This window comes from Vogesella fluminis (assembly GCF_014652335.1).
Lineage (GTDB): Bacteria > Pseudomonadota > Gammaproteobacteria > Burkholderiales > Chromobacteriaceae > Vogesella > Vogesella fluminis.
Window position 1 is genome coordinate 1 of record NZ_BMYP01000024.1, and the last position, 52,133, is coordinate 52,133.

Sequence of the window (52,133 nt, forward strand, 5' to 3'; positions counted from 1 at the left end):
CCTGGAAAACCGGACCGGAGTTCGGCCCTGAAATTTACACCACCTTGACGGACGCTATCCGCAGCGGCTATTTGTGGTACAGATAAACCCTGCAATCAAACGATCGTTTTGTTTTCGTTGACGCTGGTGACAGCCACTGTTAGTTTTCTTGCTGGCCTGCAGTGCGACGAATCGATCCGCACGCGACCAGGCTCCTGCTCTTTGCCATCTGGCAGTAGTGGGCCGGGCCACACCAACACGAGGAGAAATGACATGAACAGCGCGGCAAAATGGGCAGCAGCACTGGCAATCGGTGCCTGCACCAATATGGCACTGGCCGCCGGTGCCGGCGGTACCTGGAAAACCATCGACGATGAAACCAGGCAGGCCAAGGCACTGGTGGAAATCAGCGAGACTGCCAGTGGCGAGCTGTCCGGCAAGATCGTGAAGCTGTTTGCCAATCCGGACGCGGTCTGCGACAAGTGCGAGGGCCCGCTGAAGGGCAAGCCGGTGGTGGGCATGACCATCCTCACCGGCCTGAAAAAAGGCGGTGACGGCTGGGAGGGCGGCAAGATTCTTGATCCGAAATCCGGCAAGGTATACAGCGCCAAGGCCAAGCTGGCCGAGGCCGGCAAGAAGCTGGAGGTGCGCGGCTTCATCGGCATGGCGCTGCTGGGCCGCACCCAGACCTGGGAACGCCAGTAAGCCGGCCGCCGCGGCCATCGCGGCCGCACCAGGCAGCAATCGACGGGACAGCTTGGGCTGTCCCGTTTTGCATGGGTACAATGCGGTCATGAACTCTCCTGCCGATATCGCCGGCCAGCCACCACTGGCCGCGCCCGCCACCGCCAAGAAACTGGAGAAGCTGGGCATCCGCCGCCGCTTCGACCTGGTGCTGCACCTGCCGCTGCGCTACGAGGACGAGACCCACCTCTACCCGATCGCCCAGGCGCCGTACGGCCAAGCGGTGCTGGTGGAGGGAGAGGTCACCAACTGCGAGGTACAGTTCCGTCCGCGCCGGCAGCTGGTGGCGCAGATCGAGGACAAGAGCGGCAGGTTGGTGCTGCGCTTCATCCACTTTTACCCCAACACGCAGCAGGCGCTGGCCAGGGGCCGCCGCGTGCGGGCGCTGGGCGAGGTGCGGCGCGGTTTCTTCGGCGACGAGATGGTGCACCCGAAGCTGCGCGAGGTGCATGAGGGCGACCCGCTGGCCGACAGCCTGACCCCGGTCTATCCCACCGTCAACGGCCTGACCCAGCCGGTACTGCGCCGCCTGATCCACGCCGAACTGAAGGCGCAGCCGATGCCGGAGACGCTGCCGGACGACATCCGCCGTCGTCTGGGACTGATGCCGTTTGCCGACGCGGTGCAGCTGCTGCACCGTCCCGGGCCGGAGTACTCCGCCACCCAGCTCACCGACGGCAACCTGCCGGCCTGGCAACGGCTGAAGTTCGACGAGCTGCTGGCGCAGCAGCTGTCGATGCGGCTGGCCTACCGCGCGCGGCGGCAGGGTAGTGCACCGGTGATCGCCGGCGACGGCAGCCTGCGCGCGCGGCTTGCGGCCAACCTGCCGTTTGCGCTGACCGGTGCGCAGCAAAAGGTGCTGGCCGAGATCGTCGCCGATCTGGCGCTGCCGCACCCGATGAACCGCCTGCTGCAGGGCGATGTCGGCAGCGGCAAGACCATCGTGGCGGCGCTGGCGGCACTGGCGGCGATCGAGGCCGGTTTCCAGGTGGCGCTGATGGCGCCGACCGAGATCCTGGCCGAGCAGCACTACGTGAAGCTGGCCGCCTGGCTTGCACCGCTGGGTATCGAGGTGGCGTGGCTGTCCGGCAGCCTGCGCAAGAAGGCGCGCGGCGAGATGGCCGTCCGCATCGCCAGCGGCACGGCGCGGCTGGCAGTCGGTACCCACGCGCTGTTCCAGGACGACGTTGCCTTCAGCCGGCTGGGCCTGGTGATCGTGGACGAGCAGCACCGTTTCGGCGTCGGCCAGCGGCTGGCCTTGCAGCAGAAGGGCGCCGCCCCGCACCAGCTGATGATGTCGGCGACGCCGATCCCGCGCACGCTGGCGATGAGTTTCTACGCCGACCTCGACGTGTCGGTGATCGACGAGCTGCCGCCGGGACGCACGCCCATCGTCACCAAGCTGATCAGCGCCGAACGCCGTGACGAGGTGGTGCGCTTTGTGGATAAGGCCTGCCGCGAGGGTAACCAGGTGTATTGGGTGTGTCCGCTGATCGAGGAGTCGGAAACGCTGCAGCTGCAGACGGCGGTCGATACCCACGCGGTGCTGGTGGAGGATTTGCCGCAATGGGGCGTCGGGCTGGTGCACGGGCGCATGAAACCGGCCGAGAAGGCCGAGGTGATGGCCCGCTTCATCCGCAACGAGCTGCAGCTGCTGGTGGCCACCACGGTGATCGAGGTCGGTGTCGACGTGCCCAATGCCAGCCTGATGGTGATCGAGCACGCCGAACGTATGGGCCTGGCGCAGCTGCACCAGCTGCGCGGCCGCGTCGGCCGGGGCGCGGCCAAGAGCAGCTGCGTGTTGCTATTCGAGACGCCGCTGTCGGAGCTGGCCAAGGCGCGGCTGAAGGTGATCTACGAGAACACCGACGGCTTTGAAATTGCGCGTCAGGACCTGAACATCCGCGGCCCTGGCGAATTCCTCGGTGCCCGCCAGAGCGGCCTGCCGATGCTGCGCTTTGCCGATCTGGAGGCCGATATCGAGCTGCTGGAGGCCGCGCGCGAGCTGGCACCGCAGCTGCTGCAACGTTGGCCGCAATATGCGCAGGCACATCTGGCGCGCTGGCTGGCAGGCCGCGAACACTTCCTGAAGGCGTGAAGGTTGGCCGCATGCGGCCAACCTTCACGGTATGAAAAAGGGCTGCCCGCGGGCAGCCCTTGCCATTTGCGCAGTCGCGCTTACGTGAACAACTTCACACCAGTGTAGTACAGGCCGATGGCCAGACCCATGCTTACCGGCAGGGTCAGTATCCAGGTCAGGGCAATGGTTTTCACGGTCGAGAAGTGGATGCCGGCCTTGTTCACCAGCATGGTACCCGCCACCGCGCTGGAAAGGATCTGGGTGGTCGATACCGGTGCACCGATCAGGCTGGCAAGGCCGATGGACGCCGCAGACATGGTCTGTGCCGCCATCCCCTGCGCATAAGTCATGTCTTCCTTGCCGATTTTTTCGCCCACGGTATGCACCACGCGCTTCCAGCCGATCATGGTGCCCATGCCGATGGCCAGTGCCACTGCGACGATCACCCAGCTCGGTGCATACTCGGTGGTTGCGGACAGATCCTTCTGGATACCCTTGAGCTGCTTCTTGTCTACGTCGCTGATGCCGGCAACCTTGCCGATTTTCTTCGCGGCATCGCCAAGACAGATCAGCTGGGTGCGGACATCCCAGCGCGCGGCCTCCGGCAACTGCTGCAAGGACTTGGCATCGCCGATGGTGCTCAGCAGTACGCCACTTTCCTCCACCACCTTGGACACGCCGCAGGTGTGATTGCCGTTTGCCGGGTACTTGGCGTCGATGATGATCTGGTTGCGCTGGTACATCTCCTTGAGCTGCACCGCGGCGATCTTGGTGTGCTCGATCTGCAGCGGCTCGGCATCCAGATTGACCACGAACTGCGCCGGTGCCAGCGCGATCAGTACCAGCATCACCAGGCCGACACCTTTCTGGCCGTCGTTGGAGCCATGGGTGAAGCTCATGCCCATCGACGACACGATCAGCATGAAGCGCGCCCAGAACGGCGGGTGCTTGCGGCCCTCGATCTGCTGGCGCTGGAACGGCGACTTGTGGATGTTGGACAGCGGGCGTGCCTTCAGCAACGCGAACAGCATCAGGCCGGCCAGACCGGCACCAAACAGCGGCGACACGAACAGCGACAGGAACACGTCGATGGCCTTGCTCCAGTTGATGCCGCTGCCGATCGATTCGCCGGTGAGCAGCGCGTTGCCGATGCCGACGCCGAGGATGGCGCCGATCAGGGTGTGCGAGCTGGATGCCGGGATGCCGAAGTACCAGGTGCCGAGGTTCCACACGATGGCCGAGGCCAGCAATGCGAACACCATCACCATGCCTTGCACGGACTGGATGTTGAGCAGCAGCTCGGTCGGGATCAGGTTGACGATGGCGTAGGCCACGGCCAGGCCGCCAAAGAACACGCCGAGGAAGTTGAAAAGGCCGGACAGCAGCACGGCGGTCTGCGGTTTCATCGACTGGGTGTAGATGACGGTTGCCACGGCGTTGGCGGTGTCATGGAAGCCGTTGATGAATTCAAAGGCGAGTACGAAGGTGACCGATAGTACCAGCGTGATCGCGAGCGATGTGTCCAGTCCCGAAAGAAGTTCCAGCATGATTTGATGTGTAAGGCGTTATCAGAAAGGCGGGATTCTTGGGGTTGCAAGATGACACGTCAAGCGCTTGTAACAATCTTTTTGCGGCGCGTTTGAAATGTGCCAAAGGTATGGGTTTCCGGCTTGACAGTGTTGTATTTTGGATATGGCTAATTTGCTGATTTGAAAAGAAAAATGCCTCCGTTCTGGAGGCATTTCCGGGCTGTAATAAAACAGTAATATTTAGCCGAATTTACCGGTGATGTAGTCTTCGGTCTCCTTGCGCCTGGGCGCAGTGAAGATATCGTCGGTGGCGCCAAATTCCATCAGCTCGCCCAGGTACATGTAGGCGGTGTAGTCGGAGACCCGGGCCGCCTGCTGCATGTTGTGGGTGACGATGGCAATGGTGTAGTCCTGTTTCAGTTCGTGGATCAGTTCTTCGATGTGCGCGGTGGAGATCGGGTCCAGAGCCGAGGTTGGCTCGTCCAGTAGCAGCACTTCCGGGCGGGTGGCGACGCCGCGGGCGATGCACAGGCGCTGTTGCTGGCCGCCGGACAGTGAGTTTCCGGACTGCTTCAGCTTGTCCTTCACCTCATTCCACAGCGCCGCCTTGCGCAGCGCCCATTCCACGCGATCGTCCATTTCGCTGCGCGACAGGTTTTCGTACAGTTTCACGCCGAAGGTGATGTTGTCGTAGATCGACATCGGGAACGGTGTCGGCTTCTGGAACACCATGCCGACACTGGCGCGCAGCATGTTCACGTCGACCGACTTGGTGAGGATGTTCTGGTTGTCGAGCAGAATCTCGCCTTCGGCGCGCATGCCGGGATACAGCTCGAACATGCGGTTGAAGGTGCGCAACAGCGTCGATTTGCCGCAGCCGGACGGGCCGATGAAGGCGGTGACCTTGCCGGCCGGGATGTCGAGGTTGACCTTCTTCAGCGCGAGGAAGTTGCCGTAGTAAAAGTTCAGGTCTTTTACCTTGAGCTTGATTGCTTGTTCAGTCATGGTGCGTCAAGCCTTAATGAGATTGGGTTTTCTGACGGCCCAGCCAGCGGGCAATAATGTTCAGGGTCAGTACGCTGAGCGTGATCAGCAGTGCGCCGGCCCAGGCCAGTGCGTGCCAGTCTTCGTACGGGCTCATCGCGAACTGGAAGATCACGATCGGCAGGTTGGCCATTGGCTGGTTCATGCCGCTCCAGAACTGGTTGTTCAGCGCGGTGAACAGCAGCGGTGCGGTTTCGCCGGAAATGCGTGCCACCGCCAGCAGGATGCCGGTAATCACGCCGGCCTTGGCCGAGCGCAGCGTCACGTACATGGTCACCTTCCACTGCGGTGCGCCGAGGGCGATCGCCGCTTCGCGCAGGCTGTTCGGCACCAGGCGCAGCATGCTCTCGGTGGTGCGCACCACTACCGGAATCACCAGCAGCGACAGCGCCAGCGCGCCGGCCCAGCCGGAGAAGTGGCCCATGGTCACCACGTACATCTCGTAGATGAACAGGCCGATGACGATGGACGGCGCCGACAGCAGGATGTCGTTGATGAAGCGGGTGGCTGGCGCCAGCCAGCCGCGCTCGCCGAATTCTGCCAGGTACACGCCGGCGAGAATGCCGATCGGGGTGCCGAGCAGGGTGCCGAAGAAGGTCATTTTCAGCGAGCCGGCGATGGCGTTGATCAGGCCGCCCTCGGAGCCGGGCGGTGGCGTGATTCTGGTGAACACGTCCACATTCATGCCGGCAAGGCCATGGGCGAGCAAGGTGTACAGGATCCACGCCAACCAGAACAGGCCGAACCCCATCGCCAGCAGCGAGGCGGTCATGTTGAAGCCGTTGACGAAACGGCGCCGGGCGTAGATGGCATTGTTGCGCGAGTATTTGCTTGGGTGTGCCGACATGGTGCGATCCGTATTGGACGAACGGGCGGTCAAGGTAGTAGTCATCATGCTCCCGCTCAGGAATTACGGCCTTCCTGCTTCTTCAGTTGCAGCAGCAGCAACTTGGAGCAGGACAGTACGACAAAGGTGATGAAAAACAGGATCAGGCCGAGTTCGATCAGCGCCGCCATGTGGAATTCGCCGGTGGCTTCGGCGAACTCGTTGGCCAGGGCCGAGGCAATCGAGTTGCCGGCATCGAACAGGCTGGTGGACAGGTTGGTGGAGTTGCCGATCACGAAGGTGACCGCCATGGTCTCGCCCAGCGCACGGCCCAGCCCCAGCATGATGCCACCGATGACGCCGGTCTTGGTGTAGGGCAGTACCACGTTGCGGATCACCTCCCAGGTCGTGCCGCCCAGGCCGTAGGCTGATTCCTTCAGCATTGGTGGCACCACCTCGAACACGTCGCGCATCACCGAGGCAATGAACGGAATCACCATGATCGCCAGGATCAGGCCGGCGGTGAAGATGCCGATGCCCATCGGCGCACCCTGGAACAGGAAGCCGACCAGTGGCCATTCACCAAGATTTTCCATGATCCACGGCTGCACGTGATCGCCGAACAGCGGCGCGAATACGAACAGGCCCCACATGCCGTAAATGATGGACGGGATGCCGGCCAGCAGCTCCACCGCGATGCCCAGTGGCCGCTTCAGCAGCGGCGGGCAGATCTCGGTCAGGAAAATGGCAATGCCGAAGCTGACCGGGACTCCGATCAGCAACGCGATAAAAGAGGTCACCAGGGTGCCGAAAATCGGCACCACCGCGCCATAGTTTTCTGATACCGGATCCCATTCGGTACTGGTCAGAAAGCCCCAGCCAAAGTGCCGGATGCTGGGCATGGCGCCGATGACAAGTGAAATCAGGATGCCGACCAGCAGGGCTAGCACCAGGAAGGCAAAGACCCGGGTGGTCAAGCGGAACAGCGAATCCAGCATCATCTGGCGTTTCAGGTTGGCGCCGTTGCTTAGTTTTTCCATGAAAATCTCTTGGTCTGATTGGCAGACAAAAAGCCGAGGAGGTCCTCCCCGGCTTGTACTTCAGTCTTGCAGCAGCTTACTTCCAGACCGGGGAGCCGGAGGTGGCGGTGATCTGCTTCCAGCTGTTGCGGATTACCGTCTTCACATTGGCCGGCATCGGCACGTAATCCATCTGGGTGGCGGTGTTGTCGCCGTTGCTGTAGGCCCAGTCGAAGAATTTCAGTGCTTCCTGTGCCTGCTCCGGCTTGTCCTGCTTCTTGTGCATCAGGATGAAGGTGGCGCCGGAGATCGGCCAGCTGTCCTTGCCGGGCTGGTTGGTCAGGATCAGGTAGAAGCCGGGGGCCTTGGTCCAGTCAGCGTTGGCTGCAGCGGCCTTGAATGTCAGGTCATCCGGATTGACGAACGTGCCGGCGGCATTCTGTACCTGGGCATGTGCAATCTTGTTCTGCTTGGCGTAGGCATATTCCACATAACCGATGGAACCCTTGATACGGGTTACATAGTTGGCCACGCCTTCATTGCCCTTGCCGCCGACGCCGGTTTTCCAGTTCACTGCGGTGCTCTCGCCGATGGCGGATTTCCACTCCGGCGAAACCTTGGACAGGTAATTGGTGAAGATGAAGGTGGTGCCGGAGCCGTCGGAGCGGCGTACCACGGTGATTTTCTGGTCCGGCAGCTTCACGCCCGGGTTCAGCTTGCCGATGGCGGCATCGTTCCAGTTGGCGACCTTGCCAAGGTAGATCTCGGCCAACAGCGGACCGGACAGCTTCAGTTGACCGGCACCGATGCCCGGTACGTTAACGACCGGCACCACGCCGCCGATCACGGTCGGGAACTGGGTCAGGCCGTGTTTGTCCAGATCCTCCGGCTTCAGCGGCATGTCGGAAGCACCGAAATCAACGGTCTTCGACTGGATCTGCTTGATACCACCACCGGAACCGATGGACTGGTAATTCATGTTGTTGTTGGTCTTGGCCTTGTAAGCCTCGGCCCATTTGGCGTACAGCGGGTACGGGAAGGTGGCGCCAGCCCCGGTGATGTCGGCCGCAAACGCATTGCTTGCAACAAAACCGGAAACCACCAGCGTGGCGGCCCAACGAATAGAATGTTTCATGCTTGCTCCTAGAGTTCACGACTGGTTTCGATGCAGGCATCCTAAGGGAGGCTCTTTGCAGAAATATTACAGTCATGACCATGCACAGTAATGTAGTACCCGCTGATATAATTTGCCCATTAAAAACAGCACTCAGGGTATTCGGCATGACTGGCAAACTGGTAATCGGCAACTGGAAGATGAACGGGCGGCTTGCGGCCAACCTTGTGCTGATCGAGGCGCTGCAGGCCGATGCGGCCGTGCAGGCGGCCCGGGTGGCGGTAGCGCCGCCGTTTGCCTACCTTGGGCAGGCTGCTGCGCTGCTGGCTGGCAGCAATATTGCGCTGGCGGCACAGGATGTCAGCGCCTTTGACAAGGATGGTGCCTACACTGGCGAGGTCAGTGGTGCGATGCTGGCCGATGTCGGCTGTCGCTATGTGCTGATCGGCCACTCCGAGCGCCGCCAGTATTTTGCCGAAGGTCACGACTTGCTGGCGCGCAAGCTGCAGGCCGCCGTCGCTGCCGGCCTGATTCCCGTCTATTGCGTAGGCGAAACGCTGGCCGAGCGCGAAGCCGGTACCTATAAGGCGGTGATTGCCGGGCAGTTGGCGGTACTGGGCGCGCTGGCCGGCTATGACTGCGTGGTGGCGTATGAGCCGGTATGGGCGATCGGTACCGGAAGGGTTGCCAGTATCGAGCAGATCGACGATATGCACCAATATATCCGGGAGGCTTTGTTGCAATGCCATGGTGCTTCTGGTAGTATTCGCGTCCTCTATGGAGGCAGCGTCAAGGCCGACAATGCAGAGGCGATTTTTGCGCTGCAGAGTGTCGATGGCGCCTTGGTTGGCGGGGCATCTCTGGATGTCGATAACTTTGGGCGAATTTGCCAGGCTGCTAAAAAAACGGTATAGTATGGAACTTCTGAATACATTAGCACTCGTTGCCATGCTGGTTTCTGCGCTGGCAATCATCATTCTTGTCCTGATGCAGCATGGCAAGGGTGCGGATATGGGTGCGGCTTTCGGTAGTGGTGCATCGGGTAGTCTGTTTGGTGCCACCGGTTCCGCAAATTTTCTGAGTAGGGCTACTGCGATTGCGGCAGTCGTATTCTTTTCGTCCTTGATGGTTATTGGTTTCTTTCATTCCTCGGCCAAGACGGAATTGGGCGTGATGAGTGGGGTTTCCAGCCAGTCTGCATCGCCACTCCCGAGCGACGCTGATAAGAGCAAGGCCTCTGGTTCTGTGATTCCAGAGTAAAAATCGAGTTTGTATAGTGCCGACATGGTGAAATTGGTAGACACGCTATCTTGAGGGGGTAGTGGCCATAGGCTGTGTGAGTTCGAGTCTCACTGTCGGCACCACATTCAAAAAGCAGGCCATCGGGAAACCGGTGGCCTGTTTTACTTGGAGCCAAGGAGGTCTTTGACCTCCTTTCTTTTAGAGGTGCGCGGGAAATGCTGCAAAATTACTTTCCCATTCTGATGTTCGTTGTCGTCGGCCTGCTGGTTGGCGTCGGTCCATTGCTTCTGGGGTGGCTGTTGGCCCCGAATCGTCCTGATCCTGAAAAGCTTTCTCCATACGAATGCGGCTTCGAAGCATTTGAAGATGCGCGTATGAAGTTTGACGTCCGGTATTACCTGGTCGCCATTCTTTTCATTCTCTTCGATCTGGAAATTGCCTTTCTCTTTCCGTGGGCGGTTGTGCTCAAAGAACTGGGCATGTATGGCTTTGGCGTCATGATTGAGTTCATTACGGTGCTGACCATCGGTTTCGTCTACATGTGGAAAAAGGGAGCTCTGGAATGGGAGTAGAAGGCGTTCTTGAAAAGGGCTTTGTCACCACGACGGCTGACAAGCTCATTAACTGGACCCGTACTGGTTCCCTGTGGCCGATGACCTTCGGTCTGGCCTGCTGTGCGGTGGAGATGATGCATGCGGGTGCTGCCCGTTATGACCTCGACCGTTTCGGTATCGTGTTCCGTCCCAGTCCACGTCAGTCCGACCTGATGATTGTCGCCGGTACCCTGTGCAACAAGATGGCTCCGGCCCTGCGCAAGGTGTACGACCAGATGGCCGAGCCACGCTGGGTAATTTCCATGGGCTCCTGTGCCAATGGCGGCGGCTACTATCACTACTCTTATTCTGTCGTTCGCGGCTGTGATCGTATTGTTCCGGTTGATGTTTATGTGCCGGGCTGTCCGCCGACTGCAGAGGCGTTGCTTTACGGCATCATCCAGCTGCAGAACAAGATCAAGCGTACCAATACTATCGCCCGCTGAGGTTAAACCATGGCATCCAGAATGGAAGTGCTCAAGTCGGCGGTAGAGCGTGTGCTTGGCAGCAAGGTTGTATCGGCCAAGATTGCGCTCGGTGAGCTGACTATCGTCTGTAAATCCGTGAACGTGACCGAAGCAATGACCACATTGCGCGATCACCCAGAGTTGGCGTTCGAACAGTGTATCGACGTCTGCGGCATGGACTACAGCACCTACCAAGACCAACCACAAGACGGCCCGCGTTTTGCAGTGGTCTATCATTTGCTGTCCCTCGTGCACAACGTGCGCCTGCGTGTGCGCGTATTTGCCGAGGATGACGATTTCCCGGTCGTGCCCAGCGTGGTGGAAATCTGGAATACGGCCAACTGGTTCGAGCGCGAAGCATTCGACCTGTTCGGCATCATCTTCGAAGGTCATCCGGACCTTCGCCGCATCCTTACCGACTACGGTTTTGTCGGTCACCCGTTCCGCAAGGACTTCCCGCTATCCGGCCATGTCGAGATGCGTTACGACGCAGTTCAGCAGCGCGTGATCTACCAGCCGGTCACCATCGAACCGCGTGAGATTACGCCACGCATCATTCGCGAGGAGAACTACGGTGGCTGATATCCGTAACTACACCCTGAACTTCGGTCCGCAGCACCCGGCCGCGCACGGCGTATTGCGCCTGGTGCTGGAGCTGGATGGCGAGGTGGTGCAGCGTGCCGATCCGCATATTGGCCTGCTGCATCGCGGCACCGAGAAGCTGGCCGAAAGCAAGACCTTTATCCAGTCGTTGCCATACATGGACCGTCTCGACTACGTGTCGATGATGTGCAACGAGCATGCCTACTGCCTGGCGATCGAAAAGCTGGCCGGTATCGACGTGCCGGAACGTGCCCAGTACATCCGCGTGATGTTTGCCGAAATCACCCGTATCCTTAATCATCTGCTATGGATCGGTGCGCACTCCATCGACATCGGCGCGATGACCATGTTCCTGTACGCGTTCCGCGAACGCGAGGACCTGATGGACTGCTACGAGGCGGTTTCCGGTGCCCGTCTGCACGCGGCCTACTTCCGTCCGGGCGGTGTCTATCGCGACCTGCCGGACAGCATGCCGCAGTACAAGGCTTCCAAGATCCGCAACGCCAAGGAAATCGCGCGCCTGAACGAAACCCGCAAGGGCTCGATGCTCGATTTCATCGAAGACTTCACCAACCGCTTCCCGGCCTGTGTCGATGACTACGAGACCCTGCTGACGGATAACCGCATCTGGAAGCAGCGTACGGTCGGTATCGGCGTAGTGACCCCGGAACGTGCCAAGAATCTGGGGATGACCGGCCCGATGCTGCGTGGTTCCGGCATCGCCTGGGACTTGCGCAAGATGCAGCCGTATGACGTGTACGACCGCATGGAGTTCGATATTCCTGTCGGCGTTACCGGCGATTGTTATGACCGGTATCTGGTACGCATGGAAGAAATGCGCCAGTCCAACCGCATCATCCGGCAGTGTGTAAAGTGGCTGAAGGCCAATCCCGGTCCGGTCATTACCGATAATCACAAGTTTGCCCCGCCTAGCCGTGAAGACATGAAGAGCAATATGGAGGAGTTGATCCACCATTTCAAACTCTTCACCGAAGGCATGCATGTGGCTGAGGGCGAGGCCTATGCTGCTGTAGAACATCCGAAAGGCGAGTTCGGCATCTATCTGGTTTCCGATGGCGCCAACAAACCTTACCGTCTGAAAATCCGTGCGCCAGGCTATGCCCATCTGGCCAGTCTGGATGAAATGTCTCGTGGCCACATGATTGCCGACGTTGTCGCCATCATTGGTACTCAGGACGTGGTATTTGGGGAGATCGACCGCTGATGTTATCCGCAGAATCGCTTGCAAAAATTGACCGTGAGCTTGCCAAGTATCCTGCCGACCAGTTCCGGTCTGCCATCATGGGTGCCTTGCGCATTGCCCTGACCGAGCGTCGTGAAACCGGTGTCACGCCGGAGGCGCGCTGTCTCAATGCCGAAGTGATCGAGTTTGTTGCCAATTATGTCGGCATCCCGCCGGTGGCAGCTTATGAGGTTGCAACATTTTACAATATGTATGATATGAAGCCTGTCGGCAAGTACAAGCTGACAGTCTGCACCAACCTGCCTTGTGCCTTGCGTGGTGGCGTCAATACAGCCCACTACATCGGGGAGAAACTGGGTATCGGCATCGGTGAAACCACTGCCGACGGCAAGTTCACCCTGCTGGAAGGGGAGTGCATGGGCGCCTGTGGTGACGCGCCGGTACTGCTGGTGAACAACCATAAAATGTGCAGCTTCATGACACGCGAAGCTATCGATAAGAAACTGGCGGAGTTGGAATAATGGCAGTTTTCGTCAATGGCGTGATTTTCGAGGGCGTGGACACCGCCGCTCCGGACTGCTGGCGCCTCGAGGCCTATATGGCTCGCGGTGGCTATCAGGCCCTCAAGAAGATTCTTGATAGCAAGATTCCCCAGGAAGACGTGATCGCCGAAGTGAAGAACTCCGGCCTGCGTGGCCGCGGTGGCGCCGGTTTTCCGACCGGCCTGAAGTGGAGCTTCATGCCGCGCTCCTTCCCCGGTGACAAGTATGTGGTCTGTAACACCGACGAGGGTGAGCCCGGCACGTTCAAGGATCGCGACATCATCCGCTACAATCCGCACGCACTGATCGAGGGCATGATCATTGCCGGTTACGCGATGAGTGCCAAGGCGGGCTACAACTATATCCACGGTGAAATATTCGAGGCCTACGAGCTGTTCGAAGAGGCGCTGGACGAGGCGCGCAAGGCCGGTCTGCTGGGGCAGAACATTCTCGGCACCGACTTCAGCTTCGACCTGTTCGCACACCACGGCTACGGCGCCTACATCTGCGGCGAAGAAACCGCGCTGCTGGAATCGCTGGAAGGCAAGAAAGGCCAGCCGCGCTTCAAGCCGCCGTTCCCGGCCAGCTTCGGCCTGTACGGCAAACCGACCACCATCAACAACACCGAGTCCTTCGCCTCCGTGCCGTTCATCATCCGTGACGGCGCACAGAAGTTTCTCGAGGCGGGCAAGCCGAACAACGGTGGTACCAAGCTGTTCTCCGTTTCTGGCCATGTCAACCGCCCCGGCAACTACGAGATTCCGCTGGGTACTCCGTTCGCCACGCTGCTGGAAATGGCCGGCGGCATGAAGGACGGCAAGAAGCTCAAGGCAGTGATTCCGGGTGGTTCGTCGGCACCGGTGCTGCCGGGTGAGGTGATGATGGAGCTGACCATGGATTACGACAGTATTTCCAAGGCCGGTTCGATGCTGGGTTCCGGTGCGGTCATCGTGATGAACGACGACGTATGCATGGTCAGGGCGCTGGAGCGACTGGCCTACTTCTATCACGAAGAGTCCTGCGGCCAGTGCACGCCATGCCGTGAAGGCACCGGCTGGCTGTACAAGGTGATCCATCGCATCGCCAATGGCGAAGGCCGTGACGGCGATCTGGAGCTGTTGGAATCTGTCGGGAACAATATGGCGGGCCGCACGGTTTGCGCCTTGGCTGACGCAGCCGTGTTCCCTGTTCGTAGTTTCACCAAGCACTTCCGCAATGAGTTTGAATATCTCATTAAGCACAAGAAGCCCTTGGTGGATCACAAATGGTGTTGAGCGATGCTTGAAATCGAAATCGACGGAAAAAAACTGACGGTCAACCAGGGCAGCACCATCATGGATGCAGCCCACACCGCTGGTACGCATATTCCCCACTTCTGCTACCACAAGAAACTGTCCATTGCGGCCAACTGTCGCATGTGCCTGGTGGAAGTGGAAAAGGCGCCCAAGCCTTTGCCGGCCTGTGCCACGCCGGTTACCGACGGCATGAAAGTGCATACTGCCTCGCCGCTGGCGAAGAAGGCACAGGCCGGGGTGATGGAGTTCCTGCTGATCAACCACCCGCTGGATTGCCCGATCTGCGATCAAGGCGGCGAATGCCAGCTGCAGGATCTGGCCGTGGGTTACGGCAACTCCTCCTCCCGCTACCAGGAAGAAAAGCGTGCGGTGGTCGGCAAGGACATGGGGCCGCTGGTTTCCGCCGAGGAAATGAGCCGCTGCATCCATTGCACCCGCTGCGTGCGCTTTACCGAAGAGATCGGTGGCTTCCAGGAAATCGGGATGGCCAACCGCAGCGAGTTCTCGGAAATCCTGCCCTTCCTCGGCAAGACCGTGAATTCGGAAATCTCCGGCAACGTCATCGACCTGTGCCCGGTGGGTGCACTGACTTCCAAGCCGTTCCGTTACAGTACCCGTGCCTGGGAGCTGTCGCGCCGCAAGTCGGTCAGCCCGCATGATGGTCTGGGCAGCAACCTGATTGTTCAGGTCAAGCAGAACCAGGTAATGCGTGTCCTGCCGCTGGAAAACGAAGACATCAACGAGTGCTGGATCGCTGACCGCGACCGCTTCTCGTATGAAGGTCTGAACAGCGTCGAGCGCCTGCAAAAGCCGATGATCAAGTTTGACGGCAAGTGGCACGAAACCGACTGGCAGACCGCACTGGAATACGTGGTCAAGGGCCTCAACGGCGTGGCCAAAGACTATGGCAAGGACGCCATCGGTTTCCTGGCCAGCCCGCACAGCACCACCGAAGAACTGTATCTGGCACAAAAGCTGGCGCGCAGCTTTGGTGTAAACAATATCGATGCCGCACTGCGCCGCAGTGACAAGCGTGTCGCCGTTGCGCAGCAAGGGGCGCTGTGGCTGGGCTCCAGCATCATCGAGTTGCTGGCTGCCAAATCGGTACTGGTAGTGGGTTCCACCCAGCGCAAGGAGCAGCCACTGCTGGCATCGCGCCTGCGCCAGGCGGTCAAGAAGGGTATGGCACTGAATGTGATCCATACCAGCGACGATGACCTGCTGACCCGTATCAACGGCAAGCTGATCGTGTCGCCGCTGGCGCTGGTCAATGCGCTGGCCCAGGTGCTGAAGGCCGCAGTGGAAATCAAGTCCGCATCGACTGCGCTGGACCTGTCTGCGGCCAACGTTAGCGCCGAAGCGCGCGCGATTGCCGACAGCCTGTGTGCGGCCGAATCCGCCGCCGTGGTACTGGGTAACGTGGCACAACACCACCCGGCGTTTGCCGAGTTGCTGTCGCTGGCCCAGGAAATCGGCCGCGTGACAGGTGCCCGTTTCGGTATCGCTGCCGAAGCCGCCAACAGCGTGGGTGCCGACATCGCCGGTGCCAACCCGCAACGCGGGCCGATGGGCAAGGCGGTCACTGCCGGTATCGGAGCCAGCGAGATGCTGGCCGCGCCGCGCAAGGCTTACCTGCTGCTCAACAGCGAGATCGAGGCCGATGCCTACAACAGCAGCCAGGCCGTTGCCGCGATGAAGCAGGCCGCCACCGTAATTGCCCTGACCGCATTCAAGGGTGAGTCGCTGCTGGACTACGCCGACGTGCTGCTGCCGATCGCGCCGTTCTCCGAAACGGCCGGTTCCTTCGTCAACATGGAAGGCAGGCTGCAGCCGTTCAACGGCGTGGTACGTCCACTGGGTGAAACCCGCCCGGCCTGGAAAGTACTGCGCGTGCTGGGCAACATGCTCAACCTGTCCGGTTTCGATTTCAACAGCGCGGAAGATGTGCGCGCCGAACTGCTGGCGCATGGCGACATCGCCGCGGCACTGAATAACCAACTGGCCAGTATTGCGGCCAACGTTGCCGCCGGCGACGCGCTGGTGCGTGTTGGTGAAGTGCCAATGTACCAGGCCGATGCCATCTGCCGCCGTGCCGTATCGCTGCAGAAGACTGCAGATGCCGCGGTACCCGTGATTGCCCTCAATCCGCAAGACATCGCCAAACTGGGTCTGGCGGCAGGTCAGCCTGCCATCGTCAGCCAGGGAGAGGCCGAAGTCCGCCTGCAACTGGTGGCCGACGCTGCCGTTGCTACCGGTGCGGTCCGTGTCGCTGCTGCCCATCCGGCAACGCAGGCACTGGGTGGTCTGTTCGAACCGATTCAGATCAAGCGAGGATAAGTCATGGAATTGCTGCAAAACTTGCTGGGAACCGAGGCCGGTCTGGCGGTATGGACCTTGCTGAAGATTCTGGCCATCGTTGCTCCGCTGATGATTGGTGTCGCCTATCTGACCTTGGCAGAACGCAAGGTGATCGGCTACATGCAGATCCGTATCGGCCCTAACCGTGTCGGCCCGAAAGGGCTGCTGCAGCCGATGGCCGACGGCCTCAAGCTGCTGCTGAAAGAGATCATTCTGCCGACCAGATCGAGCAAGGGGCTGTTTCTGATTGCGCCGGTACTGTCGATCATGCCGGCACTGGCAGCGTGGGCGGTGATCCCGTTCACCGATAGCTTGGTGCTGGCCAATATCGATGCATCCTTGCTGTTCATCATGGCGATCACCTCGATGGGTGTTTACGGCGTGATCGTGGCCGGCTGGGCGGGTAACTCCAAGTATTCCTTCCTTGGTGCGTTGCGCTCTTCCGCACAGATCGTGTCCTACGAAATCTCGATGGGCTTTGCGCTGGTTGGTGTCCTGATGGTGTCCGGCAGCCTGAACCTGGTTGACATCGTCAATCAGCAGGGTCATGGCATCGGTGGTGGCTCGGCACTGTCGTGGAACTGGCTGCCGCTGTTCCCGCTGTTCCTGGTGTACCTGATTTCCGGTGTTGCCGAAACCAACCGCGCTCCGTTCGACGTGGCGGAAGGCGAATCGGAGATCGTGGCGGGTTTCCACGTGGAATACTCCGGCATGGCCTTCGCCGTGTTCTTCCTGGCGGAATACGCCAACATGATCCTGGTATCGGCACTGACCGCCATCATGTTCATGGGTGGCTGGCTGTCGCCGTTCCCGGCATCGTGGGGTGCGCTGGGCGCGTCCGGTGTGATCTGGCTGCTGGTCAAGATGTCTCTGGTGCTGTTCATGTTCCTGTGGTTCCGTGCCACCTTCCCGCGCTATCGCTACGACCAGATCATGCGTCTGGGCTGGAAAATCTTCATCCCGCTGTCGCTGGTTTGGGTACTGGTGCTTGGTGCCTGGATGATGAGCCCGCTGTCGCTGTGGAACTGATAGGGATTGGATGAATAGCATGGAAATGATCCGAAATTTTTTCAAAACCTTCCTGCTGGTGGAGCTGGTGCAGGGCCTGATGGTGACCGGTCGTCACTTCTTCGCCCGCAAGATCACCGTCCAGTTCCCGGAAGAGAAGACCCCGATCTCGCCGCGCTTCCGTGGCCTGCACGCGCAGCGCCGTTACGCCAACGGTGAAGAGCGTTGCATCGCCTGTAAGCTGTGCGAGGCCGTGTGCCCGGCAATGGCCATCACCATCGAGTCGGAACAGCGTGACGACGGTACCCGTCGCACCAGCCGTTACGACATCGACCTGACCAAGTGCATCTTCTGCGGCTTCTGCGAAGAAGCCTGCCCGGTCGATGCCATTGTGGAAACGCACATTTTTGAATACCACGGCGAAAAACGTGGCGACCTCTACTACACCAAGCCGATGCTGCTGGCGGTGGGTGACAAGTACGAGGCTGAAATTGCGGCCAACAAGGCTGCCGATGCCAAGTATCGCTAAGGGGGAGACATGAGCTTTCAAGCTGTTGTGTTTTATGTGCTGTCGCTGGTCCTGATCGTCGCCGCGTTCCGCGTGGTGACGGCCAAGAATCCGGTTCATGCAGCCTTGTATCTGGTACTGGCGTTCTTTACCGCTTCCGGCCACTGGCTGCTGCTGCAGGCCGAGTTCCTGGCCATTGCCCTGGTGCTGGTCTATGTCGGTGCGGTGATGGTGTTGTTCCTGTTCGTGGTGATGATGCTGGACATCAATATCGAGAAGCTACGCGAAGGCTTCTGGCAGCACTTCCCGCTGGCCGGCACCGTGGCGCTGGTGATGGTGGCCGAGATGGTGCTGATCCTGTCCAGCCCGGAGGCCAACCTTGCCGGCTTCCAGGCCGGTCCTGCGGTTGCGGCCGATGCCAGCAACGTGCGCGAACTGGGTCGTCAGCTGTATACCGTTTACCTGCTGCCATTCGAGGCGGCGGCGGTCGTGCTGCTGGTCGCGATGGTTGCCGCCATCGGCATCACCATGCGCAAGCGTGCCGACAGCAAGTACATCAATCCGGCGGAGCAGGTGCGGGTGCGTCGTAATGACCGCGTGCGCATGGTTCAGGTTCAGGCGGTGAAGCCTGAAGCGGACTCTGCTTCTGACATCAACGAGCAACAGGCCTGACGGCCGATTAGGAGGACACGTGCTTTCACTCACACACTTCCTGGTTCTGGCCGGCATCCTGTTTGCCATCAGCGTACTGGGTATTTTCCTGAACCGGAAAAACCTGATCATTCTGCTGATGGCCATCGAACTGATGTTGCTGGCGGTGAACTACAACTTCATCGCGTTTTCGCACTATCTGTCTGATACGGCTGGGCAGATCTTCGTCTTCTTCATCCTTACCGTCGCGGCGGCAGAGTCGGCGATTGGTCTGGCGATTCTGGTGGTGTTGTTCCGTAAACTGGACACCATCAACGTAGAAGACTTGGGCAGCCTCAAAGGCTAAGGCAACCGGATACCACTTTAAAAAGCACGACAAACATGGATATGAAGAGCTTATACCTGCTGATTGCGCTCTCACCTCTGGTGGGGTCGGTCATTGCAGGCCTGTTTGGATGGGCGATTGGTCGCCGTGCTGCACACGTTGTTACCATTCTTGGCGTGGCAGTTTCGGCGGTTCTCTCGATTGGCGTACTGAAGGGCTTCCTTGACGGCAGCACCCAGGTATTCAATGCCCCTGTATACACTTGGTTGACGGTCGGTGGTTTCGAGTTCTCCGTCGGCTTCCTCGTTGACTCGCTGACCGCGATGATGCTGGTGGTGGTGACCAGCGTGTCGCTGATGGTGCATATCTACACCATCGGCTACATGCACGAAGACCCGGGTTACCAGCGCTTCTTCAGCTACATCTCGCTGTTTACCTTCTCGATGCTGATGCTGGTGATGTCCAACAACTTCATCCAGCTGTTCTTTGGCTGGGAAGCGGTGGGTCTGGTCTCCTATCTGCTGATCGGCTTCTGGTTCAAGCGTCCAACCGCGATCTTCGCCAACCTGAAGGCCTTTCTGGTCAACCGCGTGGGGGACTTCGGCTTCCTGCTCGGTATCGGCCTGGTATTGGCCTATTTTGGCGGTTCGCTGAACTACAGCGACGTGTTCGCTGCGGCGCCAGCGTTGGCCAGCAAGACCATCCAGATCATCCCGGGCGTGGAATGGTCGCTGCTGACCGTGACCTGCATCCTGCTGTTCATCGGCGCGATGGGTAAGTCGGCGCAGTTCCCGCTGCATGTTTGGCTGCCGGACTCGATGGAGGGTCCGACTCCGATCTCCGCACTGATCCACGCTGCCACCATGGTGACCGCCGGTATCTTCATGGTCTCGCGCATGAGCCCGCTGTTCGAAATGTCGGATACCGCACTGAACGTGGTGATGGTGGCCGGCTCGATTACCGCGCTGTTCATGGGTTTCCTGGGCGTGGTGCAGAACGATATCAAGCGCGTGGTGGCTTATTCCACCCTGTCGCAGCTGGGTTACATGACCGTGGCACTGGGCGCCTCCGCCTACTCGGTGGCCATGTTCCACGTGATGACGCATGCCTTCTTCAAGGCGCTGCTGTTCCTTGGCGCCGGTTCCGTGATCATGGGCATGCACCATGACCAGGACATGCGTAACATGGGCGGCCTGCGCAAGTACATGCCGGTTACCTGGATCACCTCGCTGCTGGGTTCGCTGGCACTGATTGGTACTCCGTTCTTCTCCGGCTTCTACTCCAAGGATTCCATCATCCTGGCCGTGGAGCACAGTAACCTGGCGGCTTCCGGCTTTGCCTACTTTGCCGTGATCGCCGGCGTGTTCGTGACCGCGTTCTACTCTTTCCGCATGTACTTCCTGGTCTTCCACGGCAAGGAACGCTGGATGGAGAACCACGGTTCGCACCACGCCCATGAAGGCGATCATGACGACGAAGAACCGTCCGATGACCACCACCATGGTCTGGGCCCGAACGACAAGCCGCACGAGTCGCCATGGGTGGTAACCCTGCCACTGGCACTGCTGGCAATTCCTTCGGTGCTGATCGGCTTCTTCGCCATCCATCCGCTGGTTGGTGGCGAGTTCTTCAACGGCGTGATTTTCACCAACCTGGAAGCGCATCCGGGTCTGGAGGCGGCAATGCATCATGCCCATGATGCGATGGCCATGGGTCTGCACGCCTTCATGACTCTGCCGTTCTGGTTGGCCGCAGCCGGTGTGGCACTGGCCTGGTTCTTCTATATGAAGGCGCCGCACATCCCGGCTTCCATCAAGCAGAAGTTCTCCGGCGTACACACGCTACTCGAGAACAAGTACTACATGGACGAGCTGTACTTCGCCGTGTTTGCCAACGGTTCGCGCGCACTGGGCACTTTCTTCTGGAAAGCCGGTGACATGCTGCTGATCGATGGCTTGCTGGTGAATGGCAGCGCCCGTCTGGTCGGCTCGGTATCCAGAGCGGTCCGCAAGCTGCAAACCGGTTTCATCTACAGCTACGCTGCGGTGATGATCATCGGGGTGCTGGTTCTGATGACGTACTGGTTCAAGCCGCTGATCCTCCGTTAAGGATCGGTACCGGAATCGATATAACAAATTAGGTTCTCGATATGTTTGCTAATCCTTTGAGTCTGGTGATCTGGACCCCCATCGTAGCCGGCCTGCTGGTGCTGGCGACCGGTGGCGACCAGCGCGCACCGCTGGCGCGCTGGCTGGCGCTGGCTGGTGGCGTGCTGGGGTTCCTGGTGTCGCTCCCGTTGTTTACGCAGTTCGACAACCTGCATGGCGGCATGCAGTTTGTCGAAAACATGCCGTGGATCGAATCCCTCGGTATCAACTATCACTTGGGGGTGGACGGCATCTCGATGCTGTTCATCGTGCTGAACAGCTTCACTACGCTGATGGTGATCCTGGCCGGCTGGGAGGTGATCCAGAAGCGCACCGCGCAGTACATGGCCGCGTTCCTGATCATGTCCGGCCTGATCAACGGCGCCTTCGCGGCGCTGGACGCGATCCTGTTCTACGTGTTCTTCGAGGGCATGCTGATCCCGATGTACCTGATCATCGGTGTGTGGGGCGGTCCGCGTCGCGTTTACGCTTCGATCAAGTTCTTTCTGTACACTCTGCTGGGTTCGCTGCTGATGCTGGTGGCGTTCATCTACCTGTACTTCCAGGCCGGCAACAGCTTTGACATCCAGGCCTTCCAGGCACTGAAGCAGATCCCGATGCAGGTGCAGATCCTGCTGTTCATCGCCTTCTTCCTGTCGTTTGCGGTGAAGGTGCCGATGTGGCCGGTGCACACCTGGTTGCCGGATGCCCACGTAGAGGCGCCAACCGGTGGTTCCATGGTGCTGGCGGCGATCACGCTGAAGATCGGTGCGTACGGCTTCCTGCGGTTTGCACTGCCTATCGTGCCGGATGCGTCGATCGAGCTGGCCCCGATCATGATCGGCCTGTCGCTGGTAGCGGTGGTGTACATTGGTCTGGTGGCACTGGTGCAGACCGATATGAAGAAACTGGTGGCCTACTCCTCCATCTCGCACATGGGCTTCGTGACGCTGGGCATGTTCCTGTTCACCGGCAGCCAGATGAATGCGTGGGCGGTGGAAGGTGCACTGGTACAGATGGTGTCGCACGGCTTCGTCTCCGCCGCGATGTTCTTCTGCATCGGCGTGATGTATGACCGCGTGCACAGCCGCAACATCGCCGACTACGGCGGTGTCGCCAACAAGATGCCGATTTTCGCCGCCTTCATGATGCTGTTCGGCATGGCCAACTCCGGTCTGCCTGCCACTTCCGGCTTCGTCGGCGAATTCATGGTGATCATGGGCGCGGTGCAGGTGAACTTCCTGGTTGCCGCACTGGCTGCCACCACCCTGATCTTCGGTGCCGCCTACACCCTGTGGATGTACAAGCGCGTGATCTTTGGTGATGTGAACAACCACCATGTCGAAGAGATGAAGGACGTCAACAAGCGTGAATTCCTGATTCTGGTGATCCTGGCCGTGACCGTACTGGGCATGGGTCTGTACCCGCAGCTGTTCGTTGAGAAGATGCACCTGTCTGTCAATGAACTGATCGCGCACGTTGCGCAAAGCAAGCTCTAAGAGGCCACAAGGAATACGAAATGAATTGGGCTGATCTCAATCTGATGCCGGCTTTGCCAGAGATGTTCCTGCTGGGGGCTCTGTCGGTAATCCTCATTCTTGACCTGTTTATCCCGGACGCCAAGCGCGGCATCACCTACGCACTGTCGCTGCTGACACTGCTGGTTTGTGCCGTGATCCAGGTTTCCACTTTCGAGCCGTTCGCCACCATTACCCTCAGTGGCATGTTTGTCGATGATCCGCTGTCGGACATCGTCAAGGTGGCGATGTACGGCGTGACGGCACTGGTGCTGGTTTACACCCGCCAGTACGTCAAGGACCGCGGCCTGTTCAAGGGTGAATATTTCACCCTGACCCTGTTCGCCCTGCTGGGCATGAACCTGATGGTGTCGGCCAGCAACTTCGTCAGCCTGTACCTGGGCCTGGAACTGCTGTCGCTATCGCTGTACTCGCTGATCGCGCTGCAGCGTGAGTCCGGTCGTGCCATCGAAGCCGCGATGAAGTACTTCGTGCTCGGCGCGCTGGCTTCCGGCCTGCTGCTGTACGGGGTCTCGATGGTGTACGGTGCCACCGGTTCGCTGGAACTGGCCAAGGTGGCTCAGGCGATCGCCTCGGGCAGCGCCAACCAGACGCTGCTGGTCTTCGGCCTGGTGTTCATCGTGGCCGGTCTCGCGTTCAAGCTGGGCGCGGTACCGTTCCACATGTGGGTACCTGACGTTTACCAGGGCTCGTCCACCGCGATGACGCTGATGATCGGTGCCGCACCGAAACTGGCGGCCTTCGTATTCGTGATCCGCATCCTGGTGCAGGGTCTGGGCGAAATGGTGGCCGACTGGCAGGGCATGCTGGTGATTCTGGCGGTGCTGTCGATGGCCATCGGTAACCTGACCGCCATTGCGCAGACCAACCTCAAGCGCATGCTGGCCTACTCGACCATCTCGCACATGGGTTTCCTGCTGCTGGGCCTGATCGCCGGCAATGCCGAAGGCTACTCCGCTGCACTGTTCTACGTGATCGTTTACGTGCTGACCTCGCTGGCCGGTTTCGGCATCCTGCTGGGCCTGTCGCGTGCCGGTTTCGAGTGCGAGACACTGGACGACCTGAAGGGCCTCAACGGCCGCAACAGCTGGTATGCGCTGCTGATGCTGCTGGCACTGTTCTCGATGGCAGGTATCCCGCCACTGGCCGGCTTCTACGCCAAGTTTGCGGTGATCCAGTCCATCGTCAACATCAACCTGCTGTGGCTGGCGATCGTGGCGGTGATGATGTCGCTGATCGGTGCCTTCTACTACCTGCGTGTGGTCAAGGTAATGTATTTCGATGACGTGCAGGATCACAGCCCGATCACCATCTCCGGTGACATGAAGCTGATACTGTCGCTCAATGCCATCGCCCTGCTGGTGCTGGGTATGATGCCGGAGCGCCTGATTGCGATGTGTGTCGAAGCGATGCAACAATCCCTCGTCATCCTGTAAGGAAACAGCATGGAAGCCAGCGTCATCACCCTGTTACTGCTCGCGTTTGTTGCGGCCAACCTGCCATTCATGACCCGGCGCATCGCCGGCGTCTGGCAGGTCGCCAACAAGCACTTCGGCTGGCAGTTGCTGGAGCTGGTGGCGCTGTACCTGCTGTTGGGGGGGCTGGCGCAGCTGCTGGAAGGCCGCCATTCGCCGGTACACGTGCAGAAGTGGCAGTTTTACGTCACTACCCTGGCACTGTTCCTGGTATTCGCATTCCCCGGCTTCATCGGGCGCTACTTCTGGAAAAAACGCGGCATCTGAGCTGCTGTACGGCGCCACAAGAACGCCACGATCCGATCGTGGCGTTCTTGTTTGCATGTACCCTCGGCGCATCATGCAGGGGAGGACTATGGCCGGTCACACAGGCAGCATAAGTGGTGCCGGTTATTTACTTAGCCAAAACCGTACCAAGTGAAAGCTGGAGTGATTTACTCGGCTTTGCTATAGTCCGTTCCGTTGTATTGATCCATTGATCAATAATCAGAAGGAATAAGCAATCATGAAAAAGACCTTACTCACCCTGACGCTGCTGGGCGTTGCGGCCAACGTTTACGCTGCCGACCTGCTGGACACCGTGCAGCAGCGCGGCACGCTGAAGATCGCGCTGGAAGGCACCTACCCGCCGTTCAACTTCAAGGACAAGGATCAGAAGCTGACCGGTTTCGAGGTGGAGCTGGGCGCGGCACTGGCGCAGAAGCTGAAGCTGAAGCCGGAATTCATCACCGGCGAGTGGAGCGGCCTGCTGGCCGGCCTGCAGGGCGGCAAGTTCGACGTGGTGCTGAACCAGGTGTCGATCACCGACAAGCGCAAGGAAGTGTTCGACTTCTCGCAGCCGTACACCCTCTCCAGCGCGCAGCTGATCGTGCGCAAGAACGAGAAGCGCAGCTTCAAGAGCCTGGCCGACCTCGCCGGCAAGAAGATGGGCGTGACCCAGGGCAGCAACTACGCCGAGATGGTGAAGGCGCAGGGCGGTATCGAGTCCAAGTTCTACCCGTCGGCCGCGGAAATCTTCCAGGATCTGGCCACCGGCCGCATCGATGCCGGCATCAACGACAGCCTGCTGATCCCGTTCGCGATCAAGGAAGCCAAGCTGCCGCTGAAGGCAGGCGCCGCGGTGGGCAGTGCGACGCAAATGGGCATCCCGTTTGCCAAGGGCAATCCGAAGTTCAAGGTGGCGCTGGACGGCGCGCTGAATGCCTTGCACAAGGACGGCAGCTTCAAGAAAATCTCGGTGAAGTGGTTCGGCATCGACGTATCGAAGGCGCCGGGCGCACGCTGAGCGCTGCGGCCAACCTTGACGCCTCCGCCAGTCGCGGAGGCGTTTGTATTTGAAGGATGAATGATGGAATGGCTTGAGTTGGCAATGACTGCCGCCCCGGTGCTGATGACCGGGGTCGGCTATACCTTGCTGTTCGCGGTCTCGGCGATGGTGCTGGGCCTGACGCTGGGCTTCGCCGTGGCGCTGGTGCGCATCGCGCAGGTGCCGCTGCTGTCGCAGCTGGCGGCGCTGTACGTCAGCCTGATGCGCGGCACGCCGCTGCTGGTGCAGATTTTTGTCATCTACTACGGCCTGCCCAGCGTCGGCATCGAGTTCGAGCCGGTCACCGCCGGCATTCTGGCGCTGACGCTGAACGTGGCCGCCTACCTGTCGGAGAGCCTGCGCGGCGCGATGGCCGGCATCGAGCGCGGGCAGTGGGACGCGGCATTGTCGCTGGGCCTGGGCTGGTGGCCTGCGGTGCGCTTCGTCATCGCGCCGCAGGCGGTACGGCTGGCGGTGCCCAGCCTCGCCAACAGCCTGATCTCGCTGATCAAGGACACCTCGCTGGTGTCGGTGATCACCGTCTCCGAGCTGATGATGGTGACCAAGGACCTGATCGCGCAGACTTTCCAGCCGCTGCCGCTGTACCTGATGGCGGCGGCGATCTACTGGGTGTTGAGCGCGCTGTTCGAACAGGTGCAGCAACGGGTGGAGCGCCACTTCGGCCACGCCCACGCCCGCTGACGCGCCCCATGCGGCCATGAGCGAAACGAGGGATACCATGAAATTTGCCACCAAGGCGATCCACGCTGGTTTTGACTACCACCAGCACAACCGCGCGGTGATGCCGCCGATCTACCAGACCTCCGCCTTTGCCCACGACGCGGTGGGCGAGTCGCTGGAATTCGCCTACGCCCGCACCGGCACCCCGACACGGGCGGCGCTGGAGGCCAACTTCGCGGCGCTGGAAGACGCGGCGCACGGCCTCGCCTTCGCCAGCGGCATGGCGGCGATCGACGCGGTGCTGCGCGCCACGCTGGGGCCCGGCGACGAGGTGATCGCGGTGGCCGACCTGTACGGCGGCGCCTACCGCATCCTCGACAAGGTGCTGGCGGTGCAGGGCATCAAGGTGACCTTTGCCGACCTGTCCGCTGCGGCCAACCTTGAGGCCGTCATCAGCAGCAACACCCGGTTGCTGTGGCTGGAGACGCCGACCAACCCGCTGCTGGGCATGGTCGACATCGCCGCGCTGGCGGCAATCGCGCACGGCCACGGGGCGGTGGTGGCGGTGGACAACACCTTCGCCACGCCCTACCTGCAGAACCCGCTGAACCAGGGCGCCGACATCGTGGTGCACTCCGCCACCAAGTACCTCGGCGGCCACTCCGACGTGCTGCTGGGGCTGGTGGCGGTCAACGACGCGGCGCTGTTCAAGGCGATCAAGTTCATCCAGAACGCCGCCGGTGCGGTACCGGGGCCGCAGGACTGTTTCCTGACCCTGCGCGGCATCAAGACGCTGGCGCTGCGCATGGAGCGGCACTGTGACAACGCCGAGAAGGTGGCCGCCTTCCTGCAGGGCCATCCGGCGATCGACAAGGTGTTCTTCCCCGGCCTGCCCGAACACCCGGGCCACGAACTGGCCAAACGCCAGATGCGCCGCTTTGGTGGCATCGTCACCGTGTACCTGAAGGAAGACAGCCGCGCCGCCGCCAGCCGCGTCGCCAGCCGGCTGCAGCTGTTTCTGCTGGCGGAGTCGCTGGGCGGGGTGGAGTCGCTGGTCAACCACAGCTACACCATGTCGCACGGCGGCATGCCGCCGGAGCAGAAGGCGGCGCTGGGTATCCGCGAGGGCCAGCTGCGCTTGTCGATCGGCATCGAGGACATCGACGACATCCTCGCCGACCTGGCGCAGGCGCTGGTGGACTGAGCCGTATCATTGCCGCTTGAACGACAAGGCCACGCCCATCGGGCGTGGCCTTGTGCTTTGCGGCTGCGGCCAACGTTGGCCGCAAGGCGCTTGCCTGAGCCGCGCCGCGTTGGTGTCGATGACATAGGCAGCCCGGATGCACTGCGCTTATCCGGGCCAAGCTGACTGAGCCGGACTATGGCCGCTTGAACGACAAGGCCACGCCCATCGGGCGTGGCCTTGTGCTTTTCGGCTGCGACCAACCTTGGTCGCAGCCCAGTCCGGGAAAACAAAAGCCACGCTCTTGAGCGTGGCTTTTTTCATGCTGCGAAACGCTGGCTGGGCTTACTTGAACAGCGCGGCGTTGGCGTCGATGGCGGCCAGTGCGCACTGCTCGTCGAGGTGGCCGCCGGGGGCGCCGCCGATGCCGATGGCGCCGATCACCTCGTTACCGGCCTTCAGCGGCACGCCACCACCCAGCAGCAGGAAGCCGGGGATGTCGGTGAGGTTGGCCGCGCCCGGATTCTTCTGCGCGTTTTCCATCATCGCCTGGGTCGGCGCCTTGGCGGAGGCGGAGGTGAACGCCTTGGCACGGCTGGCCTCGATGGTGTGCGGGCCGGCATTGTCGGCGCGGGCGAAGGCTTTCAGGTTGCCGGCGCGGTCGACCACGCTCACCGCCACGTTCCAGCCCTTGGCCTGGCACTGCGCCACCGCGTCGCTGGCCAGTTTCTGCGCGTCGGCCAGCGCGATATTGCGTTCGGTCACCGGGGCGGCATGGGCGGCGCTGGCAGCGAGCAGGGTAACGGCGATGAGGGTACGGATCATGATCAAGCTCCTGTGCGGAATGAGTGGGGACGACAGGATCAGCTTAGCTGTTGCACCGCCGGCGCGATATTCGGTCGATTACGCGCCTCCCTCCGTAGCAGTACGGAGCCGGAGGCTGGCCGCGGCACGAGCGGCGGGCGCGGGCCGGGCTGCCCGGCGCGCTTGGTGCCGGAGTGCGGCGCCTTGCCGGCGCGACGCTCAGCGCTGCGGCAGCAGCAGCAGGTAGTGGCGGATCAGCTGCGCCAGGGTGTCGACCTCCAGCTTGGCGAACACGTTGGCGCGATAGGTTTCCACCGTGCGCGGCGACAGCGCCAGCTCGCGCGCGATCTCCTTGTTGGTCATGCCGTCGGCGATGCGCTGCAGCACGTCCAGCTCGCGCCCGGACAGCCGTTGCAGCCGCTGCTGCGCGGCGAGGCTGGCGGCCTGCTTGTCGCGGCGGGCGATGTGCTGGCGCACCGCTTTTTGCACGCTGTCGAGGAACACGTCGTCGTCGACCGGTTTCTGCAGGAATTCCTCGGCGCCGTTCTTGAACGCGCGGCGACAGAGGTCGACGTTGCCGTGGCCGGTGAGCATGATCACCGGCAGATCGCTGCCGGCGGCGAGGGTGTCGAGCACGTCCAGCCCGCTGATGCCGGGCATGCGGATGTCCAGCACCACGCAGCCGATGCCGTGGCGGTCGTGCTGCGCCAGGAACTGCTGCGGGCTGGCAAAGCCCTCGGCGCGCAGGCCGACGCTTTTCAGCAGCAGCGCCAGTGCCTCGCGCACCGCGTCGTCGTCGTCGACCAGGTAGATCAGCGGGGAGTGGTGCTGGTTCATGGTGTTTCCTCGTCGGCCAGCGGCAGGCGCAGCGTGAAGCAGGCGCCGCCGGCGGGCAGGTTGGCCGCAGTGAGCTGGCCGTGCAGGCTGTGCGCCAGGGTCTCGCACAGGCTCAGGCCCAGCCCCATGCCGCCGGGCTTGGTGCTGAAAAAGGGCTGGAACAGCTGCGGCAGGTCGGCCTCGGCGATGCCGGGGCCGCTGTCGCGGACTTGCAGCCGGTAGCGGCCGGCGTCGATGTCGGCGCGGATCTCGATGCTGCCGGGCTGGCCGGCCAGCGCGTCGACGGCGTTCTGCAGCAGGTTGTGCACGATCTGCTCCAGTGCCACGCTGTCGGCCAGCGGCCGCCGCCCGGCGCTGGCATCGAGGCAGTGCAGGCGGATGCCCTGTGCCGCCAGCTCTGCCTGGCGCAGGTCCTGTACCGAGGCCAGCAGCGCGGCGCTGTCGACGCCAGCCAGCGGCTGCGGCGCCTGCTGCGTCACCAGCGCGCGCAGGCGGGTGATGATGTCGCCGGCGCGCTTGGCCTGCGCCGCGCTGCTGGCCAGTGCCTGGCGCACCGTGTCGCGCTCGTCGTCGTCGTCCAGCAGCCGCTGGCAGGCGCGCAGGTTGGCGAGGATGGCGGTCAGCGGCTGGTTCAGCTCGTGTGCCATGCCGGCGGCCATCTCGCCCAGGGTGCTGAGGCGGCTGACGGCGGCCAACCTTGCCTGTTCCCGCTCGCGCTGTGCCTGTAGCCGCGCCTGGCGGCGGCTGTGCTGCCACGCCAGCAGCAGCGCCAGCGCCGCGCTGACCGCCAGCCAGCTCAGCCACGGCCACTGCGCGATGCCGTAGCGCTGCTGGCTATGAAAGGTGAACGGCTGCGCGCTGGTCGGCAGCGGCTTGGCTAGCGCCATCGGCCAGCCCCAGGCCGGCATCGGCTGGTTCAGCAGCACGCTGTTGCCACCGGGCAATTGCAGCTGCACCCGCTGCAGCGTGGCCGGCCACTCGCCGGCCGCCAGCAGGCGGCGGCTGTCGAGCAGCAGGCTCCAGCCGGACGGCGCCACCAGCCAGTATTGTGCGACCCCGGCGGCCTGGGTCTGGATGCGGCGCTGTTGCCGCGCCCGTGCCAGCGTGGCGGCCAGTGGCGGCGGTGTGCTGTCGCTGCCCAGCCAGCGTCCGTCCTGCCGCAGGCCCAGCGCCAGCAGCTGCGGCATCGCCGGGCGCAGGCCGGCCAGCAGTTCCGCCGCGGGTGGCGGCCGTTGCTGCAGCGCGAGGGTGGCCAGTACCGCCTCGTGCTGCACCATCTTCTGGCTGAGCAGACGGTGGGCGATGCTGCTGTTCTGCTGGAACTGGCTGCGTTGCTGGCTGAAGCCGGCCAGCAGCAGCACGCCGCCGGCGAGCAGGCTCAGCAGCAGCCAGCTGGCGGGCAGCAGATAGGGGCGCAGGGGTGTCATGCCGGCATTATGGCATTGCCGCGGGCGGGCGGGCTTCCGTAACACTACGGAAGCCCGCCTGCCGTACCGCCATGAAAAATGCGGCCAACCTTTTATAAGGTTGGCCGCATCGTTTTCCAGCGTTCGGGATCAGGCTTTCACGCAATCCACGAAGTAGGTCTTCTTGCCGTCACGCACCTCGGCGATCAGGCCGTGCACGTCGGTCTCGAAGCCGGGGAAGCCGCGGTTGAACTGCTCGGTGAAGCGCAGGTAGTCGACGATGGTCTTGTTGAACACCTCGCCCGGGATCAAGAGCGGGATGCCCGGCGGATACGGGGTCAGCAGCACCGCGGTGATGCGGCCTTCCAGCTGGTCCACCGGCACGCGCTCGACCTCGCGGTGCGCCATCTTGGCAAACGCGTCCGACGGCTTCATGCCCGGCACCATTTCCGACAGGTAGATCTCGGTGGTCAGGCGCGCCACGTTGTGCTCGTGGTAGGCGCGGTGGATCTTCAGGCACAGGTCCTTGAGGCCGACGCGCTCGTACTCCGGATGGCTGGCGATGAAGTCCGGCATGCAGCGCCACAGCGGCTGGTTCTTGTCGAAATCGTCCTTGAACTGTTGCAGCGCCGCCAGCAGCGTGTTCCAGCGGCCCTTGGTGATGCCGATGGTGAACATGATGAAGAAGCTGTACAGGCCGGTTTTTTCCACCACCACGCCGTGTTCGGCCAGGTACTTGGTCACCATCGACGCCGGGATGCCCAGCTCTTCGAAGCTGCCGTCCACGTTCAGGCCCGGGGTCAGGATGGTGGCCTTGATCGGGTCCAGCAGGTTGAAGCCGTCCTCGATGCCGGCAAAGCCGTGCCAGGTTTCGCCGGTTTTCAGCTCCCAGTCCTGCGGGTCGCAGATGCCGTCTTCCGACAGCTTCTCCGGACCCCACACGCGGAACCACCAGTCCTCGCCGTACTCCTCGTCCACCTTGCGCATCGAGCGGCGGAATTCCAGCGCCTCGGCCAGCGATTCCTCGACCAGTGCCTGGCCGCCCGGCTGTTCCATCATCGCCGCCGCCACGTCGCAGCTGGCGATGATCGCGTACTGTGGGCTGGTGGAGGTGTGCATCAGGTAGGCTTCGTTGAAGCTGTGGGTGTCCAGCTGGCGGTTCTGCGGGTCCTGCACCAGGATCTGCGACGCCTGCGAGATGCCGGCCAGCAGCTTGTGCGTGGATTGCGTCGAGAAAATCATCGACTCCTTGCAGCGCGGGCGGCCTTCGCCGATGGCGTGGAAGTCGCCGTAGAAGTCGTGGAAGCTGGCGTGCGGCAGCCATGCTTCGTCGAAGTGCAGGGTGTCCACCTCGCCATCCAGAATGCCCTTGATCTCCTCGACGTTGTACATGATGCCGTCGTAGGTGGACTGGGTGATGGTCAGGATGCGCGGCTTGGCGTTCGGGTTCTTTTCCAGCGCCTCGCGGGCGAACGGGTTGGCCGCGATCTTGGCGCGGATCGCGTCCAGCGAGAATTCCGCCTTCGGGATCGGGCCGATGATGCCGTAGTGGTTGCGCGTCGGCATCAGGAACACCGGAATGGCGCCGGTCATCATGATCGCGTGCAGGTTGGACTTGTGGCAGTTGCGGTCCACCAGCACGATGTCGCCGGCGGCGACGGTGCTGTGCCATACGATCTTGTTCGAGGTCGAGGTGCCGTTGGTGACGAAGAAGCAGTGATCGGAGCTGAAAATGCGTGCCGCATTGCGCTCCGACGCCGCCACCGGGCCGGTGTGGTCCAGCAGCTGGCCCAGCTCTTCCACCGCATTACACACGTCGGCGCGCAGCATGTTTTCGCCGAAGAACTGGTGGAACATCTGGCCGACCGGCGATTTCAGGAAGGCCACGCCGCCGGAGTGGCCGGGGCAGTGCCAGGAGTAGGAGCCGTCCTGCGCGTAGTTGACCAGTGCGCGGAAGAACGGCGGCGCCAGGGTGTCGAGGTAGCTCTTGGCCTCGCGAATGATGTGGCGCGCCACGAATTCCGGGGTGTCCTCGTGCATGTGGATGAAACCATGCAGCTCGCGCAGGATGTCGTTGGGGATGTGGCGCGCGGTGCGCGTCTCGCCGTACAGGTAAACCGGGATGTCCGGGTTGCGGCGGCGGATTTCGGCGACGAAGCCGTACAGGCTGCCCAGTGCCGAGGTGGCATCTTCGTCGGTCTGGAATTCCTCGTCGTCGATCGACAGGATGAAGCCGGCGGCGCGGCTTTGCTGCTGCGCGAACGAAGTCAGGTCGCCGTAGCTGGTGTAGCCGATCACGTCCATGCCTTCGGCCTGGATGGCGTTGGCCAGCTCGCGGATGCCGGAGCCGCTGGTGTTCTCGCTACGGAAATCTTCGTCGATGATGACGATCGGGAAGTGAAAACGCATACCTGAGTCCTTGTTGCGGTTAACTCGGACACTGCCGTGATGCGCAAGGCGGCTTCAGACGAAGGCTTGGGTTCCCCGCTGCGGGCAGGGGTGGTCCCGGGCACCTGTAACGCCTGTTACGGCCTTCGCGGCATGGCCGGAAGTGTCACTCGGTGCGCGTTGGGGCACAGTTCTGTACGTACGACGTGATGCCGCCGCCCTGGATGGCTGGCCTTGAGGCGCGTGGTTTTTCCGTCTTGCCGCCACGATGGAAATCGGGCGCAAGGCCGGAGCAAAGGGGCGCTTTGCACCGCGGTCCGCACTGGGCAAAGCCTTGCTTTGCCTTCACGTCTGCCGGCTTAGGGTGTTGTCGTCCGGGTGGCCCCGCAAGGTTGGCCGCAACGGATAACACCTTCGAATAACCCAAGAAAGCGCGCATTGTAGCGGCAATGGCGGCGCAGATGTTGCACAGCAGTATCGTGCCCCCGCCACCGCCGTCATTTCGCGGTAATACGGTGCCGGGCAAGGCCGGCCGGGGGGCGGCGGATGATCGCAAAATCAAGGCTTAACCTCATCGTCCGGCGGCGGTTTGTCCGGCCTGGCGGGCGCGGCCGGGTGTTGTTTTTTTTGCCAGCGGCGACGGTACAGCGTGGCGGCGCGCAGCAGCACCGAGATGCCGGCAAAACCGAGCAGCAGCGCCAGCGGCAGCGCCGCCAGCCACGGAAACAGCAACAGCAGCAGCGTGAGGCCGAGCAGGGTCAGCGCGATACTGAGGAAGGACGCCGCCTCGCTCTGTTCCACGCTGCGGGTGCCACGCACTGCGGCGCCGACGGCATCGCCGATGCGCAGCGCCTGGCGTGCGGCGGCGGTGGCGCCGACCACCGCCTGCTGCCGTACCGGCAGCCGGTGGCGCGCACTGCGTGCGTGTTTCAGCGCCGGACGCAGGTGCTGGCCGCTGAGCACGACCTCGGTAGCGTGGTCCAGGTCGTGCAGGAAGCGGGCTTCCATCTGCCGCGCCAGCGCCTCGTCCTCGATCGCCAGGTCCAGCTCGCGATTAGCCAGCCAGCTGGAGACATTGAGATTGGTGGAGCCGATGCGCGCCCAGCGGCTGTCGGCGACCGCGGTCTTGGCGTGGATCATGGTGCCGTCCCACTCGAACACCCGCACCCCGGCGCTGAGCAGCGGCCGGTACAGCGTGCGCGACACGGTGGCGATCCAGCCGATGTCGCTGGCGCGCGGCACCAAGAGGCGCACGTCGACGCCGTCGCGCGCCGCCTGCTGCAAGGCGGTGAGGTAGGTGCTGGTGCCCATGAAGTAGGCGTCGGTCAGCCACAGCCGCCGCCGCGCAAAGCCGGCGATCAGCAGGTCCAGCCGCATCAGGTTGGCGGTGGCCGGGGTGGTGGCGATCAGGCGTGCGGCGACATCGCCATGGCTGCCGTGGTCGGTGGCGACGGCCGGCAGCGCGCCGTCGCCGGCGTGCAGCCAGCTGTCGGCAAAGGCGGTGACGGCATCGTCCAGCAACGGCCCCTGCAGCCGCAGCCCGGTATCGCGCCAGTCGTTCCAGCGCGAGCTGGCGCACAGCCCACCGATGAAGGCGGTGTGGCCGTCGACCACAATCAGCTTGCGGTGGTCGCGGCCCAGCAGGCGGAAGCCCTTGCCGAACGAGGGCGGCTGCCATACCCGCACCTCGGCACCGGCCTGCTGCAGCGGCTTGAAAAAGCCGCGGTAGTGTTCACGCCAGCAGCCCAGCCAGTCGTAGAGCAGGTACACCCTGACGCCTTGCCGCGCCTTGTCCTGCAGCGCGCCGCGCAGCCGGCGGCCGAAGTCGTCGTCGGCAAACAGGTACATTTCGACCAGGATGCTGTGCTCGGCGCGGGCGATGGCGTCCAGCCAGGCGGCAAAGTTGGCCGCAGCGTCGAACAGCAGCTCGACGCGGTTGCCGGCCACCAGCGGGGCGCCGGCCGAGCGCGCCAGCGCCTGTTCGGCCAGCTGGCGGAACAGGCTGGTGGTGGGGGCGGGGCGACCGTCGCGCATGCTCATTGCCTATCCTGTTTTGTATACATTACACAGTAGTTTGTAGGGTGTCCGACGTGGCTTGCGCTGGTCGTGTTTTTGAATGTTGATGTCTCTTAAACATAAACTTTTGTGGTGTTTGCGTTGTATTTCTTTTGCATAAAAACAAGGCAAGTCATTGATTTTATGTTGATAATGCGTCGCACAAAAAGCGGTTGCAGGTCAGCTATCTTGACCTTAGAATCAATCCATTCGCTACACATTATAATCAGGGACCTAGAATGGACAGACAGCGCTGGTTGGAGGGCACCTTATATCGCCCCGACTTCGAACAAGACAGCTGCGGTTTCGGCTTGATCGCGCAACTGGACGACAAACCGTCGCACTGGCTGGTGAATACCGCCATTTCCTCGCTGGCCAAGCTGACGCACCGAGGTGCCGTCGCCGCCGACGGCAAATCCGGTGACGGCTGTGGCCTGCTGTTCCGCAAGCCGGACGGCTTCCTGCGCGAAGTGGCCGCCGAAGCCGGCATCAGCCTCAAGGCAGTGTACGCCGCCGGGCTGGTTTTTGCGCACCCGCAAGAGGGCGAGCGCAGCCGCAACCGGCTGAAGGAATATCTGGAGCAGCAGGGGCTGGAAGTGGCGGGCTTCCGTGCGGTGCCGATCGACCTCGCCGCCTGTGGCGAGCAGGCGTTGGCGTCGCTGCCGAGCTTCTACCAGGTGTTCGTCAACTGTCCGTTCGGCATGGACGAGCTGTCGTTCCAGCGCCGCCTGTACATGGGCCGCCGCCAGGCGGAAAAGGCCAACAAGGCCGACGACCCTTACTTCTACCTGCCGACGCTGTCGCCGCACACGCTGTCGTACAAGGGTCTGATTACGCCGGACAACCTGCACAAGTTCTACCTCGACCTGTCCGATCCGCGTTTCGAGTCCAGCCTGGCGGTGTTCCACCAGCGCTTCTCCACCAACACCTGGCCGCAGTGGAAACTGGCGCAGCCGTTCCGCTTCCTCGCCCACAACGGCGAGATCAACACCGTGCAGGGCAACCGCCACTGGGCGCGCGCGCGCGAGCGCATCATGTCCTCGCCGCACATCGACATGGACGCCATCCGCCCGATCGTGCAGACCGACGGCTCCGATTCGATGTCGCTGGACAATATGCTGGAAGGCCTGCTGATGGGCGGCATTCCGCTGTTCCGTGCGCTGCGCCTCTTGGTGCCGCCGGCATGGCAGAACGTCGACTCCACCGACAAGGACCTGCGCGCGTTCTACGAATTCAACTCCATGCACATGGAGCCGTGGGACGGCCCGGCCGGCATCGTACTGACCGACGGCCGCTACGCCGGCTGCATGCTGGACCGCAACGGCCTGCGCCCGGCGCGCTGGGTATTGACCAAGGACAACATCCTCACCATCGCCTCCGAAGTCGGTGTCTGGGACTACAAGCCGGAAGACGTGGTGAAGAAGGGCCGCGTCAAGCCGGGCCAGCTGTTCGCCGCCGACCTGCAGACCGGCGAGATCCTGTACCCGGAAGACATCGATGCGCAGCTCAAGTCCGCCAAGCCGTACCGGCAGTGGATCAAGGACGCCGGTTCGCGTCTGGAGCTGTCAATCGAGGACGACGCCGGCCTGGAAGCGTGGCCGAAAGAGCAGCTGCTCACCTACCAGAAGCTGTTCAACATCAGCTTTGAAGAGCGCGACCAGATCCTGCGCGTGCTGGCCGAGGACGGCCAGGAGGCGGTCGGTTCGATGGGTGACGACACCCCGATGGCGGTGCTGAGCCAGAAGGTACGCTCGCCGTTCGACTACCTGCGCCAGCAGTTCGCGCAGGTGACCAATCCGCCGATCGACCCGATCCGCGAAGCGATCGTGATGTCGCTGAACACCGTGTTCGGCCCCGAGCGCAATATGTTCGAGGAAACCGCCGAGCACGCCAAGCGGCTGGAAGTGCGCAGCCCGGTGCTGTCGCGCGAGAAATTCCTGCGCATCACCACCCGTCCGGAAGCCTACCTGAAGGCCACCACCTTCGACCTGTGCTACGACCCGGCCGAAGGCAATCTGGAACAGGCGATCCGTAAGTTGTGCGCCCACGTGGTCGAGGCGGTACAGGAGGGCACCGTGATCGTGGTGCTGTCCGACCGCACCATTGCGGCCAACCGTCTGCCTATCCACGCACTGTTCGCCACCGGTGCCGTACACCACGCGCTGATCGATGCCGGCCTGCGTTGCAAGTCCAACATCCTGCTGGAAACCGGTACCGTGCGCGACCCGCACCAGATGGCCGCGCTGATCGGCTACGGCGCCACCGCGGTGTACCCGTACCTGGCGTACCAGAGCATTGTTGACCTGGTGGCCACCGGTGACGTCAACCTCAAGATCAACGAGGCACTGCAGCACTACCGCAAGGGCATCAACAAGGGCCTGATGAAGGTGCTGTCCAAGATGGGCATCTCCACCATCGCCAGCTACCGCGGTGCGCAGCTGTTCGAAGGTATCGGCCTGCACGAAGACGTGGTGGCGCTGTGCCTGAAGGGCACGGTGTCGCGCATCTCCGGCGCCAACTTCGACGACTTCGAGGACGACCAGCAGAAGCTGTCCAAGCTGGCGTTCAACCCGATGCGGGCGGTGCCGCAGGGCGGCCTGCTGAAGTACGTGCACGGCGAGGAGTACCACGCCTACAACCCGGACGTGGTGATGACGCTGCAGAAGGCGGTGCAGAACACCGACTACGACGCCTACAAGCAGTACGCCGAACTGGTCAACAACCGTCCGGTGGCGATGTTCCGCGACCTGATGACGCTGAACTTCGACGACATCACCCCGATCTCCATCGACGAGGTGGAGCCGGTGGAAAGCATCCTCAAGCGTTTCGACTCCGCCGGCATGTCGCTGGGCGCGCTGTCTCCGGAAGCGCACGAGGCGATGGCCACCGCGATGAACCGCCTCGGCGGCCGCTCCAACTCCGGTGAAGGCGGCGAAGACCCGTCGCGTTACGGCACCGAGAAGATGTCCAAGATCAAGCAGGTGGCGTCCGGCCGTTTTGGCGTCACCCCGCACTATCTGGTCAACGCCGAAGTGCTGCAGATCAAGGTGGCGCAGGGCGCCAAGCCGGGTGAAGGCGGCCAGCTGCCGGGCGACAAGGTGTCGCCGCTGATCGCCAAGCTGCGCTGCTCCAAGCCGGGCATCTCGCTGATCTCGCCGCCGCCGCACCACGACATCTACTCCATCGAAGACCTGGCGCAGCTGATCTTCGACCTGAAGCAGGTCAACCCGACCGCGCTGGTGTCGGTGAAACTGGTGGCCGAGCCGGGTGTGGGCACCATCGCCGCCGGCGTGGCCAAGGCCTACGCCGACCTGATCACCATCTCCGGTTATGACGGCGGTACCGGAGCCAGTCCGCTGGCGTCGGTGAAGTACGCCGGCAGCCCATGGGAGCTGGGCCTGACCGAGGCGCAGCAGGTGCTGCGTGCCAACGGCCTGCGCGGCCGCGTACGGGTGCAGACCGACGGCGGCCTGAAGACCGGCCTCGACGTGATCAAGGCGGCGCTGATGGGGGCCGAGAGCTTCGGCTTCGGCACCGGGCCGATGATTGCACTGGGCTGCAAGTTCCTGCGCATCTGCCACCTGAACAACTGCGCGACCGGCATCGCCACCCAGGAGGTGAAGCTGCGCTCCAAGTATTTCATCGGCCTGCCGGAAATGGTGATGAACTACTTCCTGTTCATCGCGCAGGAAACCCGCGAGTGGATGGCCAAGCTCGGCGCCCGCAACATGGAAGAGCTGATCGGCCGCATGGAGCTGCTCAACCTCGAGGCCGGCGTCACCGGCAAGCAGCACAAGCTGAACCTGGCGCCACTGCTGTCGCAGGGCACGGTACCGGATGACGTGCCGCGTTTCTGTGTCACCGATTCCAACCCCTCGTTCGACAAGGGTGAGCTGGCCGAGCAGATCCTCAAGGATGCGCTGCCGGCGATCCACAACAAGCAGATGCTGGAACTGCGTTACAACATCGAGAACATCCACCGCTCCATCGGCGCGCGCCTGTCCGGCGAGATCGCCCGCGTGCACGGTGCCGCCGGCCTGCCGTTCGGCTGCCTGAAGGTGAAGTTCAGCGGTTCTGCCGGCCAGAGTTTCGGTGTATGGAACGCACCGGGCCTGCACCTAGAACTGGAAGGCGATGCCAACGACTACGTCGGCAAGGGCATGGCCGGTGGCCGTGTGGTGATCTATCCGCCGAAGGACGCCGCCTACAAGCCGGACGAGTCCATCATCATCGGCAATACCTGCCTGTACGGCGCCACCGGTGGCCAGCTGTTTGCGGCCGGCGTGGCCGGCGAGCGCTTCGGGGTGCGCAACTCCGGTGCGCTGGCGGTGATCGAGGGTGCCGGTGACCACTGCTGCGAGTACATGACCGGCGGCAGCGTCATCGTGCTGGGCGAGACCGGCTACAACTTCGGTGCCGGCATGACCGGTGGCTTCGCCTTCGTGTTCGACCGGGCCGAGAAGTTTGCCTACCGCTACAATAACGAGCTGGTGGACATCAACCTGATCAACGGCGAGGCGATGGGCATGTACCGCGCCTACCTGCTGGAGAAGATCGCCAAGCATGTCGAGCTGACCGGTTCCGAAACAGGCCGTGCGATGCTGGAGAACTTCGACGACTACGTCGACTACTTCTGGTTGGTGAAACCGAAGGCGGCCAAGCTCGACAGCCTGCTGAAAGACTAAGCGACGGGCGGCCTGTCCGCCCCCGAACAAGAAAGAAACGCCTTGCGGCCAACGTTGGCCGCAAGGACGGAGGAATGATCATGGGTGACGTTTTCCAGTTCATGAAGCTCTCGCGCAACCCCGGCGACAAGGTCGAAGCCGCGGTGCGCAAGATCGAATTCAAAGAGATTTACACCCCGCTGCACAGTGTGGATGCCTGTGACCAGGCCGGACGCTGCCTGTCCTGTGGCAACCCCTACTGCGAATGGGAGTGCCCGGTACATAACTACATCCCCAACTGGCTGAAACTGGTGAAGGAGGGCAAGCTGTTCGAGGCGGCGGAGATGTCGCACAAGACCAACAGCCTGCCGGAAATCTGCGGCCGCGTCTGCCCGCAGGATCGCCTGTGCGAAGGTGCCTGCACCTTGGAGCAGGGCGGCTTCGGTGCCGTCACCATCGGCAGTATCGAGAAATACATCACCGACGAGGCATTCAAGGCCGGCTGGCGGCCGGACATGTCCAAGGTGGTGTGGACCGACAAGAAGGTGGCCATCATCGGCGCCGGCCCGGCCGGCCTTGCCTGTGCCGACGTGCTGGTGCGCAATGGCGTCAAGCCGGTGGTGTTTGACCGCTACGAGGAAATCGGCGGCCTGATCACCTTCGGCATCCCCGAGTTCAAGCTGGAAAAGAGCGTGATCAAGACCCGCCGCCTGATCATGGAAGAGATGGGCGTCACCTTCCGTCTCAACACCGAGATCGGCGTGCACGTCACCATCGATGAGCTGCTGGAAGAATACGACGCGGTATTCATGGGCATGGGCGCCTACAAGTTCATGAAGGGCGGCTTCGACGGTGAGTATCTGCCCGGCGTGCTGGAAGCGCTGCCGTTCCTGATCAACAACGTGCGCCACAGCATGGGTACGCTACCGGAAGGCGAGGCGCACCAGTCGATGCAGGACAAGCGCGTGGTGGTATTGGGTGGTGGCGATACCGCGATGGACTGCAACCGCACCGCCATCCGCCAGGGCGCCAAGAGCGTGATCTGTGCCTATCGCCGCGATGAGGCCAACATGCCGGGCTCCAAGCGCGAAGTCGGCAATGCCAAGGAAGAGGGTGTCGAATTCCTGTGGAACCGCCAGCCGCTGGGCATCGGTGAAGGCGCCGACGGCAGCCTGCGCTTGCACCTGGCGGAAACCCGTCTGGGTGCACCGGACGAGAAGGGTCGTCGTGCCGCCGAGGTGGTGGAGGGCTCGGAGCAGATCATCGAGTGCGACCACGTCGTGATCGCCTTCGGTTTCCAGACCGAAGCGGCAGACTGGTTTGGCCACACCGGTATCAAGACCGACAAGCGCGGCCGCACCGTGGCACCTGAAAAGCAGCAGTTCAAGCACCAGACCAGCAACCCGAAAATCTTCGCCGGCGGCGACCAGGTGCGTGGAGCCGATCTTGTGGTGCGGGCGGTGTTCGAAGGGCGGCAGGCGGCGGAGGGAATGCTGAGCTACTTGCAGGTGTGGTAGTCCTAACCAACGCATAAAAAGCCCCGCCAAACAAGGCGGGGTTTTTTATGAGGCAAAAATTGCATTCAATACTTGCCTAAGCTCTGTATAGAGAGTGGTTGTAAGTGAAATTTAGTCTTTCAGCATACCTGAAATACTATCTGCAACCAGCCGTGCCTGTCCGATCAGGCCTTTTTTCTAGGCAATTGTGCCAGACAAGCTTTGTTCAGCATGCGGCGAGTCTGGTCAAACAGCCATCCCCACTTGTTGAAATACTGCACGGCTGAGCGGATATGGGCTTTCAGCAATTTCCGGTCGGTATACGATGCCTTGGCAAAATGATGGGTCACGGTCATGCCCGGCAGATACAGATTGCCAAACTGCACTGCACAGCGACGTGACAGATCGACATCCTCCATATACATGAAGAAATTGTCATCAAAGCCGTTCAACTGTTGCAGCGCCGCGGCGCGGAACAACATGAAGCAGCCGGATAGCGACGGGGCAAAGAAGGCCTTGTCAAAGTCGGCATGGCGCAGCATGTAGCGCTGCTCCAGCGTCTCCGCCAGCGCGGGCAGGAAACGGCGCACAAACAGATTGGCCGGGCTGGGGAGCAGCTTGCACAGCTCCTGCTGCGTGCCATCGGGGTAAACGATGCGCGGCATGAACAAGCTCGCAGCATGTCCACTCAGCCCGGCTAGATAACAGTCCAGATCCGCGCTGTGAAACTGAATGTCCGGATTGCAAATCAGAAAGTAATCCGCTTGTTCGGCAAAGGCTCGGATAGCCTGATTATGGCCATGACCATAACCACCATTACGATCAGAGCGAATATAGTGAACCCTGCGCTCCTCCAGCTGATCTGCCCATGCACAGCCACCATTGTCCACCAAAACGAGGCCCTGCAGGCTGTGACAGCCAAGCAGTGCATCTATAGTGGGTTTCACATCCTGATACTGATGCTTGTACAGCACGATGGACGCAAAGAGCTTGGACATTTCAGTACTTTCCATTCAGTCCATCCTTCAACCCACGCCACAGCGAACTCACATAACCCATTTTGTTCTGTCCAAACAGAATCAATACCATCTGATGCACCAGGTTGAAGGCAATTTCCCGTACTGCCAGCAAGGTTGGAACATGCGGCATCTTCAGCAGGAAAAAGGCATTGCGGATACGGTAATAACGGCGGAATGCGCTATGCACCGGTACGCGCCATTTCAACAACTTGAGAGAGTTGTCGCCGATTGAGTGCAGCATCTGTACCTGAGGGTTGACATAGATGCTGTAACCCTTGGCCTGCGCACGCAGACACCATTCGGTATCGACATAATCAATGAAGAAGCGCTCATCCATCGGGCCGATGGCGCGCAAGGCATCCGCCGCAACAAGGCTGCCAGAAGAGATGATCAGCGATGCTGCGAAAGGCTTCTCCAAATGCTGGGTATCAATCTTGGTACGTCTACCATAGCGGTCAATATTGACGATCTTGTAATGAAAACCGTGTTGCTTGTCGACAAAGGCGGGGCCAAGAGCCGCTAGATTTGGTTGTTGTGCTTTTATACAAGAAAATGTTTGGGTTTGTTTTTTTAGATAGCTGCTGTCAATGGTGCTATCTTGGTCAAAGAAAAAAATTTTAGTAAAATTATTCTTCTCTGCATATTCGATTCCTATGTTTTGAGCGTGTGCAATTCCAGTGTTTTTTTCTAGAAGGAATAGATGTGCCCGATCTAGGGTTTGCACTTTATTTTTTAGGGAATTTTTGTTTGAAGAATTATTGTCGATGATGACAACAAAAGATCCTTGTTCTACAAGAGCCTCTGCTAAGCAAATAATATTGCTTAGATCAGGGTTGAAACTTACTATTATTGAGCAAATTTGCATTTTTTTCGATTGTATTTTCACGCCCCTGTCTGTGGTGTTTCTGTGGTGCGCTATTTTGCAAGTTTTTGATGTTTTATTGTATTATTTGGTTTTCAAAATTTAATGGAGTAAGAATTTAATTTGATTTTTATGATGAAGAAGATGAAAAAAATCAATAGCTGATTTGGCAAATTTATCAACGGTTGCGATTGTACGTTCGTGCTCTGTAATGGCTCTAGAAATCTGCAACTCTCGTGTGGATGCGGCCCAGTCTATGCGGTCAAATCCATATGCAATACCATAGCGATCCTCTTCGCTTGGATACCATTGCTCTTCGCTAATTCCATCATCAGGGATAACAATAGATTCACAGCCGCATAGTATTGCAAAAATGGAATAAGCGGTATACGTATCGTACGATATGAATCGTTTCACTTTTTTTAAAACTGCCGCTACTTCGCTGTGACTCATGCCATCTATCAATATTGAGTCATTCAGATCGTGGACGATTTTCTTTCCTTTTCCTTTTCGAAGACAATATGCAGTGCCTTTTCGCTCTTTAGAGACTCCATCCATATTGTAGTGTTCGGTGGGGAAACTAATTACTCTCAATAAATCATCAGCCATGGTAGAGCCTTCGATTTGGATCGAACGCATTGCATCATTGAATCTATAGTACAACTCTCCTGTGCCATAAAAAACTTGATTTGTATGAAAGCCGGGACGATGCAAGAACCATCTAACAACGTTTTTCGCAGCCACTGGGTTGCCATCAACTATTTCTGGGTAAATCACTATCCACTCATGGCTGTCACGAACTGAATGGCAGGATTTTAATAGCGGTGTATTGTATTTGGGGTTAAGCTGGAATTTATGTAAAAAAATATAGGAAAACAATTTTATGTCATCATAAATTCCTAAGAAAATCGTTTTTAATCGCTGGCCGTGATAATAAGGTCTAGCATTAATATGGGGATATATATACGAAGAGTATCCCAACTCATTGAGGATGTCGCACAGTTTGTGTAGCACAACGACACCACCAGATGTTTCTTGAAAGGGTGGGGATACCACCAGGAATTTTATAACCACGTACGCTACCTTTATTTGACATCGACTCAATCATAGCCACAAGTGATCACGCTCATCAAACAATCTGAAATGTAGTCTTCATGATTGGATGTAAAAATACATACGGAAACTTTTGGTGGTTTGATTGATGGTTGTGTTTTTGAAGGCACTATTTCAATTTTGGAAAATGTTTCGCTGGATGATTGGTTTTCTATTCAAATGCTTTAATAAGAAAATATTTTGTATTTTACTCTTTGTCTAATTTCTGGCGTTGTTACTAACAGCGCGAGAGTCGATGTGAGCATTACCAGTAAAGCTAATGCAAATAAATAGAGTCGATTAGGGTGCTCGGGCTGTATAAATTTTGTTACTAGCCATGCAGAGAAAAAGGCTGTTGCCAATGGTGTAAGTGTATCTCGCCATAACCAGCGTGCACGTATAGCTGGGGCTAGCTTTGAAAGAAGAAACGAATTCCAGCCAAGAAAAAGAAATAGATTAATTCCTGCCCACAACCACCCTGCACCTTCTGCACCATATTGTTTTGCTACCCAGGGCACTGTTGGGATCAATATCATAGCAAAAATCAAATTGCCACGTAGATGCCATTTTATATTGCCAATGGCAAGCTGCATAAGATAAAGCAGTCCTCCAATCGCAATCAAAGTGTTTCCAATAACATAACCTCGCAACACGTTAGCAACGTTAGTCGAAACTGCGTAGTCCCCTGTCCATATGTATACAACAGATTCTGGCATTGCAAAAAGCACAGCACCGATTGGGGCAATCAGCAATACCAGAAGTTGGGTGCATAATATTAGTTCTTCGGTGATTAACTTTGTCCCACCTTGTGAAAACGCCTTTGTCATTCTTGGTTGAAATGCTTGGCTTACTGGTTGTGCTAATATCAAAATACCACTGGCCAATAGTATGGCGATACTATAGTGGCCGTATTTTTCGAGTGACAATATACCAGACAAAATTAGTTTGTCGAGTTGTGTCAATAATATCCATACTGTACTTGTGAAAGTAAGGCTCGCAATAATGTGGCCATGCTTCTTTAATTCGACATGATCGAATGTAAATAGTGGAATAGAAATTGGAATTAATTTATTTATTTTGCGCTGGATGCTAAAATATTCAATGAATGCTATTATTGCCCACCAGGAAAATAGCACTTCAATATTGCGCCAAGTGTAAACAATGGGGAGGGATGCAGCAAATCGCAGTGCGTTGAAAAAGGCTAAATTTGCATTTAGCCAAAGTTGTGCCTCCATATTTGCGATGACTCCACGACTGACGCTGGAAAGTAAGCGTGTCAAAGTCATTAAAATTAACAGTGTTAATGAAGTGGATACTGTTTTAGTTTCAAGGTGGGTTTTTTCCAGCCAATTATTTGCTAGCCAAGGTCCTGTAAATACTATTCCTAAAAAGACGAGCAATGACAAACCCGCCATTAGCCAGTCAATTGTGCGGAAAAGTCGTCCAGTTTCATTCCAGTCGGCAGCTCCTCCATGTGCTCGTGCCGCCTGACGACCGACTACGGGAGCCAAGCCTGCGTTGAGTAGCATAACCCATCCCTGAACCAAAGATGCAATTCCCACTAACCCATATGCTTCAGGACCTAGCCATTTTATATAAAATGGGACAACCCAAAAGCTTAAAACTGTGGATATCAAGGTACCGGCATAGTTGGAAAGAATGTTTTTCTTTAAACTCATGTTTTATTTTTTTTGTCTTCAAGAAATTGAACTTCTAAGTCGAGTAAATTTTTCTTTCTTTCTTTCAATGGCTTTGCCGGTACGCCACCGTAAATTTTGAATGGCTCGCAATCTTTGTTTACTAGACTTAATGCGGCTATGACAGATCCATCGTTTAAGGAAATCCCGGGTAGAATAATTGATCCATTGCCAATAATTACATGTTTTCCAATGAAAACGTCCGCGGAGATGACTCCAGTGTATTTGGGGGGGACTGTCGGATTTGTCATTCTGTCCCCTGTGTAATCATCATTGCTCGAATAGATGGATACGCGTGAGGATAGGCCGCTGTAATCGGAAAGGGAGATTTTTCCTGAACCAATTAGAGAGCTGTAAGCTGCAACGTGAACATAATTTCCTATACTAACCCCTCCATGACCCGCAGAGATTATGCAGAAATCATCAATTCTAACATTGTTTCCAATGGAAATGTTTTGTGGGTTGTAAATGGATGCTTTATCTGAAACAAGTACGTTCTCTCCAATTGAGGCAAAGCCCATTGTTGATAGCTGGGTGGCGCTTAGCCAAGCCATTAGATGACACTCCTTATAATTTCACATATGAGCGCTTGCTCTGCTTTGCTGAGCTCCGCATAAATTGGCAGACAAAGTACTTTATTTGCCATTTGGTGTGCAATTGGGAGGTTGTCGCTTTTAGATGATGCTAAGCCACGATACATGGGCATTTCGCTAATTAGTGGATAGAAGTAGCGTCGTGCCAAAATATTGTTTTGACGTAATTTTTCATACAATTCATCGCGAGTCAGGGGGTAGTTTTCTTCGACAAGAATTGGGAAGTAAGAGTAGTTGCGGGTTGCGTAATTTGATTGAATTGGTACGGTTATTCCAGGCACCTTCCCAAGGTGTATTCGATATTGATCATCAATTTTTTTACGTAAAGCAATTGCTTCGTTAACATATTTTAGTTGTAGCAGGCCAAAGGCGGCCTGGAACTCACTCATTTTTCCATTGATGCCTGGGGCAGTAATCGTAACTTCATCAGCAAACCCGAAATTCTTTAAGTAGTCGATACGCTGTTTGGTCTTGGCATCTTGACTAATAATGGCGCCACCTTCGAATGTATTGAATACTTTGGTAGCGTGAAAACTCAATACAGATAGATCTCCGTGGCGTAACAGACTTTGATCTTTGTAGTTAATGCTAAAGGCATGTGCTGCGTCGTATATGATGCGTAAGCCATAGTTGTCCGCAATTCGTTGAATAGTCTCTACATCACACGGGTTGGCATAGCAGTGGACCGGCATGATAGCGGTGGTGTGCGGGGTAATGGCCGCTTCAATCCGGGCTGGGTCAAGGTTGAAATTTTGAGGGTCGATATCCACAAATACTGGTTTTAGGTTATTCCATAACAGTGAATGACTAGTGGCTACAAAAGAGTATGGGGTGGTAATCACCTCGCCTGTGATGCGTAATGCCTGCAATGCGGTGACAAGTGCAATGGTTCCATTAGTAAAAAGCGAAATGTGTTGAACACCGAGGTAGACACATAGCGCCTCCTCCAGTTGTTGATGGAATGGGCCGTTATTAGTAAGCCAGCGGTTTTCCCATATATGTTCCAGATAGGGTATGAACTCTTCTAGGGGGGGGAGAAAGGGCTGTGTTACGGGGATAGAATTATTTGGCAGTGTTGGCATGGTTGCTCATTCAAATTTCTCGGCAGTTTTGTGACTTTCCCCACTGGCATCTTCCTCTGGTAGCGAAGGTTGCCTAGTAATTTGCCAGTCTATAATCAGTTTTGTGGCATCCCCCGAATGTGGCATGCACTTTCGGGATATGTAATACATAGTTCGTTTTCTTATACAAAGAACACCTCTGCGTCGGCTAGAGTCAAGAATCTATGTGCAAACCCTTCGGGTATCCATAGTTGCCGCTTGTTCTTCGCTGACAGACTTACCCCGACCCACTGCTCGAAGGTCGAGTACGACTTGTGGATGTCCACCGTTACATCGGGAACTTCACCGAGAAAACTGTACACCAGTTTGCCTTGGGTATAATGCGGCAATGAGTAGCTCTGCTCGTACAGTAACATTTGGGACAGACGTGGATGACTGTCCTGCTCAACCGATCTTGCCGCCGATAATGCTCTTCAAAGCATTTGTGATTGAAGCTTTCGAAGAAAGAGCCACGATTCCACCAAATGCAGAAGGCTCAATGATTCTTATTTCTGGATGTGTGGTGTCGATGACTATCATTCGTTCTGGAAACAGTATTTCAACAATTACAACGAATATTTTCCATGCGCGTTCTTTTTTAAGCGACTGTTTCTATTTTTCCAGTTGAGCTATGTATAATTGTTTTTGTGCGTGAACCATTTCTTATAGGCCTGCTTCAGGCCATAAGGATTTTCAACGGTAGCAATAAACTGGCTAGCTTTTAGTATAGTTTCATGCGTCCCTAGCTTCCAGCCAAGCATAGCCTCGCCCCATCGTTTTTACCTCAAGCGGGCCTTGTTGCTGGTAGTTGTTTTTGATAACTATGAGTTGCAGCTCGTCACGGTCGTAGGATGCAGATCATTCTTGTTCTCGCCGGCTGCATCCCTGTGCAGTAGACTCACTCTCGGTCTCTTAGCTAATCGAGCTTGGCATGCTTTTTATTCTTCTTGGGGCGTTCTTCTGCTCCTTTGTCATCGGTGTGCTACTGGTCCGCTTTCGGCATCTCCATGATCGCATTTCCTGTGATGATGACCTCGTGAGTGTGCAAAAATTTCACGCGGTCCCCGTTCCGCGTATCGGGGGCATCCCGGTGATGGCTGGCCTAGTCGCGGGAGTGCTGATTCTTGCTTCGTTGACGGGCTCGTCTCTGGGGTTGCTGCTCCTGGCGGTTGCACAGCCGGCCTTTATCGCTGGGCTAGCCGAAGACCTGACCAAGCGGGTTGGCCCGTTGGCACGCTTGCTGGCCACGTTCCTGGCTGCCGCTCTCGGATTCTGGCTGCTGGATGCCTGCTTGTCACGACTGGATTTGCCGGGTGTGGATCAACTGCTGGCTAGTCACTGGTTCGTTTCCTTGTTGTTTACCGTGTTTGCTGTTGGTGGTGTAGCGCATTCGATCAATATCATCGATGGTTACAATGGTTTGGCTGGCATGGTGTCAGTATTCGTTCTCACGGCTTTGGCATATGTCGCATTTAAGGTTCATGATCCGCAGCTGATGGGGCTATGCTTTGCGGCAGTGGGTGCCGTCTTGGGGTTCCTTTTGTGGAACTTTCCGCAAGGGACCATTTTTGCCGGTGACGGTGGTGCTTACCTAATCGGTTTTCTCATTGCAGAGCTGTCGGTGCTGCTGGTGGCACGACACCCGGAGGTTTCGCCGTGGTTTCCTTTGTTGCTGGTCATTTATCCTGTTTTTGAGACGCTATTCTCGATCTATCGCCGGAAGTTTTTACAGGGGCGTCCGGTAGGGGCGCCTGATGCGCTGCATCTGCATCAGATGGTGTACCGACGCTTGGTACGCTGGATGGTTGGCTCGAAAGAGGCTCGCCACATGACGAGACGCAACAGCATGACTTCCCCTTATCTGTGGGCCTTGTCTTCACTTTCGGTGGTGCCGGCCATGCTGTTCTGGAACAATTCATTGGTGCTGATAGCTTGTGCCGGGCTGTTTGTCCTGACCTATCTATACCTGTACCGCATGATTGTCCGTTTTCACTCTCCCCGCTGGATGGTGTTGCATCGCTCATTGCCTCGCGATAAAAATACTGTTTTGCTATCAAAAAATGATGATTGATAGTATTTTTTGTGATGGCTCCCGCCCTTGAAAACCCCTTGTCACGTCCCTATCATTAGCACTCGCAAGCGCCGAGTGCTAATCGCTCGGTCAATCTGCTGATTTGATAGGTATCCATCTTTCAACAGCCACTGCTATTAGGAGAGATCAATGGCAATTCGTCCTTTACACGATCGTGTTGTTATCAAGCGCCTCGAGGCTGAAGAGAAGACAGCTTCCGGTATCGTTCTGCCTGGCGCCGCTGCTGAAAAGCCGGACATGGGTCAGGTTGTTGCGGTCGGTAACGGCAAGATTCTGGAAAACGGCGAGCGTCGCGCGCTGGAGCTCAAAGTCGGCGACAAGGTTATTTTCGGCAAGTACTCCGGCCAGACCGTCAAGGTTGACGGCGACGAGCTGCTGGTAATGCGCGAAGAAGACGTAATGGGTATCGTCGAGTAATCCGACCCGTTACCGTTTTATTGAACTGAATTCTGGAGATTGAAGAACATGGCTGCAAAAGACGTACGCTTTGGTGATTCCGCCCGCGCCAAGATGGTGGTGGGTGTCAATGTGCTGGCTGATGCCGTAAAAGTGACCCTCGGCCCGAAAGGCCGCAACGTGGTACTGGATCGCTCCTTCGGCGCGCCAACCATCACCAAGGACGGTGTATCGGTTGCCAAGGAAATCGAACTGAAGGACAAGTTCGAGAACATGGGCGCGCAGATGGTGAAAGAAGTCGCTTCCAAGACTTCCGACGTGGCCGGTGACGGCACCACTACCGCCACCGTACTGGCCCAGGCCATCGTGCACGAAGGCATGAAGTTCGTGACTGCCGGCATGAACCCGATGGACTTGAAGCGCGGTATCGACAAGGCCGTGATTGCCCTGGTTGGCGAGATCGCCAAGATCGCCAAGCCATGCGCGACCACCAAGGAAATCGCCCAGGTTGGCTCCATCTCCGCCAACTCCGATAGCGATATCGGCGACATCATCGCTACCGCGATGGAAAAAGTCGGCAAGGAAGGCGTGATCACCGTTGAAGACGGCAAATCGCTGAACAACGAGCTGGACGTGGTGGAAGGGATGCAGTTCGACCGCGGCTACCTGTCTCCGTACTTCATCAACAACCAGGAAAAACAGATTGCCGCACTGGACAATCCGTTCATCCTGCTGTTCGACAAGAAAATCTCCAACATTCGCGACCTGCTGCCGGTGCTGGAGCAGGTGGCCAAGTCCGGCCGTCCGCTGCTGATCGTTGCCGAAGACGTGGAAGGTGAAGCGCTGGCCACCCTGGTGGTGAACACCATCCGCGGCATCCTGAAAGTGGTTGCCGTGAAGGCGCCAGGTTTCGGCGACCGTCGCAAGGCCATGCTGCAGGACATCGCCACCCTGACCGGCGGTACCGTGATCGCTGAAGAAGTGGGCCTGACCCTGGAAAAAGTGACCCTGGAAATGCTGGGTCAAGCCAAGCGCGTTGAAGTGGGCAAGGAAAACTCCACCATCATCGACGGCGCCGGTGACGTTGCCGCCATCCAGGCGCGCGTGGCCGAGGTTCGCCAGCAGATCGAAGCCGCGACTTCCGACTACGACCGCGAAAAACTGCAAGAGCGCGTGGCCAAGCTGGCCGGCGGTGTGGCCGTGATCAAGGTTGGCGCTGCCACCGAAGTGGAAATGAAAGAGAAGAAGGCCCGTGTCGAAGACGCGCTGCACGCGACCCGTGCAGCCGTTGAAGAAGGCGTGGTGCCTGGCGGCGGCGTGGCCCTGCTGCGCGCCCGCTCCACCCTGACCAGCCTGGCTACCTCCAACGCCGACCAAGCTGCCGGTGTGAAGATCGTGCTGAAGGCGATCGAAGCCCCGCTGCGCCAGATCGTGCAGAACGCCGGTGACGAGCCATCGGTGGTGGTGAACAAGGTACTGGAAGGCAAGGGTAACTTCGGTTACAACGCGGCGTCCGGCGAATACGGCGACATGCTGGAAATGGGCGTACTGGATCCAGCCAAGGTGACCCGCACCGCACTGCAGAACGCGGCGTCCATCGCCGGCCTGATGCTGACTACCGACTGCATGGTTGCCGAGCTGCCGGAAGACAAGCCAGCGATGCCGGACATGGGCGGCATGGGTGGTATGGGCGGCATGGGCGGCATGATGTAATTCTGTAAGCGACCGTTGATAACTTATTGAATATCAACGGTTATCTTGCGATTTGCGCCTCAAAAAGTAGCAAATTGGTAGCAGTTTTAACGGCTCTTAGCAGCATTTAAGCGACGTTTGCTACCTTTTTGCTACACCGCTTCAAATTAGTAGCAAATCAAAGAAATCCCTTCATAACGCTATGTTTTGAAGGGATTTTTCTTTGGTGCTGCGTTCTTCAAAATTGCCCAATTTTTCGCTGATTTTGCGGTGGTGTTGCCGCAGTAGCAGAAAAGGTAACAAATTCGACTGTTGAAGCCGTTTTCAGCGCCATCCTCACCCACAGTGGCCTTCACTGTACCGACCACCTTCTTCAGCAGCATTGGCAACGATTTTTCCGTTTATACCGCCTTCAGAATGAGGGTGTGCAGAATTTTGTGTAAACGGACCATTGGCGGGAAACTGCCAAATTGTCCGGA

At 59.0% G+C, this 52,133-nt stretch carries 45 protein-coding genes and 1 tRNA gene; 29 read left to right on the forward strand and 17 right to left on the reverse strand.

Annotation, left to right across the window (positions count from 1 at the left end; translation table 11 throughout):
* The first annotated feature begins 252 nt into the window (after nucleotides 1–252).
* Together IE083_RS10325 and recG are read left to right on the forward strand one after the other, a co-directional pair.
* Nucleotides 253–684 (forward strand): DUF2147 domain-containing protein, encoded by a 432-nt coding sequence (locus IE083_RS10325; RefSeq protein WP_189353522.1) that lies wholly within the window; start codon nucleotides 253–255, stop codon nucleotides 682–684.
* A gap of 88 nt (nucleotides 685–772) precedes the next feature.
* On the forward strand, nucleotides 773–2,821 hold the full coding sequence (recG, locus tag IE083_RS10330; RefSeq protein ID WP_189353523.1) for an ATP-dependent DNA helicase RecG: 2,049 nt from the start codon (nucleotides 773–775) through the stop codon (nucleotides 2,819–2,821).
* 80 nt (nucleotides 2,822–2,901) lie between these two features.
* Here the strand turns inward: recG and IE083_RS10335 are convergent, their stop codons facing one another.
* From IE083_RS10335 to pstS, 5 genes are all read right to left on the reverse strand, one after another.
* Nucleotides 2,902–4,350, reverse strand: coding sequence for an inorganic phosphate transporter (locus tag IE083_RS10335; RefSeq protein WP_189353524.1), 1,449 nt, complete (start codon nucleotides 4,348–4,350; stop codon nucleotides 2,902–2,904).
* A gap of 222 nt (nucleotides 4,351–4,572) precedes the next feature.
* Nucleotides 4,573–5,337, reverse strand: coding sequence for a phosphate ABC transporter ATP-binding protein PstB (gene pstB, locus IE083_RS10340; protein ID WP_189353525.1), 765 nt, complete (start codon nucleotides 5,335–5,337; stop codon nucleotides 4,573–4,575).
* A gap of 13 nt (nucleotides 5,338–5,350) precedes the next feature.
* Nucleotides 5,351–6,223 (reverse strand): phosphate ABC transporter permease PstA, encoded by an 873-nt coding sequence (gene pstA, locus IE083_RS10345; protein ID WP_189353526.1) that lies wholly within the window; start codon nucleotides 6,221–6,223, stop codon nucleotides 5,351–5,353.
* Nucleotides 6,224–6,279: 56 nt separating this feature from the next.
* Entirely contained in the window at nucleotides 6,280–7,242 is a 963-nt protein-coding gene (gene pstC, locus IE083_RS10350; protein ID WP_189353527.1) for a phosphate ABC transporter permease subunit PstC, read from the reverse strand.
* Between the two features lie 76 nt (nucleotides 7,243–7,318).
* The gene (pstS, locus tag IE083_RS10355; protein ID WP_189353528.1) at nucleotides 7,319–8,356 is read right to left on the reverse strand and encodes a phosphate ABC transporter substrate-binding protein PstS; all 1,038 of its coding nucleotides are present in this window, start codon (nucleotides 8,354–8,356) and stop codon (nucleotides 7,319–7,321) included.
* A gap of 146 nt (nucleotides 8,357–8,502) precedes the next feature.
* Between pstS and tpiA the strand changes: the two genes are divergently transcribed.
* The 21 genes from tpiA (at nucleotide 8,503) to IE083_RS10460 (ending at nucleotide 27,482) form a co-directional block, all read left to right on the forward strand.
* Nucleotides 8,503–9,249 (forward strand): triose-phosphate isomerase, encoded by a 747-nt coding sequence (gene tpiA / locus IE083_RS10360; RefSeq protein WP_189353559.1) that lies wholly within the window; start codon nucleotides 8,503–8,505, stop codon nucleotides 9,247–9,249.
* Between the two features lies 1 nt (nucleotide 9,250).
* On the forward strand, nucleotides 9,251–9,595 hold the full coding sequence (gene secG / locus IE083_RS10365) for a preprotein translocase subunit SecG (RefSeq protein ID WP_189353529.1): 345 nt from the start codon (nucleotides 9,251–9,253) through the stop codon (nucleotides 9,593–9,595).
* 18 nt (nucleotides 9,596–9,613) lie between these two features.
* Nucleotides 9,614–9,699 (forward strand) — tRNA-Leu (locus tag IE083_RS10370).
* A 93-nt stretch (nucleotides 9,700–9,792) separates the two neighbouring features.
* Nucleotides 9,793–10,149 (forward strand): NADH-quinone oxidoreductase subunit A, encoded by a 357-nt coding sequence (locus IE083_RS10375; protein ID WP_047966923.1) that lies wholly within the window; start codon nucleotides 9,793–9,795, stop codon nucleotides 10,147–10,149.
* Nucleotides 10,140–10,616 carry a NuoB/complex I 20 kDa subunit family protein gene (locus tag IE083_RS10380; protein WP_047966924.1) on the forward strand — a complete coding sequence of 159 codons (477 nt, stop codon included), beginning with the start codon at nucleotides 10,140–10,142 and terminating at the stop codon, nucleotides 10,614–10,616. Before IE083_RS10375 ends, IE083_RS10380 begins: the two co-directional genes overlap by 10 nt.
* 9 nt (nucleotides 10,617–10,625) lie before the next feature.
* Entirely contained in the window at nucleotides 10,626–11,219 is a 594-nt protein-coding gene (locus IE083_RS10385) for an NADH-quinone oxidoreductase subunit C (protein ID WP_189353530.1), read from the forward strand.
* A complete protein-coding gene (locus IE083_RS10390; protein ID WP_189353531.1) occupies nucleotides 11,212–12,465 on the forward strand; it encodes an NADH-quinone oxidoreductase subunit D in 1,254 nt (417 codons plus the stop codon). Before IE083_RS10385 ends, IE083_RS10390 begins: the two co-directional genes overlap by 8 nt.
* Nucleotides 12,465–12,965, forward strand: a complete 501-nt coding sequence (gene nuoE, locus IE083_RS10395; protein ID WP_189353532.1) for an NADH-quinone oxidoreductase subunit NuoE — start codon at nucleotides 12,465–12,467, stop codon at nucleotides 12,963–12,965. Before IE083_RS10390 ends, nuoE begins: the two co-directional genes overlap by 1 nt.
* Nucleotides 12,965–14,260, forward strand: coding sequence for an NADH-quinone oxidoreductase subunit NuoF (gene nuoF, locus IE083_RS10400; RefSeq protein WP_189353533.1), 1,296 nt, complete (start codon nucleotides 12,965–12,967; stop codon nucleotides 14,258–14,260). The genes nuoE and nuoF overlap by 1 nt, the downstream gene beginning before the upstream one ends.
* A 3-nt stretch (nucleotides 14,261–14,263) precedes the next feature.
* Complete coding sequence (gene nuoG / locus IE083_RS10405; RefSeq protein ID WP_189353534.1) at nucleotides 14,264–16,618, forward strand: NADH-quinone oxidoreductase subunit NuoG; 2,355 nt, start codon at nucleotides 14,264–14,266, stop codon at nucleotides 16,616–16,618.
* 3 nt (nucleotides 16,619–16,621) lie between these two features.
* Nucleotides 16,622–17,668, forward strand: coding sequence for an NADH-quinone oxidoreductase subunit NuoH (nuoH, locus tag IE083_RS10410; RefSeq protein WP_189353535.1), 1,047 nt, complete (start codon nucleotides 16,622–16,624; stop codon nucleotides 17,666–17,668).
* Between the two features lie 28 nt (nucleotides 17,669–17,696).
* Entirely contained in the window at nucleotides 17,697–18,176 is a 480-nt protein-coding gene (nuoI, locus tag IE083_RS10415) for an NADH-quinone oxidoreductase subunit NuoI (protein WP_197693963.1), read from the forward strand.
* Nucleotides 18,177–18,185: 9 nt separating this feature from the next.
* Complete coding sequence (locus IE083_RS10420) at nucleotides 18,186–18,827, forward strand: NADH-quinone oxidoreductase subunit J (RefSeq protein WP_189353536.1); 642 nt, start codon at nucleotides 18,186–18,188, stop codon at nucleotides 18,825–18,827.
* Between the two features lie 19 nt (nucleotides 18,828–18,846).
* Nucleotides 18,847–19,152: an NADH-quinone oxidoreductase subunit NuoK gene (gene nuoK, locus IE083_RS10425; protein ID WP_189353537.1), complete on the forward strand. Its 306-nt coding sequence runs from the start codon at nucleotides 18,847–18,849 to the stop codon at nucleotides 19,150–19,152.
* Between the two features lie 35 nt (nucleotides 19,153–19,187).
* Entirely contained in the window at nucleotides 19,188–21,239 is a 2,052-nt protein-coding gene (gene nuoL, locus IE083_RS10430; RefSeq protein WP_189353538.1) for an NADH-quinone oxidoreductase subunit L, read from the forward strand.
* A 41-nt stretch (nucleotides 21,240–21,280) separates the two neighbouring features.
* Entirely contained in the window at nucleotides 21,281–22,777 is a 1,497-nt protein-coding gene (locus tag IE083_RS10435) for an NADH-quinone oxidoreductase subunit M (RefSeq protein ID WP_189353539.1), read from the forward strand.
* A gap of 20 nt (nucleotides 22,778–22,797) precedes the next feature.
* Nucleotides 22,798–24,252 (forward strand): NADH-quinone oxidoreductase subunit NuoN, encoded by a 1,455-nt coding sequence (gene nuoN, locus IE083_RS10440; protein WP_189353540.1) that lies wholly within the window; start codon nucleotides 22,798–22,800, stop codon nucleotides 24,250–24,252.
* Between the two features lie 9 nt (nucleotides 24,253–24,261).
* Nucleotides 24,262–24,558, forward strand: coding sequence for a DUF2818 family protein (locus IE083_RS10445; RefSeq protein ID WP_189353541.1), 297 nt, complete (start codon nucleotides 24,262–24,264; stop codon nucleotides 24,556–24,558).
* 238 nt (nucleotides 24,559–24,796) lie between these two features.
* Complete coding sequence (locus tag IE083_RS10450; protein ID WP_189353542.1) at nucleotides 24,797–25,576, forward strand: transporter substrate-binding domain-containing protein; 780 nt, start codon at nucleotides 24,797–24,799, stop codon at nucleotides 25,574–25,576.
* Nucleotides 25,577–25,636: 60 nt separating this feature from the next.
* Nucleotides 25,637–26,299, forward strand: coding sequence for an amino acid ABC transporter permease (locus IE083_RS10455; protein ID WP_268245131.1), 663 nt, complete (start codon nucleotides 25,637–25,639; stop codon nucleotides 26,297–26,299).
* A 37-nt stretch (nucleotides 26,300–26,336) separates the two neighbouring features.
* The gene (locus IE083_RS10460) at nucleotides 26,337–27,482 is read left to right on the forward strand and encodes a trans-sulfuration enzyme family protein (RefSeq protein ID WP_189353543.1); all 1,146 of its coding nucleotides are present in this window, start codon (nucleotides 26,337–26,339) and stop codon (nucleotides 27,480–27,482) included.
* 324 nt (nucleotides 27,483–27,806) lie between these two features.
* Here IE083_RS10460 and IE083_RS10465 read toward each other — a convergent pair whose 3' ends face one another.
* The 5 genes from IE083_RS10465 to IE083_RS10485 all read right to left on the reverse strand — a co-directional run bounded on the left by IE083_RS10465 (nucleotide 27,807) and on the right by IE083_RS10485 (nucleotide 34,936).
* Entirely contained in the window at nucleotides 27,807–28,286 is a 480-nt protein-coding gene (locus tag IE083_RS10465; protein WP_189353544.1) for a GlcG/HbpS family heme-binding protein, read from the reverse strand.
* Between the two features lie 198 nt (nucleotides 28,287–28,484).
* A complete protein-coding gene (locus IE083_RS10470) occupies nucleotides 28,485–29,102 on the reverse strand; it encodes a response regulator transcription factor (protein ID WP_189353545.1) in 618 nt (205 codons plus the stop codon).
* On the reverse strand, nucleotides 29,099–30,529 hold the full coding sequence (locus IE083_RS10475) for a sensor histidine kinase (protein ID WP_189353546.1): 1,431 nt from the start codon (nucleotides 30,527–30,529) through the stop codon (nucleotides 29,099–29,101). The genes IE083_RS10470 and IE083_RS10475 overlap by 4 nt, the downstream gene beginning before the upstream one ends.
* 129 nt (nucleotides 30,530–30,658) lie before the next feature.
* A complete protein-coding gene (locus IE083_RS10480) occupies nucleotides 30,659–32,917 on the reverse strand; it encodes an arginine/lysine/ornithine decarboxylase (protein WP_189353547.1) in 2,259 nt (752 codons plus the stop codon).
* A gap of 537 nt (nucleotides 32,918–33,454) precedes the next feature.
* Nucleotides 33,455–34,936 carry a phospholipase D-like domain-containing protein gene (locus IE083_RS10485; RefSeq protein ID WP_229799713.1) on the reverse strand — a complete coding sequence of 494 codons (1,482 nt, stop codon included), beginning with the start codon at nucleotides 34,934–34,936 and terminating at the stop codon, nucleotides 33,455–33,457.
* Nucleotides 34,937–35,190: 254 nt separating this feature from the next.
* Here IE083_RS10485 and gltB point away from each other — a divergent pair, with 254 nt between their 5' ends.
* Entirely contained in the window at nucleotides 35,191–39,636 is a 4,446-nt protein-coding gene (gene gltB / locus IE083_RS10490) for a glutamate synthase large subunit (protein WP_189353548.1), read from the forward strand.
* A gap of 80 nt (nucleotides 39,637–39,716) precedes the next feature.
* Nucleotides 39,717–41,132, forward strand: a complete 1,416-nt coding sequence (locus IE083_RS10495; RefSeq protein WP_189353549.1) for a glutamate synthase small subunit GltD family protein — start codon at nucleotides 39,717–39,719, stop codon at nucleotides 41,130–41,132.
* 164 nt (nucleotides 41,133–41,296) lie between these two features.
* On the opposite strand, the gene IE083_RS10500 is transcribed toward IE083_RS10495, so the two are convergent.
* The 7 genes from IE083_RS10500 to IE083_RS16040 all read right to left on the reverse strand — a co-directional run bounded on the left by IE083_RS10500 (nucleotide 41,297) and on the right by IE083_RS16040 (nucleotide 47,851).
* Nucleotides 41,297–42,124, reverse strand: a complete 828-nt coding sequence (locus tag IE083_RS10500) for a glycosyltransferase family protein (RefSeq protein WP_229799714.1) — start codon at nucleotides 42,122–42,124, stop codon at nucleotides 41,297–41,299.
* A complete protein-coding gene (locus tag IE083_RS10505) occupies nucleotides 42,111–43,016 on the reverse strand; it encodes a glycosyltransferase family 2 protein (protein ID WP_189353550.1) in 906 nt (301 codons plus the stop codon). Before IE083_RS10505 ends, IE083_RS10500 begins: the two co-directional genes overlap by 14 nt.
* A gap of 78 nt (nucleotides 43,017–43,094) precedes the next feature.
* Nucleotides 43,095–44,066 carry a WavQ gene (locus IE083_RS10510; RefSeq protein WP_189353551.1) on the reverse strand — a complete coding sequence of 324 codons (972 nt, stop codon included), beginning with the start codon at nucleotides 44,064–44,066 and terminating at the stop codon, nucleotides 43,095–43,097.
* A 203-nt stretch (nucleotides 44,067–44,269) separates the two neighbouring features.
* Entirely contained in the window at nucleotides 44,270–45,763 is a 1,494-nt protein-coding gene (locus IE083_RS10515; RefSeq protein ID WP_189353552.1) for a lipopolysaccharide biosynthesis protein, read from the reverse strand.
* A complete protein-coding gene (locus IE083_RS10520; RefSeq protein ID WP_189353553.1) occupies nucleotides 45,760–46,335 on the reverse strand; it encodes an acyltransferase in 576 nt (191 codons plus the stop codon). Before IE083_RS10520 ends, IE083_RS10515 begins: the two co-directional genes overlap by 4 nt.
* Nucleotides 46,335–47,456, reverse strand: coding sequence for a DegT/DnrJ/EryC1/StrS family aminotransferase (locus tag IE083_RS10525; RefSeq protein ID WP_189353554.1), 1,122 nt, complete (start codon nucleotides 47,454–47,456; stop codon nucleotides 46,335–46,337). Before IE083_RS10525 ends, IE083_RS10520 begins: the two co-directional genes overlap by 1 nt.
* A gap of 161 nt (nucleotides 47,457–47,617) precedes the next feature.
* Nucleotides 47,618–47,851, reverse strand: coding sequence for a dTDP-4-dehydrorhamnose 3,5-epimerase family protein (locus IE083_RS16040; RefSeq protein WP_189353555.1), 234 nt, complete (start codon nucleotides 47,849–47,851; stop codon nucleotides 47,618–47,620).
* On the opposite strand from IE083_RS16040, the gene IE083_RS10535 reads away from it, so the two are divergent.
* The 4 genes from IE083_RS10535 to groL all read left to right on the forward strand — a co-directional run bounded on the left by IE083_RS10535 (nucleotide 47,824) and on the right by groL (nucleotide 51,675).
* Nucleotides 47,824–48,102, forward strand: a complete 279-nt coding sequence (locus IE083_RS10535) for a hypothetical protein (RefSeq protein WP_189353563.1) — start codon at nucleotides 47,824–47,826, stop codon at nucleotides 48,100–48,102. The two genes, IE083_RS16040 and IE083_RS10535, sit on opposite strands and share 28 nt — an antisense overlap.
* A gap of 303 nt (nucleotides 48,103–48,405) precedes the next feature.
* Complete coding sequence (locus tag IE083_RS10540; RefSeq protein WP_189353556.1) at nucleotides 48,406–49,545, forward strand: MraY family glycosyltransferase; 1,140 nt, start codon at nucleotides 48,406–48,408, stop codon at nucleotides 49,543–49,545.
* A gap of 150 nt (nucleotides 49,546–49,695) precedes the next feature.
* The gene (groES, locus tag IE083_RS10545; RefSeq protein ID WP_047966754.1) at nucleotides 49,696–49,983 is read left to right on the forward strand and encodes a co-chaperone GroES; all 288 of its coding nucleotides are present in this window, start codon (nucleotides 49,696–49,698) and stop codon (nucleotides 49,981–49,983) included.
* 48 nt (nucleotides 49,984–50,031) lie between these two features.
* Nucleotides 50,032–51,675, forward strand: coding sequence for a chaperonin GroEL (groL, locus tag IE083_RS10550; protein ID WP_189353557.1), 1,644 nt, complete (start codon nucleotides 50,032–50,034; stop codon nucleotides 51,673–51,675).
* The last annotated feature ends 458 nt before the right edge of the window (nucleotides 51,676–52,133 follow it).

What these genes read in the sequence shown, in the direction of transcription:
- IE083_RS10325 (WP_189353522.1), top strand. Translation starts at nt 253, where the DNA reads ATGAACAGCGCGGCAAAATGGGCAGCAGCACTGGCAATCGGTGCCTGC.
- recG (WP_189353523.1), top strand. Translation starts at nt 773, where the DNA reads ATGAACTCTCCTGCCGATATCGCCGGCCAGCCACCACTGGCCGCGCCC.
- IE083_RS10335 (WP_189353524.1), bottom strand. Translation starts at nt 4,350, where the DNA reads ATGCTGGAACTTCTTTCGGGACTGGACACATCGCTCGCGATCACGCTG.
- pstB (WP_189353525.1), bottom strand. Translation starts at nt 5,337, where the DNA reads ATGACTGAACAAGCAATCAAGCTCAAGGTAAAAGACCTGAACTTTTAC.
- pstA (WP_189353526.1), bottom strand. Translation starts at nt 6,223, where the DNA reads ATGTCGGCACACCCAAGCAAATACTCGCGCAACAATGCCATCTACGCC.
- pstC (WP_189353527.1), bottom strand. Translation starts at nt 7,242, where the DNA reads ATGGAAAAACTAAGCAACGGCGCCAACCTGAAACGCCAGATGATGCTG.
- pstS (WP_189353528.1), bottom strand. Translation starts at nt 8,356, where the DNA reads ATGAAACATTCTATTCGTTGGGCCGCCACGCTGGTGGTTTCCGGTTTT.
- tpiA (WP_189353559.1), top strand. Translation starts at nt 8,503, where the DNA reads ATGACTGGCAAACTGGTAATCGGCAACTGGAAGATGAACGGGCGGCTT.
- secG (WP_189353529.1), top strand. Translation starts at nt 9,251, where the DNA reads ATGGAACTTCTGAATACATTAGCACTCGTTGCCATGCTGGTTTCTGCG.
- IE083_RS10375 (WP_047966923.1), top strand. Translation starts at nt 9,793, where the DNA reads ATGCTGCAAAATTACTTTCCCATTCTGATGTTCGTTGTCGTCGGCCTG.
- IE083_RS10380 (WP_047966924.1), top strand. Translation starts at nt 10,140, where the DNA reads ATGGGAGTAGAAGGCGTTCTTGAAAAGGGCTTTGTCACCACGACGGCT.
- IE083_RS10385 (WP_189353530.1), top strand. Translation starts at nt 10,626, where the DNA reads ATGGCATCCAGAATGGAAGTGCTCAAGTCGGCGGTAGAGCGTGTGCTT.
- nuoE (WP_189353532.1), top strand. Translation starts at nt 12,465, where the DNA reads ATGTTATCCGCAGAATCGCTTGCAAAAATTGACCGTGAGCTTGCCAAG.
- nuoF (WP_189353533.1), top strand. Translation starts at nt 12,965, where the DNA reads ATGGCAGTTTTCGTCAATGGCGTGATTTTCGAGGGCGTGGACACCGCC.
- nuoG (WP_189353534.1), top strand. Translation starts at nt 14,264, where the DNA reads ATGCTTGAAATCGAAATCGACGGAAAAAAACTGACGGTCAACCAGGGC.
- nuoH (WP_189353535.1), top strand. Translation starts at nt 16,622, where the DNA reads ATGGAATTGCTGCAAAACTTGCTGGGAACCGAGGCCGGTCTGGCGGTA.
- IE083_RS10420 (WP_189353536.1), top strand. Translation starts at nt 18,186, where the DNA reads ATGAGCTTTCAAGCTGTTGTGTTTTATGTGCTGTCGCTGGTCCTGATC.
- nuoL (WP_189353538.1), top strand. Translation starts at nt 19,188, where the DNA reads ATGGATATGAAGAGCTTATACCTGCTGATTGCGCTCTCACCTCTGGTG.
- IE083_RS10435 (WP_189353539.1), top strand. Translation starts at nt 21,281, where the DNA reads ATGTTTGCTAATCCTTTGAGTCTGGTGATCTGGACCCCCATCGTAGCC.
- nuoN (WP_189353540.1), top strand. Translation starts at nt 22,798, where the DNA reads ATGAATTGGGCTGATCTCAATCTGATGCCGGCTTTGCCAGAGATGTTC.
- IE083_RS10445 (WP_189353541.1), top strand. Translation starts at nt 24,262, where the DNA reads ATGGAAGCCAGCGTCATCACCCTGTTACTGCTCGCGTTTGTTGCGGCC.
- IE083_RS10450 (WP_189353542.1), top strand. Translation starts at nt 24,797, where the DNA reads ATGAAAAAGACCTTACTCACCCTGACGCTGCTGGGCGTTGCGGCCAAC.
- IE083_RS10455 (WP_268245131.1), top strand. Translation starts at nt 25,637, where the DNA reads ATGATGGAATGGCTTGAGTTGGCAATGACTGCCGCCCCGGTGCTGATG.
- IE083_RS10460 (WP_189353543.1), top strand. Translation starts at nt 26,337, where the DNA reads ATGAAATTTGCCACCAAGGCGATCCACGCTGGTTTTGACTACCACCAG.
- IE083_RS10465 (WP_189353544.1), bottom strand. Translation starts at nt 28,286, where the DNA reads ATGATCCGTACCCTCATCGCCGTTACCCTGCTCGCTGCCAGCGCCGCC.
- IE083_RS10470 (WP_189353545.1), bottom strand. Translation starts at nt 29,102, where the DNA reads ATGAACCAGCACCACTCCCCGCTGATCTACCTGGTCGACGACGACGAC.
- IE083_RS10475 (WP_189353546.1), bottom strand. Translation starts at nt 30,529, where the DNA reads ATGACACCCCTGCGCCCCTATCTGCTGCCCGCCAGCTGGCTGCTGCTG.
- IE083_RS10480 (WP_189353547.1), bottom strand. Translation starts at nt 32,917, where the DNA reads ATGCGTTTTCACTTCCCGATCGTCATCATCGACGAAGATTTCCGTAGC.
- IE083_RS10485 (WP_229799713.1), bottom strand. Translation starts at nt 34,936, where the DNA reads ATGAGCATGCGCGACGGTCGCCCCGCCCCCACCACCAGCCTGTTCCGC.
- gltB (WP_189353548.1), top strand. Translation starts at nt 35,191, where the DNA reads ATGGACAGACAGCGCTGGTTGGAGGGCACCTTATATCGCCCCGACTTC.
- IE083_RS10495 (WP_189353549.1), top strand. Translation starts at nt 39,717, where the DNA reads ATGGGTGACGTTTTCCAGTTCATGAAGCTCTCGCGCAACCCCGGCGAC.
- IE083_RS10500 (WP_229799714.1), bottom strand. Translation starts at nt 42,124, where the DNA reads ATGGAAAGTACTGAAATGTCCAAGCTCTTTGCGTCCATCGTGCTGTAC.
- IE083_RS10515 (WP_189353552.1), bottom strand. Translation starts at nt 45,763, where the DNA reads ATGAGTTTAAAGAAAAACATTCTTTCCAACTATGCCGGTACCTTGATA.
- IE083_RS10520 (WP_189353553.1), bottom strand. Translation starts at nt 46,335, where the DNA reads ATGGCTTGGCTAAGCGCCACCCAGCTATCAACAATGGGCTTTGCCTCA.
- IE083_RS10525 (WP_189353554.1), bottom strand. Translation starts at nt 47,456, where the DNA reads ATGCCAACACTGCCAAATAATTCTATCCCCGTAACACAGCCCTTTCTC.
- IE083_RS10535 (WP_189353563.1), top strand. Translation starts at nt 47,824, where the DNA reads ATGAGTAGCTCTGCTCGTACAGTAACATTTGGGACAGACGTGGATGAC.
- IE083_RS16040 (WP_189353555.1), bottom strand. Translation starts at nt 47,851, where the DNA reads ATGTTACTGTACGAGCAGAGCTACTCATTGCCGCATTATACCCAAGGC.
- IE083_RS10540 (WP_189353556.1), top strand. Translation starts at nt 48,406, where the DNA reads ATGCTTTTTATTCTTCTTGGGGCGTTCTTCTGCTCCTTTGTCATCGGT.
- groES (WP_047966754.1), top strand. Translation starts at nt 49,696, where the DNA reads ATGGCAATTCGTCCTTTACACGATCGTGTTGTTATCAAGCGCCTCGAG.
- groL (WP_189353557.1), top strand. Translation starts at nt 50,032, where the DNA reads ATGGCTGCAAAAGACGTACGCTTTGGTGATTCCGCCCGCGCCAAGATG.